This window comes from Hymenobacter defluvii (assembly GCF_017589435.1).
GTDB classification, from domain to species: domain Bacteria; phylum Bacteroidota; class Bacteroidia; order Cytophagales; family Hymenobacteraceae; genus Hymenobacter; species Hymenobacter profundi.
Genome location: NZ_JAGETX010000014.1, coordinates 1 through 57,671, shown reverse-complemented (window position 1 = coordinate 57,671; position 57,671 = coordinate 1). Strand labels below are relative to the sequence as shown.

Annotated in this window: 46 protein-coding genes and 3 tRNA genes (1 of these 49 running past the window's edge); 32 read left to right on the top strand and 17 right to left on the bottom strand. The window is 55.8% G+C overall.

All coding sequences use genetic code 11. The features are described 5' to 3' along the window. The 4 genes from J4D97_RS18210 to J4D97_RS18195 all read left to right on the top strand — a co-directional run. Positions 1 to 716 carry the 3' portion of a thiolase family protein gene (locus tag J4D97_RS18210; RefSeq protein ID WP_208308820.1) on the top strand. The gene continues 484 nt to the left of window position 1, outside the view, so only the last 716 of its 1,200 coding nucleotides appear in the window; its start codon lies beyond the left edge, outside the window; its stop codon occupies positions 714 to 716. Positions 717 to 811: 95 nt separating this feature from the next. Continuing rightward, entirely contained in the window at positions 812 to 1,600 is a 789-nt protein-coding gene (gene truA, locus J4D97_RS18205; RefSeq protein ID WP_208308819.1) for a tRNA pseudouridine(38-40) synthase TruA, read from the top strand. 265 nt (positions 1,601 to 1,865) lie between these two features. After that, positions 1,866 to 3,566, top strand: a complete 1,701-nt coding sequence (locus J4D97_RS18200; RefSeq protein WP_185284389.1) for an ABC transporter ATP-binding protein — start codon at positions 1,866 to 1,868, stop codon at positions 3,564 to 3,566. A gap of 102 nt (positions 3,567 to 3,668) precedes the next feature. Next, positions 3,669 to 4,193, top strand: a complete 525-nt coding sequence (locus J4D97_RS18195) for a hypothetical protein (protein ID WP_208308818.1) — start codon at positions 3,669 to 3,671, stop codon at positions 4,191 to 4,193. Between the two features lie 902 nt (positions 4,194 to 5,095). Here J4D97_RS18195 and J4D97_RS18190 read toward each other — a convergent pair. Both J4D97_RS18190 and J4D97_RS18185 read right to left on the bottom strand, forming a co-directional pair. After that, positions 5,096 to 5,169, bottom strand: a tRNA-Pro gene (locus J4D97_RS18190). Between the two features lie 109 nt (positions 5,170 to 5,278). Beyond that, positions 5,279 to 5,352: transfer RNA gene (locus J4D97_RS18185), tRNA-Pro, on the bottom strand. 293 nt (positions 5,353 to 5,645) lie between these two features. Here J4D97_RS18185 and J4D97_RS18180 point away from each other — a divergent pair. Further along, positions 5,646 to 6,011: a T9SS type A sorting domain-containing protein gene (locus J4D97_RS18180; protein WP_208308817.1), complete on the top strand. Its 366-nt coding sequence runs from the start codon at positions 5,646 to 5,648 to the stop codon at positions 6,009 to 6,011. 113 nt (positions 6,012 to 6,124) lie between these two features. Here J4D97_RS18180 and J4D97_RS18175 read toward each other — a convergent pair whose 3' ends face one another. After that, positions 6,125 to 7,909, bottom strand: a complete 1,785-nt coding sequence (locus J4D97_RS18175; protein WP_208308816.1) for an ABC transporter ATP-binding protein — start codon at positions 7,907 to 7,909, stop codon at positions 6,125 to 6,127. Positions 7,910 to 8,294: 385 nt separating this feature from the next. On the opposite strand from J4D97_RS18175, the gene nusB reads away from it, so the two are divergent. The 7 genes from nusB (at position 8,295) to coaE (ending at position 13,888) form a co-directional block, all read left to right on the top strand. Continuing rightward, a complete protein-coding gene (gene nusB / locus J4D97_RS18170) occupies positions 8,295 to 9,482 on the top strand; it encodes a transcription antitermination factor NusB (protein ID WP_208308815.1) in 1,188 nt (395 codons plus the stop codon). 137 nt (positions 9,483 to 9,619) lie between these two features. After that, positions 9,620 to 9,931 carry a YtxH domain-containing protein gene (locus tag J4D97_RS18165; protein WP_208308814.1) on the top strand — a complete coding sequence of 104 codons (312 nt, stop codon included), beginning with the start codon at positions 9,620 to 9,622 and terminating at the stop codon, positions 9,929 to 9,931. A 192-nt stretch (positions 9,932 to 10,123) separates the two neighbouring features. Next, positions 10,124 to 11,125, top strand: a complete 1,002-nt coding sequence (locus tag J4D97_RS18160) for an isocitrate/isopropylmalate dehydrogenase family protein (RefSeq protein ID WP_208308813.1) — start codon at positions 10,124 to 10,126, stop codon at positions 11,123 to 11,125. A gap of 110 nt (positions 11,126 to 11,235) precedes the next feature. Next, the gene (locus J4D97_RS18155) at positions 11,236 to 11,760 is read left to right on the top strand and encodes a DUF1573 domain-containing protein (protein ID WP_208308812.1); all 525 of its coding nucleotides are present in this window, start codon (positions 11,236 to 11,238) and stop codon (positions 11,758 to 11,760) included. Between the two features lie 121 nt (positions 11,761 to 11,881). Then, positions 11,882 to 12,172: a preprotein translocase subunit YajC gene (gene yajC / locus J4D97_RS18150; RefSeq protein WP_185281909.1), complete on the top strand. Its 291-nt coding sequence runs from the start codon at positions 11,882 to 11,884 to the stop codon at positions 12,170 to 12,172. A gap of 157 nt (positions 12,173 to 12,329) precedes the next feature. Continuing rightward, positions 12,330 to 13,295 carry a hypothetical protein gene (locus J4D97_RS18145; RefSeq protein ID WP_208308811.1) on the top strand — a complete coding sequence of 322 codons (966 nt, stop codon included), beginning with the start codon at positions 12,330 to 12,332 and terminating at the stop codon, positions 13,293 to 13,295. Beyond that, positions 13,292 to 13,888, top strand: a complete 597-nt coding sequence (gene coaE / locus J4D97_RS18140; protein ID WP_208308810.1) for a dephospho-CoA kinase — start codon at positions 13,292 to 13,294, stop codon at positions 13,886 to 13,888. The genes J4D97_RS18145 and coaE overlap by 4 nt, the downstream gene beginning before the upstream one ends. Positions 13,889 to 14,024: 136 nt before the next feature. Here the strand turns inward: coaE and J4D97_RS18135 are convergent, their stop codons facing one another. The 4 genes from J4D97_RS18135 to J4D97_RS18120 all read right to left on the bottom strand — a co-directional run bounded on the left by J4D97_RS18135 (position 14,025) and on the right by J4D97_RS18120 (position 18,891). Further along, positions 14,025 to 15,203 (bottom strand): hypothetical protein, encoded by a 1,179-nt coding sequence (locus J4D97_RS18135; protein ID WP_208308809.1) that lies wholly within the window; start codon positions 15,201 to 15,203, stop codon positions 14,025 to 14,027. A gap of 71 nt (positions 15,204 to 15,274) precedes the next feature. Next, positions 15,275 to 16,912: a hypothetical protein gene (locus J4D97_RS18130; protein WP_208308808.1), complete on the bottom strand. Its 1,638-nt coding sequence runs from the start codon at positions 16,910 to 16,912 to the stop codon at positions 15,275 to 15,277. Between the two features lie 99 nt (positions 16,913 to 17,011). Beyond that, positions 17,012 to 18,652: a hypothetical protein gene (locus J4D97_RS18125; protein WP_208308807.1), complete on the bottom strand. Its 1,641-nt coding sequence runs from the start codon at positions 18,650 to 18,652 to the stop codon at positions 17,012 to 17,014. Positions 18,653 to 18,813: 161 nt separating this feature from the next. Continuing rightward, positions 18,814 to 18,891 (bottom strand) — tRNA-Val (locus J4D97_RS18120). A gap of 173 nt (positions 18,892 to 19,064) precedes the next feature. Here J4D97_RS18120 and J4D97_RS18115 point away from each other — a divergent pair. Further along, entirely contained in the window at positions 19,065 to 21,605 is a 2,541-nt protein-coding gene (locus J4D97_RS18115; RefSeq protein WP_208308806.1) for an AsmA-like C-terminal region-containing protein, read from the top strand. Positions 21,606 to 21,802: 197 nt separating this feature from the next. Next, a complete protein-coding gene (locus J4D97_RS18110; protein WP_208308805.1) occupies positions 21,803 to 22,702 on the top strand; it encodes a TerB family tellurite resistance protein in 900 nt (299 codons plus the stop codon). A 104-nt stretch (positions 22,703 to 22,806) separates the two neighbouring features. On the opposite strand, the gene J4D97_RS18105 is transcribed toward J4D97_RS18110, so the two are convergent. Then, a complete protein-coding gene (locus J4D97_RS18105; RefSeq protein ID WP_208308804.1) occupies positions 22,807 to 23,970 on the bottom strand; it encodes a mechanosensitive ion channel family protein in 1,164 nt (387 codons plus the stop codon). A 322-nt stretch (positions 23,971 to 24,292) separates the two neighbouring features. Between J4D97_RS18105 and J4D97_RS18100 the strand changes: the two genes are divergently transcribed. Next, positions 24,293 to 24,601, top strand: a complete 309-nt coding sequence (locus J4D97_RS18100) for an ArsR/SmtB family transcription factor (RefSeq protein ID WP_185281918.1) — start codon at positions 24,293 to 24,295, stop codon at positions 24,599 to 24,601. Positions 24,602 to 24,850: 249 nt separating this feature from the next. Here the strand turns inward: J4D97_RS18100 and hemA are convergent, their stop codons facing one another. Further along, entirely contained in the window at positions 24,851 to 26,122 is a 1,272-nt protein-coding gene (gene hemA, locus J4D97_RS18095) for a glutamyl-tRNA reductase (RefSeq protein WP_208308803.1), read from the bottom strand. A gap of 396 nt (positions 26,123 to 26,518) precedes the next feature. Here hemA and J4D97_RS18090 point away from each other — a divergent pair, with 396 nt between their 5' ends. After that, entirely contained in the window at positions 26,519 to 27,703 is a 1,185-nt protein-coding gene (locus J4D97_RS18090; RefSeq protein WP_208308802.1) for an ATP-binding protein, read from the top strand. Positions 27,704 to 27,849: 146 nt separating this feature from the next. On the opposite strand, the gene J4D97_RS18085 is transcribed toward J4D97_RS18090, so the two are convergent. After that, positions 27,850 to 28,977, bottom strand: a complete 1,128-nt coding sequence (locus tag J4D97_RS18085) for a lipocalin family protein (RefSeq protein ID WP_208308801.1) — start codon at positions 28,975 to 28,977, stop codon at positions 27,850 to 27,852. Between the two features lie 51 nt (positions 28,978 to 29,028). After that, positions 29,029 to 29,760, bottom strand: coding sequence for a carboxypeptidase-like regulatory domain-containing protein (locus tag J4D97_RS18080; RefSeq protein WP_208308800.1), 732 nt, complete (start codon positions 29,758 to 29,760; stop codon positions 29,029 to 29,031). A gap of 254 nt (positions 29,761 to 30,014) precedes the next feature. Between J4D97_RS18080 and J4D97_RS18075 the strand changes: the two genes are divergently transcribed. From J4D97_RS18075 to J4D97_RS18065, 3 genes are read left to right on the top strand one after another with little or no spacing between them, the layout of a single operon-like run. Beyond that, positions 30,015 to 31,724, top strand: a complete 1,710-nt coding sequence (locus tag J4D97_RS18075; RefSeq protein ID WP_208308836.1) for an amino acid permease — start codon at positions 30,015 to 30,017, stop codon at positions 31,722 to 31,724. A 15-nt stretch (positions 31,725 to 31,739) separates the two neighbouring features. After that, complete coding sequence (locus J4D97_RS18070; protein WP_208308799.1) at positions 31,740 to 36,488, top strand: DUF3320 domain-containing protein; 4,749 nt, start codon at positions 31,740 to 31,742, stop codon at positions 36,486 to 36,488. 52 nt (positions 36,489 to 36,540) lie between these two features. Continuing rightward, positions 36,541 to 37,149 (top strand): transposase, encoded by a 609-nt coding sequence (locus tag J4D97_RS18065; protein WP_208308798.1) that lies wholly within the window; start codon positions 36,541 to 36,543, stop codon positions 37,147 to 37,149. Between the two features lie 131 nt (positions 37,150 to 37,280). Here J4D97_RS18065 and J4D97_RS18060 read toward each other — a convergent pair whose 3' ends face one another. Both J4D97_RS18060 and dusB read right to left on the bottom strand, forming a co-directional pair. After that, positions 37,281 to 38,237, bottom strand: coding sequence for a DMT family transporter (locus tag J4D97_RS18060; RefSeq protein ID WP_208308797.1), 957 nt, complete (start codon positions 38,235 to 38,237; stop codon positions 37,281 to 37,283). A gap of 164 nt (positions 38,238 to 38,401) precedes the next feature. Then, positions 38,402 to 39,337 (bottom strand): tRNA dihydrouridine synthase DusB, encoded by a 936-nt coding sequence (gene dusB, locus J4D97_RS18055; RefSeq protein ID WP_216859213.1) that lies wholly within the window; start codon positions 39,335 to 39,337, stop codon positions 38,402 to 38,404. 225 nt (positions 39,338 to 39,562) lie between these two features. Here dusB and J4D97_RS18050 point away from each other — a divergent pair, with 225 nt between their 5' ends. From J4D97_RS18050 to J4D97_RS18030, 5 genes are all read left to right on the top strand, one after another. Next, entirely contained in the window at positions 39,563 to 40,609 is a 1,047-nt protein-coding gene (locus J4D97_RS18050; RefSeq protein ID WP_208308796.1) for a CPBP family intramembrane glutamic endopeptidase, read from the top strand. An 88-nt stretch (positions 40,610 to 40,697) separates the two neighbouring features. Continuing rightward, positions 40,698 to 41,636 carry a phosphatidate cytidylyltransferase gene (locus J4D97_RS18045; RefSeq protein WP_208308795.1) on the top strand — a complete coding sequence of 313 codons (939 nt, stop codon included), beginning with the start codon at positions 40,698 to 40,700 and terminating at the stop codon, positions 41,634 to 41,636. A gap of 184 nt (positions 41,637 to 41,820) precedes the next feature. After that, entirely contained in the window at positions 41,821 to 43,110 is a 1,290-nt protein-coding gene (locus tag J4D97_RS18040) for a Glu/Leu/Phe/Val family dehydrogenase (RefSeq protein ID WP_208308794.1), read from the top strand. A gap of 379 nt (positions 43,111 to 43,489) precedes the next feature. Further along, positions 43,490 to 44,173 carry a phosphatidylserine decarboxylase family protein gene (locus tag J4D97_RS18035; protein WP_185281929.1) on the top strand — a complete coding sequence of 228 codons (684 nt, stop codon included), beginning with the start codon at positions 43,490 to 43,492 and terminating at the stop codon, positions 44,171 to 44,173. Between the two features lie 143 nt (positions 44,174 to 44,316). After that, positions 44,317 to 45,042, top strand: a complete 726-nt coding sequence (locus tag J4D97_RS18030) for a hypothetical protein (RefSeq protein WP_208308793.1) — start codon at positions 44,317 to 44,319, stop codon at positions 45,040 to 45,042. Between the two features lie 70 nt (positions 45,043 to 45,112). On the opposite strand, the gene J4D97_RS18025 is transcribed toward J4D97_RS18030, so the two are convergent. Further along, positions 45,113 to 45,595, bottom strand: a complete 483-nt coding sequence (locus J4D97_RS18025) for a GAF domain-containing protein (protein ID WP_208308792.1) — start codon at positions 45,593 to 45,595, stop codon at positions 45,113 to 45,115. A 101-nt stretch (positions 45,596 to 45,696) separates the two neighbouring features. Next, the gene (gene ribD, locus J4D97_RS18020; protein WP_208308835.1) at positions 45,697 to 46,776 is read right to left on the bottom strand and encodes a bifunctional diaminohydroxyphosphoribosylaminopyrimidine deaminase/5-amino-6-(5-phosphoribosylamino)uracil reductase RibD; all 1,080 of its coding nucleotides are present in this window, start codon (positions 46,774 to 46,776) and stop codon (positions 45,697 to 45,699) included. A 143-nt stretch (positions 46,777 to 46,919) separates the two neighbouring features. Here ribD and prmC point away from each other — a divergent pair, with 143 nt between their 5' ends. The 7 genes from prmC (at position 46,920) to rfbA (ending at position 54,182) form a co-directional block, all read left to right on the top strand. Next, the gene (gene prmC / locus J4D97_RS18015) at positions 46,920 to 47,804 is read left to right on the top strand and encodes a peptide chain release factor N(5)-glutamine methyltransferase (RefSeq protein ID WP_208308791.1); all 885 of its coding nucleotides are present in this window, start codon (positions 46,920 to 46,922) and stop codon (positions 47,802 to 47,804) included. A gap of 60 nt (positions 47,805 to 47,864) precedes the next feature. Next, the gene (locus J4D97_RS18010) at positions 47,865 to 48,500 is read left to right on the top strand and encodes an acyltransferase (RefSeq protein ID WP_208308790.1); all 636 of its coding nucleotides are present in this window, start codon (positions 47,865 to 47,867) and stop codon (positions 48,498 to 48,500) included. 25 nt (positions 48,501 to 48,525) lie between these two features. Further along, the gene (locus J4D97_RS18005) at positions 48,526 to 49,821 is read left to right on the top strand and encodes a nucleotide sugar dehydrogenase (RefSeq protein ID WP_208308789.1); all 1,296 of its coding nucleotides are present in this window, start codon (positions 48,526 to 48,528) and stop codon (positions 49,819 to 49,821) included. A gap of 132 nt (positions 49,822 to 49,953) precedes the next feature. Then, positions 49,954 to 50,976, top strand: a complete 1,023-nt coding sequence (galE, locus tag J4D97_RS18000; protein ID WP_208308788.1) for a UDP-glucose 4-epimerase GalE — start codon at positions 49,954 to 49,956, stop codon at positions 50,974 to 50,976. Between the two features lie 88 nt (positions 50,977 to 51,064). Further along, on the top strand, positions 51,065 to 52,117 hold the full coding sequence (gene rfbB / locus J4D97_RS17995; RefSeq protein WP_208308787.1) for a dTDP-glucose 4,6-dehydratase: 1,053 nt from the start codon (positions 51,065 to 51,067) through the stop codon (positions 52,115 to 52,117). Positions 52,118 to 52,214: 97 nt separating this feature from the next. Next, a complete protein-coding gene (locus J4D97_RS17990; protein ID WP_208308786.1) occupies positions 52,215 to 53,222 on the top strand; it encodes an SDR family oxidoreductase in 1,008 nt (335 codons plus the stop codon). A gap of 93 nt (positions 53,223 to 53,315) precedes the next feature. Continuing rightward, positions 53,316 to 54,182: a glucose-1-phosphate thymidylyltransferase RfbA gene (rfbA, locus tag J4D97_RS17985; RefSeq protein ID WP_208308785.1), complete on the top strand. Its 867-nt coding sequence runs from the start codon at positions 53,316 to 53,318 to the stop codon at positions 54,180 to 54,182. Between the two features lie 275 nt (positions 54,183 to 54,457). Here the strand turns inward: rfbA and chrA are convergent, their stop codons facing one another. Together chrA and J4D97_RS17975 are read right to left on the bottom strand one after the other, a co-directional pair. Then, the gene (chrA, locus tag J4D97_RS17980) at positions 54,458 to 55,678 is read right to left on the bottom strand and encodes a chromate efflux transporter (protein WP_243900391.1); all 1,221 of its coding nucleotides are present in this window, start codon (positions 55,676 to 55,678) and stop codon (positions 54,458 to 54,460) included. A 145-nt stretch (positions 55,679 to 55,823) separates the two neighbouring features. Beyond that, the gene (locus tag J4D97_RS17975; RefSeq protein ID WP_208308784.1) at positions 55,824 to 56,798 is read right to left on the bottom strand and encodes an isopenicillin N synthase family dioxygenase; all 975 of its coding nucleotides are present in this window, start codon (positions 56,796 to 56,798) and stop codon (positions 55,824 to 55,826) included. A gap of 135 nt (positions 56,799 to 56,933) precedes the next feature. On the opposite strand from J4D97_RS17975, the gene J4D97_RS17970 reads away from it, so the two are divergent. After that, positions 56,934 to 57,671, top strand: a 738-nt coding sequence (locus J4D97_RS17970) for a hypothetical protein (RefSeq protein WP_208308783.1), incomplete at its 3' end; no start/stop codon positions are given.

Sequence of the window (57,671 nt, the reverse complement as noted above, 5' to 3'; positions counted from 1 at the left end):
CCATGGGCGAAACCGCCGAGCACGTGGCCGCCAAGTACGGCATCACGCGCGAAGAGCAAGACCAATTTGCCTACGATACCCAACGTAAGTACAAGCACGCCTACGAGAAAGGCCGTTTCCGCAAAGAGATTGTGCCTGTCTTCATTGCCCAGCCCAAAGGCGATACGGCTTTGTTTGATACTGACGAGCACCCGCGCCTATCAAGCATGGAAAAGCTCGCTACCCTAAGGCCCGCCTTCATTGAGAACGGAACCGTAACGGCCGGTAACTCGGCGGGCATCAACGATGGTGCCGCCGCTGTACTGGTAGTAAGCGAAGAAGCCCTGAAACGCTACAATCTGAAACCAATGGCGCGCATTGTGGCGTCGGCCGTGGCAGGTGTCGATCCGGCGTATATGGGTATCGGGCCAGTTCCGGCCACCCAGAAAGTGCTTCAGCGTGCTGGCCTGACCATGAATGACATCGACCTGATTGAACTGAATGAGGCCTTTGCCGCTCAGAGCATTGCTTGCATGCGCGACTTGGAGTTGGACCCGGCCAAAATCAACGTGAACGGTGGTAGCATCGCCATTGGACACCCACTGGGCTGCGCCGGCGCCCGCATCACGGCCACGCTGCTACACGAAATGCAGCGCCGCGAAAATGCCCGCTATGGTCTCGTAACCATGTGCGTAGGGGTAGGGCAGGGCGCTGCGGCTATTTATGAGAAGCTGTAATTGAGTCGGTTTTTGGTTGGTTGTTGTTGGTTTTTGGCCAGAAGAACACCTGTTTGTAGATAGCCAAAAACCAACAACAACCAACCAAAACCACGTTGCGCTACTTTCTTCACCTCGCCTACGATGGCACGCGCTTTCATGGGTGGCAGATTCAGCCGGGCACGCTCACGGTGCAGCAGGAATTAGACCGATGCCTGTCGCAGATATTGCGACAGCCAGTTTATTCGCTGGGCAGCGGCCGCACCGACTCAGGGGTGCACGCCAGCCACCAAGTAGCGCACTTCGACGCGGAACTGCCCGAGGGCCTCGACCTTGATACACTACTTTACCGCCTCAACCGCGCCCTACCTGCCGATATGCGGGGCTACTTGGTGCATCCGGTTCCGCCCACGGCGCACGCCCGCTTCGATGCGCGGGTGCGTACCTACGAGTACCACGTGCGCCTTGTGCCCGACCCGTTTGCGGCTCCCCACACCCTCTACCTCGACCGTGCCCCCGATGTAACGGCTATGAACGAAGCCGCCGCCTACCTCATCGGCGACCATGATTTTACGAGTTTCTCTAAGGTAGGGGGCAGCGAAAAGCACTACCGCTGCCTTTGCTACGAGGCCGGTTGGCACCCCACGCCGGGTGGTGTAGTATTCCGCATCCGGGCCAACCGGTTTGTGCGGGGTATGGTGCGGCTGGTAGTAGGCACCTTGCTGACGGTAGGCAAAGGCAAGCTAACACCCGACGAGTTTCGGGAAGTTTTTCAGTCGTTGAATCGGGTGCACGCCAGCGGCGCAGCCAAGGCGCAGGGGCTGTTTTTGTGTCGGGTAGAGTATCCAGCCGGACTGGTGCCTACGGAGTTGCTACCTACAGGCCTGCCGTATTTTGCGGGGTAGGGCAATCATCTGTCATCCTGAGCATAGCGAAGGACCTTCTCATGCCAGAACGACGGTTATAACAACGACTCGTTCTGGCATGAGAAGGTCCTTCGCTCCGCTCAAGATGACAGACGTATTTACCTTCATACATAGCAACGCATAACCTTCCCCGTATACTACTGGTTAGCTAATCGATTCCCCTTCAAGTTTATATTCCGTGGAGCAAACCACTACTGCCACCAAAACCGGCAATATCTTCGATTGGCAGGTGCTGAGCCGGCTGATGGCGTACGTGCGGCCCTACCGGCGCGTATTTTATTTCCTCATCTTCCTGACGGTTGCCACGGCGGCCCTGGGCACGTTGCGGCCCTTTCTGATCCAGAAAATGGTCGATGTCAGCATCGACCAGGGTGATATGACGGGAGTGAACCGCATGTTTATCTGGTTGATTGTTTTGCTGGTAGGACACACGCTGGTGAGCTATCTGCAAACCTACTACGGCGGCTGGCTGGGTCAGTACATCGTGCGCGACATCCGGGTAGACCTCTACAAGCATATCCTCGATCTGCGCCTGAAGTTTTTTGACCGCACGCCCATCGGGGTGCTCGTAACGCGCAATATCTCCGACGTAGAAACGCTATCCGACGTATTTAGTGAAGGGCTGGCAGCCATGATTGGCGACATCCTACAACTGGTGTTCATCATCGCCTTCATGTTCTATATTGATTGGCGCCTGACGCTGGTCAGCTTGTCTGTGATTCCGCCGTTGCTGTTCAGCACCTACGTGTTCAAGGAGAAGGTGAAGAAGTCGTTTCAGGAGGTGCGGACGGCCGTGGCCAGCCTCAACTCCTTCGTGCAGGAGCACCTCACGGGCATGAGCGTGGTGCAGATTTTCAACAACGAGGCCCGCGAACAGCAGAAGTTCGAGAAGATCAACCAGGAACACACCCGCGCCAATATTCGGTCTGTGCTGTACTACTCGGTGTACTACCCCGTAGCTGAGGTGCTGGGCGCCGTAGGTATCGGCCTGCTGGTATGGTATGCAGCGCAAGGGCAGATTGAGGGCACGATAACTAAAGGAGCACTGATTGCCTTTATCCTGTATAATAGTCTGTTCTTTAGGCCAATACGTCAAATTGCCGACCGCTTCAATACGTTGCAGCTCGGCTTGGTAAGCACGGAGCGTCTGTTGAAGTTGCTGGACAGCAAGGAGCTAATTGCCGACAACGGCAACTTCCTGCCTACTACCCTGCGCGGCGACGTCCGCTTCGATCACGTGTGGTTTGCTTACAACGAGGAAAACTACGTGCTCAAAGACATCAACTTTGAGGTAAAGGCCGGCCAGACCATCGCTTTCGTAGGTGCTACGGGTGCCGGCAAAACCAGCATCATCAACCTGCTCTCCCGTTTCTACGACATCAACAAAGGCACCATCAGCATCGACGGTCATGACCTGCACGAGTACGACCTTAAGGCACTGCGCCAGCAAATTGGGGTGGTGTTGCAGGACGTGTTCCTTTTTGCGGGCTCCATCGCCGACAACATCACGTTGGGCAACAAGGATATTACGGAAGAGCAAATTTGGGAAGCTGCCGAGTTGGTGGGTGCCCGTCGCTTTATTGAGCGCCTACCCGGTGGCCTGCACTATCAGGTAATGGAGCGTGGTGCTACCCTCTCCGTAGGCCAGCGACAACTGATTTCCTTTGTGCGCGCCATGGTTTACCAGCCGCGCATTATTATTCTGGACGAGGCCACTTCCTCCGTTGATTCGGAGACGGAAGAGTTGATTCAGGAAGCTATTGACAAGCTGATGGAAGGCCGCACATCGCTGGTCATTGCGCACCGCCTCAGCACCATCCAGAAAGCCGACCGTATCATTGTGCTGGACCGGGGCGAAATTCAGGAATCTGGTACGCACGAGGAACTGTTGCGGCGTGGTGGCTTCTACGCCCAACTCTACCAGATGCAGTATGTAAATGAGTAGTGAGGTTGTGGAGAGGTGAAGTTGTGAGTTACGTATTAAATAACCGCACGTCGCTTCACTTATAGGCTTTCACAATTTCACTGCTTCACAAATTCACCTTCTATGACCCGTTGGCTTTTTCTGGCCTTATTGCTTGTAGCACTGAGCGTGGCCGTGTGGTACGCCTACCTAGGCGGCTTCCGTAGTCCCGGCGTGCAACTTATTACCACCGCGCAGCCCGTTTATCTGGCCGGTCGCTATTTCGAGGGCAAGGCGAGTAGTGACGAGTTTGGCCCACTATTTCGGCAGGCCCAGCAAGTGCTCGACAATGGCCAGCTAAGTGGCGCGCTAGGCAACATCTACTACAGCGACCCAGAAGCATCCGACGATACCGTACGCGCCTTTGTAGGCCTGGTGGTAGCCGATACCACCTCCCAACAGTTGCCCCCCGGCTACCGCTACCGCACGTTCCCGGCCGGCCAGCGCGTGGTGCAGGCCCACCTAAACGCCAGCTACATGGTAGCGCCGGATAAGCTGTACTCCGGCGCGAAAAACTTTATGCAAGAGCAGAAACTGACTTCGGCTAAAATCTATTTGGAGCAGTTTCCCGCTGATGCACCAGCCGAGGTAATGGCTGTGGTGAAATGACAAGCATCGCACAAGAAAATGCCCCGACAGTATATACTGTCGGGGCATTTTCTTGTGCGATGCTTGTTAACTGCGACCTAAATAGATAGACCCTCCTATAAATAAAGAGCTTAAACCAAAGTTTGTATATAAAGAACTATTAGACCATCTAAATCCATCCTTTTTCTGCGTTATACGATCATAACTCAAACCGTTTACAGATATTTCTATGCCTAGTTTCTTAGTAGGAAAAAACGTAATACCTGGAGATAGATTAGCATAAAATCCTTGTGAACGACCATTGTAAGAATATACCGAATTGCTATAATTACTATAATCAGAAAAATAGTTGTTTTTATATCCTGCTCCAAATTGTCCGAATAAGGCAAATTTATCTCCTATGAATTTGTAATAACGCGCAACGGGGCCCAGGGATACTATGCGTTCTTTTCTGCTACTGTTGCGCTCCTAGTTCTGATTTGAATCAGCAAAACGACCAGATTCAGCTTGTTCAGAGTTGCCGAAACTAACACCTGTATTTATTCCTATGGATAAATTGTCGCTTATGAAATAGCCTACAATAGGTTGAATGTTCAGTGAGGAGGTAGTGTAATTGCTATTTATCCCTATAGCTGTTGGTGGTATCTCATTTTTAACAGATGACCTTACTTAATTAAGCGCACCTCCTATTGAGACAGTACCAGCAGAAATTTGAGAATACGCATTGAGCGAAGCTATACTAAGTAGAGCCCCACTTAGAATTATTTTTTCATAACGAAGAAAATTTAGTGAATATGTGCTGCTGCTAACGGTGTCGTAAAGCATATATTGTATAATATATTTATTTATATATTTTGAAATAAAAAAGCCCGCTAAGCACAAAGCTTAGCGGGCCGTTTATTTTAGCTGGAATCAAAGAAAAGTCGGGGTGGCAGGATTCGAACCTACGGCCTCGTCGTCCCGAACGACGCGCGCTACCGGGCTGCGCTACACCCCGAGTTGCTGGTGCAGCCTGAGCACACAGCGTATCAGGAAAATTTTCGCTATCGGCCGAAAAAAGCCGCCGAACCAAAGTTCAGCGGCTTTTCGAGCCGAAAGCTCTTCTGTCGGAGTGGCAGGATTCGAACCTACGACCTCCAGCACCCCATGCTGGCGCGATACCAGGCTACGCTACACCCCGATAGAATTGAGCTGCAAAGGTAATAGAAGATTTGATATCACCGCAATTTTTGAAAGGAAATAAATGTTGTTTTTACATCTAAAAGCAAAGTATCTAGCGATGGGTTGGGAATGAGGTAGTTAGAGGGTAGCTATTCTTGGCAATGGTTTTGCTGTTAATCGAGGAGACTTACTAACTGTCGGGTCGCGAATAAATACAATTCGTACTTTTGTTTTTAAGTTATCATTGTACATGTTTAACGTAAAGGTGATATGAAAATAGTTATATCAATGCTGGCAAGCATGCTTTGTTTGGTGCTAGTCACTACTGCTAATGCCCAAACAGCCTCCAACCAGACAGCTACCGCAGCGAAGGTTACGTCCGAACCAGTTGCCTTGGTAACGGATAAAATGGAAGCTCCCGCTACCTCATCCGATGTCGTGAAAGTGAAAGCGGAAATAAATCCCGTTAGTAAGCGCCTGACTGTGCGTACGGATGTACCCGGCCCTGTTCGAGTGGAAATCAACGACGACGAGGGCCGGCCCGTGATGACCAAGGATATGATTTCGGGTGATAAGGCCGCCAACATCGACGTTAGCCGCCTACCCACCGGCTTCTACATTGTGCGTTGCACCAGCGGCGAGCGAAGCGGCGTCCGCCGCGTGCATCTGGGGCAATAAGGCGAGATAGTGAGTAAAAAAAGGTACCTGTCATCCTGAGCATGTGGCGCATCAAGCCACATGCTCAGGATGACAGGTACCTTTTTTTACTCACAACTTCATTATCTCACCACTTACGCCTCTTCGCTTTGCAGTTGGCGTTCGTAAAGGGCGCGGTAGAGGCCGTCAGTCTCAGCCATAAGGGCATCGTGAGTGCCGTGCTGCACGATCTGGCCATCATCGAGCACCAGGATTTCGTCGGCTAGCTTCACAGAACTGACGCGGTGGGAGATGATGAGGCTGGTGCGGTTTTCCATCACTCGTTGTAAGCTGTTGAGGATGGCGTTTTCGGTATTGGTATCTACGGCCGAAAGCGAATCATCCAGAATCAGGATGCGCGGTTCCTTCACCAAAGCTCTGGCAATACTCACACGCTGCTTTTGCCCGCCTGAAAGCGTGATGCCCCGTTCGCCTAGCTTGGTATCAAAGCCTTCGGGAAACTGAATGATATTTTCGTACACGTTGGCGTCCTGGGCGGCTTGCTTCATACGCTCCTCGTTGGGGTTATCGAGGCCGAAGTTGATGTTGTTGCGGATGGTATCGGAGAACAGGAATACATCCTGCGGCACGTAGCCGATCTGGCTGCGGAGCGACGTAAGGGCGTAGTCGCGCACATCGGTAGCATCTACGGTGATGGTACCCTGCGTCACGTCGTAGAGGCGGCAGAGTAGGGCGGCTACAGTGCTTTTGCCCGAACCGGTATTACCGATAACCGCCAACGTTTGGCCCGGGCGGATGCGGAACGACACGTCGCGCAGGGCTTCAATGCCGGTATCGGGGTAGGTGAACGATACGTGGTCGAATACGATGTCACCCTGCATTTCGCGCTGTACGTTGCGGTGGGAAACGATGTCCGTTTTCTGGTGCAGAAACTCGTTGATGCGAGCCTGCGAGGCTTCTGCACGCTGTACCAGCGACGACGTCCAGCCCAGGGCCGTAACGGGCCACGTAAGTAGGTTCACGTAAATGAGAAACTCCGCGATGCTACCCGTAGTGATAGTCCCGCGGATTACTTCTTGGCCGCCTACCCATACGGTGATGATGGTGCTGAGGCCCACCAAGAACAGAATCAACGGAAAAAATAGGGAGTTCACAAAGTTTAGGCTCAACGACTTCTCCTTGTAATTCTCGCTGGCTACCGTAAACTGCCGGTGCGAGTCTTCCTCGCGCACAAATGACTTCAGCACCCGAATACCCGAAAAGGCCTCCTGCACAAAGGTAGTCATGCCGGCCAGGGAGCGTTGGATTTCGTCGGATTTGCGCTGGATGATGTTGTTGATATAAAAAATGCTGACGCTCAGGATGGGTAGGGGTAGAAGCGTGTACACGGTCAGCTTCACATTCACCATCAGCATAAGCGGCACGATGAGCACGAATAGAATAACCAGTTGCAAGAAGTACATGATGGCTGGCCCGATGTACATGCGCACGCGCCCTACGTCCTCAGAAATGCGCGACATCAGGTCGCCGGTGCTGTGGCGACGGTAGAAGGAGAGGGGTAGGGACTGATAATGCTGGAAGATTTCGTTCTTCTGATCGTTCTCAATCAGGCGCGACATTACGATGAGTGTCTGGCGCGTGTAGAACAGAAAAATGCCGCGCAGCACGGCCAGCAGAATAATGAGGGCACCGTAGAGCAGCACGTTGCGCCCGAATAGCTTATACACGCTGCTTTGGGCCTCGGTGCCGGCGTAGAGGTGGTAGAGGTCGATGCCCTCACTCACGAGGTCGAAGGCGTAGCGCACAATTTGGGCCGGAAAAATGGCCAGCAGCGTGCTCAGGGCCACAAACAGCACGCCACCGAGGAAATGCCATTTGTAGCGAAATAAGTACTTATTGGTAGCGGAGAGGGCACTCACGGGGCAGGAGGGAAGTAGTTTAGCAGTTTGAGTAGTAGAAAGTTAAAAAGCAGGCAAACGGTTTTCAAGATGCAGTTCAGACAAGATGCAGCCGACGCTAACCGACTAGCTGCCAAACTCCTAAATAGGTAGGAAAGATACGCTTCGACTAGCCTTAATCGGAAAAAACCGGTACTTTTGCGCCCGAATTGCGGGGCGCTCCACCTCTATAATACGTACGTTCAATACCCCGCTTAAGGGTAGAACGGTCGCACTGTTCTGGTAGGCGCCGGATATACGCTCCGAGCAGTTCGATGCTCAAAGGTACCTACCCTACCCCGCTTTTCGCTCAGATTCTCAACTTCATCAAGATCAGCATAAATGGTGCTGATTTCATTTTCATACAATGCTCAACCGACGCACGCTCCGCATTAAAGTCATGCAGGCCCTGTATGCCTACCATCAGGCCGTAGGATCTGATTTTTTGTTGGCGAATGACCGCATTGCGGAGGCCTTTGCACCCGATCTGAACTCGCCTGAGCCCCAGGACCGGCGCAAGCTTCAAGGGCAGCGCAAGCTGGCCGAAGTTATCTTCCGGGAGTGGCACAAGACTGGCAGCGAGCCGGAACAGCAGCCCGACGATGCTGACGTACACGAGGCCGTGCGCGACGCCATGAAGTACTACCAGCAACAGAAAACCAAGGATGGCAACTTCTACGGCGGCCAGCTGGTGCACAATGCTGAGAGTATTCACGACCAGTACATTCACCTGCTGAACCTGCCCGCAGCGCTGTTGCGGGTGCTGGAAGAAGAGCAGGAGCGTGGCAACCGCCGCTTCACGGCGCCCAAAGATGCTCCGCTGAACACGACCCGCCTAGAGCAAAACCAGGCCGTGCAGAAGCTCATCAACAACAAGCAACTGCAAGACCTAACCATCCGGCGCAAGCTGCTGTGGAACGGCGAGGAGGAAATGGAGGCGCTGCGTACCGCTTGGCGCAACGAGATGAAGCAGGATGCGGAAGTGCTAAGCTACCTGGCAGCGCCTGCCGGCGACTATGCCACCGACCAAGAGTTTCTGAAATACCTCTACAAGACCTTCGTGTTCAAGGGCGAGGAACTGCCGCGCCAGTTGGAAGAGGATGATCTGAACTGGGAGGAAAACCGCCCTGTGGTGAAAAACCTGACGCTGAAGACAGTGAAAATGCTGGACGAGGCCGCCGATGAGAATCTGGAGCTGATGTCGCTGTCGGCTAACTGGCAGGACGACAAGGAGTTTGCCCAGACGCTCTACCGTCATACTCTGGACGAGGACGAGCGTTATGAAAAGCTGATTGCCGAATCGGTGCAGAACTGGGACGTGGAGCGCGTGGCCCTGCTGGATAAGATTATCCTGAAGATGGCGCTGTGCGAGATGCACCTGTTTCGCAGCATTCCGGTGAAGGTGACCATCAACGAATACATCGAAATCAGCAAGCTCTATAGCACGCCCAAGAGCAAGCAGTTTGTGAACGGCATCCTCGACAAACTGGCGCAGGACCTCACGGCCAGCGGCGCCATCCGCAAGTCGGGTAGGGGCCTGCTTGATAACCAGTAGATTCCAATGAGAAGGTCAAAAAAAGCGAGAGGTGCACGTTTTTTGTCGTAATCCCATCGTTAAGTTTACGTTTTTCGTACCAACAGGAAGCAGAACACCGCTTTTTTCCACCCTTCTACTCCAATTCCTCACCTAATATGAGCAGCAAAACCACCACTGGTATTCTATGCTTTGCCGGCGGTGCCCTTACCGGCGCTGTATTCGGTATTCTATACGCCCCCGAGAAAGGCCGCGAGGTGCGCAGCTGGTTCAGCTACCAGTTGGAGCGCTACCGCGAAACCCTGGCTGACCTCACCGAAAATCTGGTGACCAGCCGGGTAGACGCCGGCCCGATGTCGGCCAAATCAGAAGGCCAGCGCGTGATTCAGGACGCTAAAACCAAGGCCGAACAGCTGCTCGGGGACGTTGACCAATTGATCAATCAAATCAACTCGCGCAAAGGTATTTAAGCGCTATGCCCTATAAAAGGAGTGGATGAGAGAACGAGAAAACGGTGCTATTACCTGCCTTCCTCGCTCCTTCATCCGCTCCTTTGTTTCTTTGTGTCTACCCCTAACCAGGTAGGCTATCTGGCTAACCACCGGCCGGTCTGGCTTCTTGCCAGGCCGCGTGCCCTACCTACGCTAACCTAACCTTCTCTGATGCACACAGTCACTCTTATCCCCGGCGACGGAATTGGTCCCGAAATCACGAAAGCCGTAACCGATATTTTCGCCGCGGCGCAGGTTCCCGTTGCTTGGGAAGAGCATAACGCCGGCTTGGTTGCTTTCGAAACCTCGGGCGAGCTACTACCCCAGGCACTGCTCGACTCCTTGGACAAAACCCGTGTGGCCCTAAAGGGGCCCCTCACCACGCCGGTAGGGAAGGGTTTTCGCAGCATCAACATCACGTTGCGTCAGAAGTACAACCTGTACCAAAACGTGCGTCCGGCCCAAACCACGCCCGGTATCAAGTCGCGCTACGAGAACGTGGACTTGGTGCTGTTTCGGGAGAATACCGAGGGTTTGTACTCGGGCTTGGAGTATTACGATGACCGCCTGGGTATTGCCGACTCCATTTCGCGCGTGACGGTAGAGGGCTGCCACAAGATTGTGCGTGCTGCTTTCGCCTACGCCAATAAGAATGGTCGCAAAAAGGTGACGCTGGCGCATAAAGCCAACATTCTAAAACTGGCGGGCAAGCTGATGCTGGATGCTGGCAAGGAGATTTCTGCCGAATACCCGCACATTACGTACGAAGACAAAATCATCGACAACATGTGCATGCAGTTGGTAATTCGGCCCGAGCAGTTCGATGTAGTAGTGACCACCAACTTGTTTGGCGACATCCTCTCTGACCTGTGTGCTGGCTTAGTAGGTGGTCTGGGCGTGGTAGTAGGTGCCAACATCGGCGACGATGCGGCTATCTTTGAGGCCGTACACGGCTCGGCTCCCGACATTGCGGGCCAGGGTAAAGCCAATCCTACCGCCCTGCTGCGCTCGGCCCTAATGATGCTGCACCACCTGGGAGAGAAAGACCACGCTAACCGCATCGAAAACGCGCTGACCAAGACCTTGCAACAGCCCGAAAAGCTGACCGGCGACCTAGGTGGCAAAGCCTCTACCAGCGAGTTTGCACAGGCCATTATCGACAATCTGGCGTAAGCATACGCGGCTCTCGCTGGTGCCGGTACAGATGCCAAATGCCAGAAGAAAGTCGTAATTTTGGTTTCACACCCATTTTGTAAGCTGCCCAGCAGCTGTTATTTACCTGTATGAAACGCACCTTTTTTTCGACTGCGCTACTAGCGGCTACCCTGTTGGTGGGCGCTTGCAGCCAGGACAAGCCGACTGAGGTAGGTACCGAGGGCATGAATGCCGCCGCTGCTGATGCCAACGCCGCTGCCAACCCCACTGTGGACAACCCCAACGTCTTGGGCGAAACGGAAGCCCCGAACCCCAACGCGCCAGTAATGACCTTCACGGAGCAGGAATACGACTTCGGTGATATCAAGCCCGGCGATGTGGTGAAGCATACCTTCGAGTTCACCAATACCGGCAAATCGCCGTTGGTGATTGAGAATGCCCAGGCCAGTTGCGGCTGCACTACCCCCGAGTGGACCAAAGAGCCCGTAGCACCCGGTGCCAAAGGCACCATGCAAGTGCAGTTCGACAGCCACGGTAAAACCGGGATGCAGAACAAGCAGGTGGCGGTAAGGGCCAACACCCAGCCCAGCATCACCCAGATTGCCATTAAAGCCAACATCTTATCCGACGGGGCTAACGGTCCGGTGCGATAGTCGTTTTTTGTTGCGCACTGGCGCGGGAAGCCGTCTGGGCGGGCAGGCACGAGTAACGTGTCTATACCCCGGGCGGCTTCCCGTTCGTTAGGGCGCCTTTCTCTTTTTTGATTTCTTTTCTATGCTGCTCACTCTTCTACTCCAGGCTCCCGGCGGCGGGGGCATGACCCAGTTTCTACTGCTGGGCGCCATGTTTGTGGTACTGTACTTCTTCATGATTCGGCCGCAGCAGAAGCGCGCCAAAGAGGCCAAAGCCCTACGCGAATCGCTCACGAAGGGCGCCAATGTAGTGACCATTGGAGGTCTACACGGTAAAATTGTAGACGTGGCGGAAAATTCCGTCGTAGTAGAAGTTGACAAAGGCACTCGTCTGACGTTCGACCGCACGGCCATTGCTCGGCAGGTTAATTAGTGAGTAGCTGTCAGTGAAAAATAGTGTCATCTTGAGCGTACAAAGGGGCTTTTTATGGTAGAACGACTGGCGTAACAACGACTCGTTCAACACGAGAGGGTCCTTCGCCCGCTCAGGATGACACGCATATATTTACGGGCAACTCGTAAGGCATATCATGAAAACATCCCGCCCGCAACGTCTGCTATTTTGGTTTGCCCGCCCGTTCTACGGGCCGGAGCAGGGCTATTGGCGGCCGGTGCTGGTGTGCTTTCTGGCCGCGTCAACTATCTGGGTACTTAACGCGCTCAACAAGACTTATACCACGCGCATTTCCTACCCCGTGGAGTGGGTGTATGATGCGGCCCGCTACGTGCCGGTGCAGGACCTGCCCCCAGAAGTAACCGTGAACGTGACGGGTAGGGGATGGAAGCTGCTGCGTAAGAATATTATGCCCGATGTGCGGCCCGCCGAAATGCGCCTGACGCGCTTACCTGGTCAGCGCTACGTGCTGTCCTCGGCCCTGCGGCCGGCCTTGCAAAACGCTATGGATGGCTTGCAACTTAACTATTTGCTCAGCGATACGCTCTGGATTGAGTTTGATAAACTAGTACGGCGGCGCGTACCACTTACCCTCAGCCGTGCTGCCGATGGCTCGGCACTGCCCTACGCAGCGCAATTTGAGCCAGCTACCATTCTGTTTGAAGGACCCGCTAGCGTCGTAAATGCGCTGGCCAGTCCCTACCCTGTGCATCTGCCGCAGGCACCAGCAGGCAGCAGCTCCGGCAGCATCAGTGTGCCGATTGGTGGCCCTGCCATGGTAAGCACCAACGTGCGCGACGTACGCGTGCGCCTACGCCCCCGAGCCGTAGTAACCGTACCGGTGTGGACTACCCCCGAGCTACGCGATTTCCCGGCGCAGCGGCGGTTTCGGCTACAGCCGGCTACGGTGCAGGTGCAGCTTCAAAGCTTCCCGGAAGACACTGCCGCCTTGGACCTGCAACGCCTGCGCGTAGCCTTATATTTTGGGCAATTGGTAGGACCTGACTCTGTGCTGACACCTATGCTGATTGAAACGCCAGAACAGGCGCGCGGTGCCCGCATTGTCACGTCGCAGGTGAAAGTATCGATGGTACGCGAATGAAGAAAATAGGTATTACTGGCGGCATTGGGTCCGGTAAAAGCGTGGTATGCCGCTTGTTTCAGGTGTTGGGCGTGCCTGTATACGATTCGGATGCACGTGCCAAATGGGTGATGTCCCACGATGAAGCTTTGCGAGCGGAGCTACAAACGGCTTTCGGAGCGGCTACCTTCGATGCGCATGGCCAACTCGACCGGCCCTACCTGGCCCGGCTGGCTTTTCATGATCCTGCTCAACTCGCCCGCCTCAACGCCCTGGTGCATCCCCATGTGGGCCACGACTTCGCGGAGTGGGCAGCCAACCAAGCTCAGGCCGGCCACGCCTACGTGCTTAAAGAAGCGGCGCTGCTGTATGAGTCGGGGGCCTACCGGCAGCTCGACCATATTATCACAGTATTCGCCCCGCAGCCCATCCGCGAAGCCCGTGTGCTGCGCCGCGACCCGCACCGCACCGCGCAGGATGTGCAGGCAATCATTGGCAAGCAGCTCAGCGAGGAAGAAAAGCTCCAACGCGCTGATTTTGTGGTGTATAATGATGACCAACAGCTGCTTATTCCGCAGGTGCTGCGGTTGAATGGTGCGTTTGTGAATTTGTGAATAGCAAAGATGCGTGTCATCCTGGGCCTGCGAAGGACCTTCTGCTAGTTGAACGACTGACGTAACAACGACTCGTTCTGGCATGATAAGGTCCTTCGCAGGCCCAGGATGACACGCATCTTTGCTATTCACAAATTCACCTAATAATGGGGCACCGCTCGAAGGGACGGGTTTCGTCGAAAAGGAGACGATAGGTGACGTGCGTTTTCACGATGCGGGCGCCAATGGAGCGGCATACGGCCATCATACGGGGGTTGAAGTCCCCAATCCAGTTCATTTCCAGGCTGGTATAGCCGGCATTCTGATACACGGATTGTGCCTGGTAAATCATAGCCGACTCAGCTCCTTTGCCCTGGTGCTCCGGAATTACCCCAAAAATCACCCCGAATGCCTTTTTAGGCTGGCGGCGCTGGTACTGATACTTCTCCCACAGAAAACGCAGCTTGCCCAGCGTATCCAGCTTGCGACCCACGTGCTTGAAAATCTGATTCAGCTCGGGTAGGGAGATGAAGAAGCCTACAGCTTCGTCGCGGTAGTAAATAAACCACAGTAAGCGCTCATCCAGCACGGGTTTCATCTCGCGCACAATGTTGCGCGCCTGCTCCAGCGACATATCACTGACGCCGGAATGCCGCGCCCAGGCCAGAGAGTACACATGGTGAAAATCACGGGCCAGCTTCTCCGAGTCGCTGGCGTCGGCGTAGGCGAAGCGGTAGTCAGGCTCTTCGCGGGTGAAACGGTCGGTTACCTTGGCAAAGTTGGGGTGCAGCTTGATATCCGTCGGAATATCATAGGTGTACTGCTTGAAGTACACCTGAAACCCATATTGCTCGAAGAGTTTCTGGTAGTAGGGCGGGTGGTAGAACATCCCGTAATTGGGCTCCGTGAAGCCATCCACGAGCAGGCCCCAGAACCGGTCCCGTTCTCCAAAGTTGATGGGGCCGTCCATGGCCGCCATCCCGCGGGTTTCCAGCCACGTGCGGCAAGCATCGAAGAGCGTATTGGTGGCTTGCTGGTCGTCGATACACTCAAAGAAGCCCATGCCACCCACAGGCAAGTTGGGTATCTCTTGGGGTAGGGCGCTATTGGTGAAAGCCGCTACCCGGCCAATAACGGTACCGGCATCGTTAGTCAGAATCCAGCGTACGACTTCGCCTTTGCCCTCGCGTAGCAGGCGGTTTTTCTGCGGACTAAACACCGCTTCAATCTCATGATCGAGCGGCGAAATCCACTCCGGATACTGCTGATACAGACGGGTAGGCAAATCCAGAAACTGACGTACCTGCTGCGAGTTGTGTACTTCAAATAAAGGCATCGGCAAAAGAAACTAGCGGAAAGCGTGCGAACTATGCATGCTCTTAGACAACAAAGATCGGAACGAAAGGCTTACCGTGCCTTGCTACTGGGAGCCGCCGCCTCGCGGTCAAAGATGGACAAGATCTTTATGCCCTCGGCCTGGATAGAGTGGATTTCCCGACCTACGCTGTCGGCGTATGATTGAGGATGCCAGCGGTAGTTTGTTATGAAATAGCGGCCCTTTTGCGGCTCTCGATGAATTTTAAAACGTGCTTGTTCAGTGGGAGCAAGCAATAGACTATTAGCAATGATAGGTGTAAACACAGGTGCACTGACAGAGAGAGGAGTATTGTCAGGTTGATGGTTTATCAACCATTGTAAGCCCTGATAATAACTTAGGCCCCAGTAGTCACGCTCAAAGAGACGCTCGGCAGTTTGGGGGGACAGAAAGCTGAAGTAAATTTGCTGAAAGGGATGCATTTGTACCATGCGAATAGCCGTGTGCACTGTTTCGGCTAAGCTTAGCAGCAATACTCCAAGCGCCACATAACGAATGGACTTTGGTCGGTGGGCGACGTGCATCAGCCAGCGAATTCCCTGCACGGCCAACAGCACCAATGCCGGATAAATGAAATATAGATGTCGCCAGCCATCATAGAAGGTAGAGCGCAAGATAATTACCAACAACAGCGGCCCAAGAAACCAACCTATCAGCAGTAAATTGAGTTGGTTCGCGAAGCTCATACAGGTCAAACGCTCTTTTAATAAGTGGCTACTGTTAACAACTATTCCCACTAACGCGGCCAGTAGGTAGGGAACGGGCGTCGTGATAATTATCCAAACCGGTAAGTAATGCCAGGGTACATGACTATCGATAAGTTGGCCGAAATACAAGCTGTAGCCTCCCCAAGGGTAATGGCTGAGGTGCTGATAAGACCACCAAAAATTAGTTAAGGGGTTTTCCCAGAGAAAAGGCCAGCCGATAATAACGCCCACTGCGGTCAGGGCCACATAAAGAACGCTTAGCCATACCAGCCGATGAGAAGGGCGCGCCAGCCATTGCCACCCCAGCATGCCTATCGTAAACCCTATGATTAGCAAGCCTGGAACCCGCATATCAATTGCCAGAGCAGTTGTCAGGGCATGTAGCATAATCCGCCCTAGGGTAGGGCGGACCAGCAGCCAAACCAAGGTGTACATCGCCACCGTGAAACAGGCCATAAATACAATGTCTTTGCCATTGAAAAAAGCCTCGGCAAAAAAGCGGGGTGAGAGCACCAATAATCCCACTGCAAGCAGTGCCCAAAGCCAACTGCCAACACAATGTCGGGCTATTCCATACAGGGACCAGCAACTTGCCCAGAACAGAACAAAAATCAATAGATGTCGCAGATGGTAGTAGGCTGCTGAATCACCCCGCGCAAAAAGTACACCCAGCGCTGCCAATGGCAGTTCAAATGCCACACCGTGGTCATTATCAGAATAATTTGCGAGGGGCGGAATAGAGGCGTAGGCAGTATTCTGACGAATCAGCTGGGGCGCCAAGCGCTCGGCCACGTATTTTAGATTGACTGCCCCATTTGCCCGATCTACGGGCTCATCCCACGATACGCCGTAGTCGCGGTATACAGAAAGGCCTAGCATTAGTATAGCGCTGAAAAATAGCAGTACAATTACCGTTTTCCAACGAGTAATAGCAGACCAACGTGCGGCAGTCAACAAGGGCATAGCGTGCGAACTGTGTGAGCAGCTGAGAAAAATGTGCTGTGTGGTATAGGAATAGGCGGATCAACGTCCTCTCCAGCTTATCTAATTGATGCGTTTGAATTAGTGCCGAAATACTGAGAAGATTCTCAAACCATCGGCGTAGATAGTATACACTTCCTGACCAGGATCGACAGGATAGTGTTGGGCCTTTCCGCCATAATAATGGTAGGCTGTTAAGAAGTATCGTGCTTTTTCCGATGGCGAAGCGTATGTATCGCTGGGTACAAAATGCAGCCGAGCCCGCTGTTTGATAGGCAGTAATAAACTGTTGTTTTCTAAGTAACCGCCTTTTCCACAGAACGTTATTATTTGAGCGCTGTCATGCGCCAGCACCCATTCTAGGCCTTCTCGGTAGGATAAGCCCCAATAATCTAGCTCAAACAATTGCTCAGCCTTTTGGGGTGATAAGAAACTGAAATATACGTTCTCGTACGGGTGCGCCTTGGCCATGCGCCAGAGCGTATAGCCCGTTTCAGCACCCGTACCCAGTAAAAGCAGCGAAGCAGATGCTCGCCAAATAATAGGGAAGTCTTTGGCTGCCTGATAAAGCAAGCGTAGCCCGCGTACTGTTACTAAGAGAAAGGCGGGATAAATAAAATATAGGTGTCGCCACCCGTTATAGACGATAGGGCGAAACACGATAACAATGCCGATTGGGAGTAGCAGCCAGGTTAGGGCCAGCAGGTCAATGCCACGCGGGAGAGTCAGCCATTTCGCGCGTAGCAGAGCCGCAAAAGCCCCGATAAGACCTAGGAAGGCGGCGAGACTGTAGGCTACTGGAGTCGTCACAAACAGCCAAACCGGAATATAATGCCAGGGCAGTTGCTCTATAGGTACCTGAAATACATGCCCCAAATACAGTACCGGACCGTTCCAAGGATAATGACTGATTTTATCCGACGCCTGCCACAACTCTGCCAATGAGAGCGACCACAAATAAGGCCAGCCGGCCACAATTAATACAAGGCTGGCGCTAACATACAGCGCTACCATCTTGAAAGGACTCTGTTGCGCTGTCGGTTGAGATGCAAGTAGCAGAAGTGGCAGCGAGAAGAGAAAAATCAGCAAGCCCTGTGCACGCACATCAATAGCAAGTGCCGTTGCCAACGCATGTAGTAAGATCCGGGCAGTGGTAGGCCGTTGCCATGCATAAGCCAAGGTCGCCATGCTCATAGTAAAGCAGGCCATAAATACGATATCCTTGGAGTTATAGAAGGCCTCAGCAAAAAAACGAGGCGAAACTACAAGCAGCATAGCAGCAAGTAAACCCCAACGCCAATCAGCTAGATACCATCGCGCCAGCGTGTAAAGCGCATATACGCCCAATACAAACACGAAAAAGCTGCACAAATGCCGCATGAAGTAAAAGGCCCGCGAATCATTATGCGTAAAAACAAAGCTGAGTACCGCCAGGGGCAATTCAAACGCCACGCCGTGGTCACTGTCTTTGAACTGCCTAATATCTGGAATCAGGGCGGCGGTGGGTTGCTGCTGCACTTTCTCTGGAAAGAATAGCTGCGCCACATATTTGATCTGCACTAGTCCGTTCAAGTGGTTATTAGGCTCGTCGGCGGATACGCCGTAGTCGCGGTGTAGCCATAGCCCAAGTAGCAGAAGCAACCCAAAAAAGCCGCTTACGCTAAGTATTTGATAATAGCGTTGTTGCACACGAACCGACACTGCACTTGAGAAAACAGACAATGGAACAAGCTAAGATAACAAGGGCTGCAGCCGCTTTGTACCCTCTAAGGGATAGGAATCAGCAGCAAAGGAAAGGAAGTATGCCCCATTTTTGCTAAACTGTAAAGAAAGCCTACTGCGCCGAAAACAAAAAAAGGACAGTCAGAAATGACTGTCCTTTTTGGTGGGAGATACTGGGTTCGAACCAGTGACCCTCTGCTTGTAAGGCAGATGCTCTGAACCAGCTGAGCTAATCTCCCTCGTGGCGTTGTGCCGTTTGGTGCTGCAAATATGGCGGGTCGTTTTCGATTACACAACATATTTACCGAACTTCGGGTAAGTTTTTTTTAGGTTTTGAGTTAGAAAAAGACTCAAACGATTCATTGTCAGAAAATTTGTGGTGCCGATTCACCTGAAAAATTTTTTCATTTTTTTGTTCGCAGGCTGTTTCTTAGTGCTGGGAAGCGGCGCAGCAGCATTATGGTGGGGGCAGGAGCGCATCATTGGCTTATTTGTGCAACAGGCTAACCAGTATCTGCGCACACCTGTGCGGGTAGGGAAGATTGAACTGTCGTTGTTCGATCAGTTTCCGCGTGTGGCCATCACCATGCACCGCGTGGTGGTAACCGGCTCCCTACCCCACGATACCACTGCCCTGGCCCGTGCCCGACGGCTGTATTTCGCCTTCGATGCCTGGGACCTACTGGCCCGGCGCTACCGTGTGCGGGCCGTCACGCTCACCGACGGACAGGTAGCTGTGCGCCTCGACGCGCAGGGGCGACCGAACTATGATGTACTGCAGATGGACACAGCTGCCTCGGCAACAGACGAGCCATTTGCCTTCGATCTGGAAGGTATTCAGTTGGGGCGCATTGGCGTGACGTATGTGGATGCCAGCCGCCAGCAGCAGTTTGCGGGGCACACGCGCCAGATGCGCGCTACCCTAAGCGTGAAAGGAGAGGAGGTGACCGTACGGGCCGAGGGAGAAACGCACGTGCAAGCCCTACGAGTAGTGGACGATGCGTATTTTCAGGAGAAGGACCTGATGCTGACGACCCATCTGCGCATCAACCGCCAGACCCAGCAAATTGCTGTGCTACCCTCTGAAATTCGGATTGGGCCGGCTACCTATGGTGTAGCGGGTACCATTGGCTACTACCCGGCTACTAAGTTGGGTTTGCGGTTAGAAGGTAGACAGACGGATGTGCAGTCGTTGCTGGCACTGCTGCCGCCCCGCCTCAACCACCGGCTGGCCGGCTACCGTAGCCGCGGCGAGGTATACTTCCGCGGAACAGTGCGCGGTGAGTTTTCTACGAAAGTCAACCCCCGGCTTGATTTCCAGTTTGGCTGCCGCGATGCTGCTTTCTACCACCCGCAGTACCAGCAGGAGGCAGAGCACGTGTTTCTGACTGGCACTTTCACCAACGGCGCCGCTCACTCGGTGCGTACGGCCGTGCTGGATTTGCGCAACGTACGTGGTCAACTAGGTGGGCGGCCGTTTAGCGGCAGCCTGCGCTATACTGATTTTCAAGAGCCCAGCGTGCAGCTGCAATTATTGGCCGACCTCGATATGGCGCGGGCCACGCGGTTTTTTCCGGTGGCCGCCGTGCGGGGGGCCACGGGTACGGCGCAGCTTTCGTTGCAGGTGGCCGGGCCTGTGGCGCAGCTGCGCGCCGGGCGCGCAACAAATGCCCGCGGCGAGCTAACGTTGCACGATGTGGCCGTGCAGCTACGGGCCTACTCGCAGCCCCTGCGCCGCCTAAATGGGCGTCTGGAACTACGCGGCAACAACGTAACTATGCAGTCCCTGACCGGCTACCTGGGCCGCTCTGATTTCCGGGTGAACGGGACGCTGAAAAATACCGTGAGCTGGCTGCTTACACCGCGTCAGACGCTTCTAATTCAGGCGCAGGTAAATTCCGGTCTGTGGGATTTTGATGAGTTGTTGCGCCTACCCACTGCGGTGTCTACCTCCAAGCGAGGTGGCCGCGCTGGCGGCGAATATGCCCTGGAATTGCCCGCTACCCTGGCGCTGGATGTGCAAACCAACGTGCGCCACCTGCGCTTCCGCCGACTGCGTGGGCGCGAGCTACATGGCACTGTGCGGCTGCGCAATCAAATTGTGTCTTCGCCGGCGCTGTCGGTGCGGGCGGCGGGTGGGCGGGCCAGCATCCGTGGTACCGTAGATGTGCGCCGGCCCAATCTTGTGAAGGTAAGCACCACCGCCACCTGCACGCAAGTGCCGCTAGACAGCTTGTTCTATGTATTTGAGGACTTTGGACAACACTTTATCACGGCGCGGCACCTGCGCGGGCAGCTCACCGCCCAAATCGACTCCGACGTGTACCTCGACGGCGCCCTCTACCCCCTCACCGACCGGCTAGAAGCCGAGGTGAAAGCCACCGTGCGCAACGGCGAGCTGAATAATTTCGCCCCGCTGCAAAAACTCTCGATGGTGGCCAACCGGGAGCAGCTGCGCCACCTGCGCTTCGCCGAGCTTAAAAACAGCCTCTACGTGCAGAGCCGTACGGTGTATATTCCGGAGATGGATATACGATCTAATGTGCGCACGGCTTCCCTTATTCAGGTGACGGGGACGCACACTTTCGATCAGCAGATGGACTACCACCTCAGCATCCCGCTGCTGCCGGGGCTGTTGCGTCGCCCCGATGCGGCCGGGGGCACGCCCACCGGACCTCGCTTACTGCTGGCTGTGCGCGGCAATGAGCAGGATTTCACGGTGCGCTACGACCGCGCCCGCGCGCAGTTGGTAACCGGGGCGCGGCCCGAGGCAGCCAGCCCTGCGGCCGCACCGCGGCCCACTACTACCCGGCCGGGCATACTGGGCCGCATCTTGCAGCCTACCACTCGCCCTAACACGGGCGAAGCCGATACCCGTCCCGCTACGGTCCCCCGGAAATCAACTCCTAAACCCGTTGCGCAGCCGCAGCCCGGCGAATATTTTGAGTTTTAATCTGTTTGCATCTGTCATCTTGAGTGCAGGAAAGGACCTGCTCACGGTAGAACGATTTGTGGGCACGTCCATCGTTCTACCGTGAGCAGGTCCTTCCCTGCACTCAAGATGACAGAGCCCGCATAACTCGCACCTAAATATTCCCGTTTGAGGATAGCAAGGATTTTTCCTGCTGTTTCTCTTCTCCCTGTCCTCACATGAGCAATTCTCAACTTCTGCAAAACTATTCTGAGCCGGAAAAAGTGGCCTACCTGGGTGCTATTGCCAGCTTGTCTTCTGCTGACCGCGAAGCATCTGCTGCCGAGCAAAATTTCTTGCACCAGCTTACCAAAGCCGCTGGCTTAAGCGATGCAGGCACCCAGCAGGTGCTGGCGGCGGCTAAAGACTCTACCAACCAAAGTGTGCAGCAAAACCTGGACGCCCTGCGCGGCAGCGACTTACGCTTCTCTCTCATAACCGACCTCATCAGCTTTGCCCGTGCTGACGGGTCGTATACCAACGATGAGGAGATTATGATCAACAAAATAGCAGCCTACTTGCAGGTAAACGCCGGCCAGCAGCAAGTGCTGGAGCAAGTGGTAGACCAGGCCGAACAAGTGCCGCACGATGCCAACGACCCAACCAAGCAGAGCTTCCTGGGTGGGCTCTCCGATAAGCTTTCTAGCGTGGGAATCCCAAAAGGTGCCTTGCTGTCGGGCTTGCTGGGTGTGGTGGCGCCTATGATTCTGTCTAAAGTGATGAATCGCAATACGGGCGCCGCTACCAACTCCTCGGATACGGTAGGCGGCCTGATGAATAGCAATACGTCAGGCAGTGGCTTCGGCGACATCCTGGGCGGCCTGATGGGTGGCTCGCTGCTGGGCAACGTGCTGGGCGGCTCTATGAGCGACGTAACCAACCCCTATAATACCAGCTCTCTACCCCGCCAAGGCTCACACGCTGGCAACGGCGGCTTGGGCTCCCTGATTTCCATCTTGGGTGGCTTGGGGCAGCAGCCCAATTCTGCTCCCCGTAGCGCCGGCGGTGGCGGCTTGGGTAGCCTAATGGGCGGTAGCATGGGTAATGTGCTGGGCGGCCTGCTAAACGGCAACCGATAATTCACTCTATAACAAGCTGATGGCTGCCGGCCGTTAGCTGTTGGTTTTTTCGTTGTGACGAAAGCCAACAGCTAACGGCCAGCAGCCAGTAGCTTGTTACAAGGTTATGAACTAGCTACCGACGAGCCATCGGGATTGGGCTGTAGGCTGCGGGGTAGGGCTTTGGAGCCACTGCCTGAGGCGGTAGTCGTGAGGCGGGTAGTGTCCACAAAGGCGCTGTCGTTGCGCTCCACTATCTCTACCAGCTTGAAATTGATTTCTTCCATCACGTTCAGATACTCGTCGTAGCTGTCAGTAGCCACGTAGTATTGAATGCGGATATCCTTGGAGTTGGATGTCAGCGAGGTAAATTTCACCTGCGCATCGGGCTGAATGAGTGGGTGCGTGTTGATGGCCTCAAACGCTTGGTTGACTATGCTGTGCAACTGGTCGTTGGAGGTGCCCTGTTGCAACGACATCATAAAGAACACCCGGCGGGCCGTACGTAGCGAGAGGTTGTCCAACGGCTTGTCAATCATAGACTTATTAGGCACCGTTACGTAGCTTTTTTCCACGGTGCGCAGGCGTGTGCTGCGGAAGCCAATCTGCTCGATGGTACCCGTGATATCGCCCACGCTCACCAAATCGCCTACGATAAAGGGGCGGTCGAGGAAGATGGTGAACGAAGCCAGAAGGTTTTCCAGGCTCTCTTTGGCAGCAAAGGCCACGGCCAAACCACCAATACCCAAACCACCAATCAGAGCCGTTACGTCTACCCCAAACGTTTTGCCTAGGATAATGAGGAAGGCCACTGCGCCTACCAGAAACTTAAGCAGGTCGCGGGCAAAGGGCACCAATTGGTTGGCAACGCGCGGCGAGGCCTCGGCCCGACGCAGAAAGACCAGCACAAAAAAGTCAATGAAACGGGTGATAATCCAGGCAATGCTGGTGATGATGCAGATCTGGTACAGCCGGAAAATAGCCACTTCGTACCACGGGTCGGAGCGGGCCAGCTCGGCGCTACGCACCGGAATATCCAACACCTGAAAAGCCAAGTAGATGCTGATGAAGAAGATAACCAGCGATACAGGCTGAATCAGTAAGGCATGAAATTGGTCTTCCGTAACGCCCTCCGACTTGCCCCGCACAAAGCGATACAAGAGCTTGGTAAGGAGCCTGGACATCAGATTCTTAAACAGCAAGCCAAACAGCAGAATTCCCAGGGCAATCAAGTACGTCCGGACGTCGTTGCCCAGAAAGCGGTAATGCAAAATTTCAGTAAGGGTCATAGGCAAAAAAACTTGCGGGAGTGGGTGCGATGAAACAACCGTATCGTATAGGAACACACAACCTGCTATTGGGTTACGCAAAACAGAAGAAATGGCTACTTCGGTACTGCCCGCCCAGCCAATAGCGGGGTCTATATGCCGGTAGCCAACAGTTGTGCCAGCGAAATAAAAAAGGCTGTTCTGGTTCGTGCGCTTCGTTGACGTACAAATTTCCGACACCTACTACTTTCTGAGGAACTTTGCAAGGGGGAAATAGCGTATTACGCATATTCCGGGCAATGACCTTGTGATGAACCGCCCGATCCACGTTCTACTCCATACTATGAAACCTTTGCTCTCGCGCGTCGAATCCAAGAAAGTAGATAAGGCCGCTGCGATGCTGAAAGTGCTGGCTCACCCCAAGCGCCTCGCCATCGTTGACTTGCTGGGCAAAGAGGACAAGATGACCGTAACGGAAATCTACCGCTCGCTCGATCTGCCTCAGGCTATTGCCTCTCAGCACCTTATCACCCTGAAAGACCGGGGCATCCTGTCGTCTTTCAAAGTAGGAACCAAAATCTACTACTCGCTCTCCATCCCCAAACTGCTGGACGTAATCGATTCGCTGGAAGACTGCTGCGACGCGATTTAACCTCTCTGCACAGAAGGACAAGAAAAAAGACTGCTCATGGGCAGTCTTTTCGTGTTTTGAAGGAGATAGTAAGTTGAAAAGACGTCTGTCATCCTGAGCGCAGCGAAGGACCTTCTCACGTGAGAACGACAGTCAGGACAACGGCTCGTTCCCGCGTGAGAAGGTCCTTCGCTGCGCTCAGGATGACAGACGCCTTTTCAACTTACTATTTTACTAATTACTATTTTACTAACTCACCAACTTGCTACCCTACGCCGTAGTCGGCTGGTTTTCCAGGTCGAAAAGCTCCGTGAGGGCGTCTACCAGTTGGTCGGCGTTATCGCGCTTGCAGGCGGCTTTCAGTTGCAACACGTGCTGCTTCAGCACTTTGTTCATCAGAGAGCGGGTCACGTCTTCGAGGCGCTTGGCCTCCTCGGGGCTGGTTTTTTTGAGATGGCGCTCCAGTTCTTCCTGCCGTAGGGTTTCGAGGGCGCCTTTGATTTTCTGGATGATGGGCGATACCATCATTTCCTTGGCCCAGTCGCCTAGGCCAGCAATGCTCTCGGCAATAATGGCGCGCACCTGCGGCACGGCTGCCAAGCGCCGTTCCAGCGCTGCCGACGTCTTGCTGTGAATGGCATCGATGTTATACACCAGCACACCGGGTACCGTTTCTACCTCCGCCTCAATGCTGCGCGGCACCGAGAGGTCGATGAAGAACTTGTAGCTCAGCACATCTAAGTGGGCTACTAGCTCGCGGGTGAAAAACGGCGTGTCGCGGGCAATAGAAGAAATGACCACGTCGGCCTCGCGCAGACTCTGGGTCAGGTTTTCAAAATCAACAACCTTCACGCCGCACTCGGCGGCTAGCTGCTCGGCTTTGTGACGGGTACGGTTGCAGATGGTCACGTCCGAGAATTGACGGCTGTCGCCGAGGTGGCGGCACACGTCGGCGCCAATCTCGCCCAGCCCTACCACCAGCACGCGTGGGTTAGCTACATCAGCAGTCAGTTCCTCTACCAGTTCCAGAGCAGCGTAGGAGGTAGAAGCTGCACCATCGCGGAAGGCAGTTTCCTGCTGCACGCGCTTGTTGGTGAAGAAGATAGTGTGCAACAATCGGTGCAAAAACGGGCCAGCGGCATCGGCATCGGCCGAGTACTGGTAAGCCATTTTCACTTGGTTACTGATCTGCAAGTCGCCTACCACCTGGGCATCGAGGCCCATGCTCACCTCAAACAAGTGCTGCACGGCGTCTTCGTAGGTGTCCAGAATATCGAAGTAGGGGTAGTAGGCAGCAGCATCGGGAAGCTGCTTGAGCTGCGTCAGGGCCTCGATAATAGCCGGGCTCTGGTCGCGGTCGGCGGCGTAGTAGACTTCGGTACGGTTGCAGGTGCTCAACACCAGCAGGTCCTGCAAGTGCAGGTCGTGGTGGAGCATGTGCAAGAAGCGGCGGCAAGCGGCCTCGTCCAGGGCAATAAGCTCGCGGATTTCCAGCGGCGCTTTTTTATAGGAGAGGCTGACAGCTTTGAACGGGTGGAGCATAGCAGGTACTGACGCGGAGCGTAGGGCGCAAAATTACGGCGCAATTCGATAGATTGAAAACAGCAGGCAGCCAGTAGAGGTTCGGGCGTAAGCAAGTTCTCTGAAAGAAGGGGGTATAGTCCCGCAAAACGGCCTTTTTGGAGAATATTCAACTCTACTAGAGGTACATATTTATTTTATTCTAAACAGCTTACCTGTGCCAAAACGGCTTTATTTGGGCTTTTTGAGGTGCGCACAACTCATAGCACTTCTTTTCTATGGGCTCCGGTGGATGATTTTTGTCAGGTTTTGGTTGGATAACACCGCAGGGGTAGGCCGGCGCAACCCACGGCAACCCACGTCGAGTTCCTACCTTCGTTGTCTCACCTACCCGGAGCTAGGCTCCATCGCCTTTCCTTGATTCCGATCTACGACCAAAAATCCCGCGGCAAGCTGGTAGTACTGGCCAGCGCACTACTGATTGCGGTGGCTACCGTGCTGTATACCAACATTCTGGTGAGTCGCTTGGCTGAGCGCGAGCAGCAGCAGATTGACCTCTATGCTAAGGCGTTGCGCTTCATCATCAACATGGAGGTAGAGGACGCCAACACCACGTTCGTGTTCGACGAAATCATTCAGCTCAACAAAACCATCCCGTTGTTGCTGGTGAACAACGACGGCGACGTGGTGGACTACAAGTTTGTGGACGTGCCCAAGGGTCTGAATGACGAGCAGCGCCAGGTATTCCTGAGAAAGCAGGTGCTGGAGATGAAGGAAAAGCACCCGCCCATCGTAATTGAGCTGGGAGCAGGCTTGCGCAACTATCTGTATTACAAAAATTCCGCTCTGCTCGATCGTTTGCAAACCTACCCTTTGGTACAGTTGGCGGTAGTGAGTTGTCTGGCCGTTATTGCCTACTTCTCGTTCAGCTCGTCGCGGCGGGCCGAGCAAAACCGGGTATGGGTAGGCTTAGCCAAGGAAACGGCTCACCAGCTGGGTACGCCCCTAAGCAGCCTGGTAGGCTGGCAGGCCTACCTGCGTGAGTCGGAACGTTTTAAGGACGAGCCGATTGTGGAGGAGCTCGGCAAGGATATCCGGCGGCTGGAAATTATTACGGAGCGTTTCAGCAACATCGGCTCGGTGCCGGTGCTCAAGGACGAGAACATTCTGATGGTGACGCAAAACGCCATTGCCTACCTCCAGAGCCGGGTGTCACGTAAGGTCACGTTCACCATTACTACCTCCCTACCCACCGATATACCTGCCCAGGTAAACGTACCATTGTTTGATTGGGTGGTAGAAAACATCTGCAAAAACGCCGTGGATGCTATGGATGGCCGGGGCAGCATCCACATTCACCTGCGCCGGCCGGTGCGCAGTAAAAACCAGATTGCCATCGATATCACGGACACGGGCAAGGGCATTCCCAAGCACAAGATGGCCTCGGTGTTCCTACCCGGCTATACCACCAAAAAACGCGGTTGGGGCCTGGGTCTGGCGCTGGCCAAGCGCATCATCGAGAACTATCACAAAGGTAAGCTCTTCGTGAAGTGGTCGGAGGTAGGGAAAGGTACTACCTTCCGCATTGTGCTGAATGGGTAGTAGATAGTGAAGTTGTGAGTGGTGAATAATAAAAGTGTGTCATCCTGAGCGCAGCGAAGGACCTTCTCACACACGAACTATTATTATGGTGGTCGTTCATGCGTGAGAAGGTCCTTCGCTGCGCTCAGGATGACATCTGTTTTCACTCAATCATTCTGCCGTTCCGTCACTCCGTCACTTGCGTTAGCTACTGCCTCTTTCACCTTTCGCTTTTCCTTGCGATTGGTGATTTCGACGTAGCTGCGGCCCGTGACGGACTTGCCGTAGTGCGTGCCCGATACGCGACACATGCCTTCCCAATAATTCATCTTTACGCCGGGTAGGAGCTTGATACTCAACTCCTGATCTTGCATTACGGGCTCTACTACCAAGTCGTAGCCCTGGCTGGGAATGCGCACGCGCCACTTGCTGGGGTAGGTTTTGTGGGAGTGCGGGCTAGTCCACTCGGCCAGGGTTTCCAACTCAAAATCAGTCTCGTTGAGGTGGGTGTTCTGCGCGGTGGCCGAGTAGTGCGAGCCACCGCCTACCGATTCGCCAGTGGCACGGTTGAATAATTGATAGAGCATCAAATCCTCATTGGGCTCATCCAGCTGAATGCTGAACCAGTCCCAGCCGGCGTCCTTGGCCATCACGGAGTTGCAGTTCCATTGACGGTCGTACCACAGCTCGCCTTCTACCTCGTGCAGCTGGCCATTCACCTCCATGGTACCAGTGGCCGTCAGGCGCGGGTAGCTATAGTAGCCGGCCGTGGCCTTGCCGCCGTAGTTCTCGTAGCCGGTGCCACTGTGCAGCAGCACAGGCTTAGCGGGGGTAGTGGTGAGGTTGATAGCAGTACCGGCGTGCCGGGCCATACGGGCCTGCAAGTGGTAGCGGCCCTCCTGGCCCGTGAGCTGCCACTGCTGGGCCTTCTTCTGCATGGTCAGGCCGATGGGTAGGGTAGGGGCCAGCAGCTTAGGCAGGCGGCGCACCTTATAATCGTAGCGAAACTGCTGGGCCTTGGGGTCCGTCACGGCAAAGTTGACCATCTGCCAGTCCTGCTTACCATTCATGTTGAAGTGAAAGAATACGTACTCCGTGCCAAACTCCTCGCCGGTAGTTTTGTCGCGCAGGTGGCCGGTGAAATACCACCATTCCAAGGAGTTGCGCTCGTGTGGCGCTTCTTCCTGGGGCAGTTGAGCGGTTTTAGTGAAAACGTCGTAACGGTTGGTCGGCTTCACGGCGCAGCCAGACAGTGTGCCGAGTAATAGGAGGGTAGCGAGCAGCAGGTTCTTCATCCCCGCATAAAGGATTTTTCGGGGGAAAAGGTTTGGTGAAACTGCACTTTACTACCGCCGAAACGGCCGCTTCACCCGCTGCCACAAGCCGCGGGGCGTGTACCAAGGATAGGAGGAAATGCAGACGACTACCGCGCCGCCCAACATACCTTTATTAGGCTCCAACAACACTTGCAGCGGCTGGTTAGATGCAGATAGCGCAACCTGCTGCGGTTCATACCCAATAAACGAGACGGTAAGTTTCTGCTGCATTGCGACAGCCGCAGGCGGCACAGCCAGTTCAAACCTGCCATTTGCGTCACACGATACGCCAAGTTGTGTACCCGTCAAGAAAACGGTAACGCCCGGTAGTGGCCCCTCGCCGTCCGTTACGGTGCCCCGCACCACCACTGGCGGTTGGGCTACCATTCCCAAGGTGATAGGTAGGAAGCTGGGCTTTGGCTCCTGTTGCTCTACCGACACTTGCGCCCGCACGGCCGGCGCGGCCGCTTCGCGCAGCCCCCACACTGCCACGGCTGCCGCCAGCCATGCCCGCCACCGCGAAACCGCAGTAGCTGCTACCGTGGGCCGCAACGGCCGCCCAAGCTGTCCGGCCCGGAACCGACCACAGGTAGGTTGCCCGGTGCGTTGGCTGAGGTAGGCCAGCAGCTCGGCATCCGTAAACTGCGTGAAATCGACGACCACGGTCTGGCAGGCAGCGCAGTGGCGGCCTTGGGCGGTAGATGTCATGTGCTGCCAATTTTCGTGGCAAGGGGTAGGGATGGTGATAGTAGGCGTGGGCATAGGGTATAAGATGTAGTATACAGCGGGCTTTGGTTCCCAGAGTTTCAGCCCTGGGAATTATAAGATGCCGCCCGCCGCTGAATTCCACACGCGCTGTCAAAAATTCTTTTTGCCTTGAGGATCAATCTGGTCTAGGCTGCCGCGCCGCGTCCGCCGCATTTATTCAGTATCTTTTGCCCTCCAAAACCGATTCTACCGCATTGCCTACTCCGCTACCTCCAACGCGCACTGCCGGCCTGTTCCGGCGCAAAAGTATTGCCCAACTTCAGTCAAACCCGCCTGCCGATGCCCACGCTGGGGTAGGCGGCGAGCAGGAAGGCCACTTAGAGCGCCACCTCTCCGTGCGCGACCTCACGGCCCTGGGTATTGCCGCCGTTATTGGCGCTGGTATCTTCAGTACCATCGGCAACGCCTCGCACGACGGCGGCCCGGCCGTGTCGCTGCTGTTCGTGTTCACCGCCATTGCCTGCGCGTTTTCGGCGCTGTGCTACGCGCAGTTTGCGGCTACCATTCCGGTGTCGGGCTCGGCATACACCTACGCCTACGCCTCGTTTGGGGAGCTGGCCGCCTGGATTATTGGCTGGGCCTTGATCATGGAATACGCCGTGGGTAACATTGTAGTAGCCATTTCGTGGTCTGATTACTTTACGGGTTTGCTGGATGGTGTAGGCCTGCATATTCCTGATTATCTGACCTTAGGAACTCAAAGCGCCTACGCTGGATACCACGCCGTGCTAGACCTGATGCTAGCCGGCCGGCCGCTCACCGAGGCCACTGCGGCCCAGCAGGAAGCCTACCGTATCTGGAGCACCGCGCCTACCCTATTCGGCGACTTCAAGCTAGTCTGCGACCTGCCCGCCTTCATCATCACGGTGCTCGTGACAGCGTTGGTGTACATCGGCATCAAGGAATCAAAAACGGCTTCTAACTTATTGGTATTGTTGAAGCTGGCCGTGGTAGGGGTAGTAATTGTGGTAGGCGCGTTTTATGTAAAAACCGCCAACTGGACGCCCTTCGCGCCCAACGGCATCGGCGGCGTACTGAAAGGTGTGTCGGCCGTGTTCTTCGCCTACATCGGCTTCGACGCCATCAGCACTACTGCCGAGGAGTGCAAGAACCCCCAGCGCGACCTGCCCCGCGCCATGATCTACGCCCTGGTAATTTGCACTATTCTCTACGTGGTGATTACGCTGGTGCTCACTGGTATGGTGAGCTACACCGAATTGGGGGTAGGCGACCCGCTGTCCTTCGTGTTCAAGCAGGTAGGCGTCGATTGGTTGGCGGGCGTGGTGGCCGTGTCGGCGGTGTTTGCCATGACCTCCGTGCTGCTGGTGTTCCAGATCGGGCAGCCGCGTATCTGGCTGACCATGAGCCGCGACGGGCTGCTGCCGCCGGTGTTTGCGCGGGTGCACCCCAAGTTTCACACGCCCTCGTTCAGCACCATCGTCACGGGTTTGTTTGTGGGCGTACCGGCCCTGCTGCTCAACATGGATTTGGTGATTGACCTCACCAGCATCGGCACCCTGTTCGCGTTTGCGCTGGTGTGCGGCGGCATCCTCATCATCGACCCGCACGGCCAATCCGATGCCCGTTTCAAGGTGCCCTACCTCAGCGGCCGCTACGCCGTGGGCCTGATCTTGCTGGCCGCCGCCGTGGGCCTGTGGCAGTACAACCAAGAGGCTATCAACGAGTTTTGGGGTGCCGTAACCAGCGGCGAGTACGAGCAGTTTCGCCACCAGATTCCCATGGTTGTGTTCCTACTGTTCTGCGTGGGGCTGACGGTGGTTTCCTTCACTAAACGCCTGTCGCTGCTGCCGGTGCTGGGGCTGCTCACCAACTTGTATTTGATGACCCAGCTCGGCATCAGCAACTGGATGCTGTTCTTTGGCTGGCTGATTATCGGGTTGGCTATCTACTTCGGCTACAGCAACAAGCACAGTAAACTGAACACGCGGGTAAGGTAGCCCGGCGCCTCTATCGTGCTGTCCGCTGATTTTTCCCTGGCTAAACGGCTCCACGCCTCCCGCGAGGAGTTGCTCGACCTGAGCCTGCACAACCCACTGCTCAACTTCCGGGTGGCCAAAGCACGAGGCGTGCAGGTAGTACACGAACAGTCGGCGGCAGTGTACGATGTGTTGGTACGCCAGGGCAAGGCTATGTACTTTCTGGCCAATTCTACTCCATTCCATAGGCAAGAAGATACAGCGGCAGATGCGGCAACTACTGCCGCATTTGATGCTGAAAGGGAACCGCTGGTTACCATATCTACAACAGCGCTTTCCGATAACAAGCTCCAAACTGCCGAGCCGCTGGCAAAGCTGGAAGCGCGCTTGCTCAACACCTATTACACAGCCCGCACCAGCCTGGAAGAGCAGGGCGTGAATATCCTGTACCTGGCCCTGGGTAGCCTCACGTGGTACGAATCGGCTGGCAGCGAGGAGGCGCGCCGGGCGCCGCTGGTGCTGGTGCCGGTGCTGCTGGAGCGCGGCACTGTGGCCGAGCGGTTTACGCTGCGCTATACCGGGGCTGAGGTGGAAGGCAACCTGTCGTTGCAAGCCAAGCTGAAAGCCACCTTCGGCCTGGGGCTGCCCCTACCCGAACCAGAGGGCGAAGGCGGTTTGAACGAATATTATACTGCTGTGCAGGAGGCTATAGCGTCCCTAAGTCGCTGGCAAGTAGATCCTAATGATATTGCGCTAGGTTTCTTCTCCTTTGGGAAGCTCATGCTCTACCGCGACTTAGACCCGGCCACTTGGCCGGCCAATGCCTCCCTACTCGACCACTCGGCCATTGAGGCGCTGCTCGGTTCAGAAGGCTTCCGCGACCCGGCGCCTACCCTCGATGAAGCCGCTTTTCTGGATTCCGAAAGTCCGGCCGCCGAGCTGCACCAGGTGCTCGATGCCGACTCCTCGCAGCTACTGGCGCTGCTGGCCGTGCATGAGGGCCGCAACCTTGTGATTCAGGGGCCGCCCGGCACGGGCAAGTCGCAGACCATTGCCAACCTGCTAGCCGAGGCCATTGGGGCAGGTAAGAAAGTGCTGTTTGTAGCCGAAAAGATGGCCGCGCTAGAAGTTGTAAAGCGCCGCCTGGATGGCCTGGGGCTAGGCGTGGCCTGCCTGGAGCTACACAGCCACAAAGCCAATAAAAAGACGCTGCACAACGAGCTGAAAGCGACGCTGGCGCTAGGCCGACCTACTACGGACGCCCATGTGGAAGACCAAATGGCGCAGTTGCCGCGCTACCGCCAACAGCTCAGCGACTACGCCCTGGCCGTGAACACGCCCATTGGCCGGAGTCGGCGCACCGCGCAGCAGGTAACCGGCGAGCTGCTGAGCCTGCAAGAGGAGCAGGGAAGTGCAGCGCTGCTCCGCCTACCCTTCACCCAACTCACCACCTGGACCGATGCCGACGCAGCCCACGCCGAAGCCCTAGCCACCCAACTACAGGCCACGCTGCAAAAAATCGGTTTACCTAAGAAGTTGCTCTTTTGGGGTAGCGCCCTAACGATGCTACTGCCCGCCGACCAAGCGGCGCTAACAGTTTACCTGCAAGCAGCGCACACCGCCGTAACCGTCCTGCAAGCCGCCGCCGAAGCGCTGGCGCACCACCTAGGCCTACCCATGCCCCCCGACCGCGCCGCCGCCGAAGCGCTGCTGCCCAGTGCCCGCCACGCGCAACTTGGCCTACCACTTGCCGAGGTCGCCGTGGCCGATCCTGCCTGGGGCAAGCAGTACAGCCGCTTGGCAGCCGCATTTCAGGCCGGCGAGAAGCAGCAACAACTGCATCAGCAATACGATGCCCAGCTACTCCCCGAAGCTTGGCAGCAAGAGCTGCTAGCCGAGCGGGCAGCCCTACTCCAATACGGAGACAAGTGGTGGAAATTTCTGAACAGTGACTACCGCCACGCCCGCAAGCGGCTGCAAAGCCTATGGCAAGCGCCCCTACCCACCGAGGCCGCCGACGTAGTAGCCGCGCTGGACGCCATTCGCGAAGCTGCTCGCCACGAGCAAACGCTGGCGGAAGCGGAGCCACTGCTTAAAACACTGTTTGGGTCGATGTGGCAGGGGCAGCATTCCGATTGGCGTACCCTGCGCAAGGTGCAGGAGTACTTGACCTTGACGCACCAGCGTATTACGCGCAAGGAGTTGCCGCCCGCGTTGCTAGCCTACCTGGCTTCCGGTTCGATGCCGGCGGAGTCGAACCAGGAAAGCCTTGGACAGCTTATGCAGGCAGTAGAAGCGGCCCTGGTTCAGCAGCGCACCGCCGTGCAAGCAGTGGTTGATGGCTTGCAGTTGGATGAAGTGCGCCGCTTCGGCCCCGCTGGGCGGCTGCAATTTCAGCCCTTTGACGATCAACTACGCACACTAGCCGCCTGGGCGGCCGATCTACCGGCTTTGCAGCTCACGGCGGAATGGAACAACGTAGCCGCCGCCGTGGAAGCCGAGCAACTACCTGAGCTGCTGCATGCAGCCGAAAACTGGCCTGAGGCGGGGCAGCTACTAGCAGCGGCAGTGCGCCAAACGTGGTTGGAATACCTGCAAAAAAGTGCCTACGAGCAACACCCCGCCCTACGGCAGTTCGAGCGGGCCGGGCACGAGGAGGTAGCCGCCCGCTTCCGCCAGGCCGACCGCGACTCGCTCTACCACCATCGGGTGCGGGCCGTGCGCCGACACTACGAGCAATTGCCCCATCAGCAAGCCGGGGGGCAGATGTTGGTGCTCAAAAACGAGTTTGCCAAAAAAGCCCGCCACCTACCCCTGCGCCAGCTAATGGAGCGGGCCGGGCAGGCTGTGCAGGCCATCAAACCGGTGTTTATGATGTCGCCGCTGTCAGTGGCTAGCTTTCTGCTGCCGGGCGCGGTGGAGTTTGATATAGTGGTGTTCGATGAGGCCAGCCAGGTGAAGCCGGTGGAGGCGCTGGGCGCCATTGCCCGCGGACGGCAACTGGTAGTAGTCGGCGACTCGAAGCAGCTGCCGCCTACCTCGTTCTTCGACTCGCTCACCAACGCTGGTGAAGAAACCGACGAGGATAATGTGACGGCTGATATTCAGAGTATTCTGGAGCTGTGCACGGCCCGCCAAATGCCCGAGCAGATGCTGCGCTGGCACTACCGCAGCCGGCACGAGTCGTTGATTCAGCCCTCTAATCAGTTGTTCTATGATAATAAGCTAGTGGTTTTTCCGAGTCCGGATGGGCGGGGGGAACTGGGCCTGGTGTACCATCGTCTACCCTTCACCTACTACGAGCGGGGTACCACGCGCACGAATCCGCGGGAAGCCGCGGCCGTGGCTGCCGCCGTGCTGCACCATGCTCGCACCACGCCCCAGCTCACGTTGGGCGTGGTGGCGTTCAGTGTGTCCCAGCGCCAAGCCATTCAGGATGCGCTGGAGGCGTTGCGCCGCCAGCACCCCGAAACCGAGGCGTTTTTCAACGGGCACCCGCACGAGCCGTTCTTTGTCAAGAACCTGGAAAACGTGCAAGGCGACGAGCGCGACGTTATCCTGATCAGCCTCGGCTACGGCCGCACCAAGGAAGGCTACCTCGCCATGAGTTTCGGTCCGCTGAATGGCGAGGGAGGCGAGCGACGCCTCAACGTGCTCATCACCCGCGCCAAGCAGCGCTGCGAAGTCTTTACCAACCTCACCTCCGACGACCTCGACCTCAGTCGCACGCAAGCGAAAGGCGTGGCGGCGCTCAAAACATTTCTTTCCTTTGCTCAGCACGGCCACCTTCACCACAACGAGGGAGCCGGACGTGTGCTGGAAGCACCTTTCGAAGAGGTGGTGCGTCGTGCCCTCACGAAGCGGGGCTACCAAGTGCGCCAGCAGGTAGGCAGCCAGGGTTTCTATCTCGACCTGGCTGTGGTAGACCCTACCCAGCCCGACCGCTACCTGTTGGGAATTCTGTGCGATGGAACCCTGTATCACGCCGCCCGCTCGGCCCGCGACCGGGACCGGCTACGCCAGCAAGTGCTGGAGGCAATGGGCTGGCGCCTGCACCGCATCTGGAGCACCGACTGGTTCCGCAATCCGCAACGAGCATTGGAGCGCGTAGTGGCTGCCATCGGGGAAGCCCGCCACCAGCCTACCCTTGATGAGCCCAACGAGCCGGAAGAGGTGCCACTGACCGAAGAAATCACAACGCCCGTCACTATTGAGCGCGAAGAGTTGGGTCCTTCCGTTCTGGCTATTCCGTACCAGATAGCGCAACTGCCCGCCGCCGTTGGGCACCGCGAGTTGCACCAGCACAGTCTAGGCCAACTGGCTAACTGGTTGGCGCAGGTGGTACGCATCGAAAGCCCGATTCACGTGGACGAGGCCACGCGGCGGCTGGCCCAGGCCAGCGGCGCCACGCAGGTAGGCGCCCGCATGCGCAAAGCGGGTAGGGCCGCTGCCACGCTGGCCGCCAACCTGCATCACCTGCGCCAGCAGGGCGACTTTCTGTGGGAAAACACCATGCAAACGCCACCTCTGCGCGACCGGAGCAACCTGCCCGCCATTTCCCGCAAGCTGTTGTTGGTTGCCCCAGAAGAGCTGGCCCATGCGGTATGCACCATCATCGCGCATAGCTTCGCCCTACCCCGCGAAGCCGTGTACCTATCTACGGTGCGCTTGCTCGGCTTCAATCGGTTATCGGATGAGATGCGCCAGCAGGTAGACGTGGCCGTGCAACACCTGCTGACCCAAGGCGAATTGGTGGAGGTAAATGGCGTGCTGAGGAAAAACTAGCACGAACTCTGCGAGCCTCTGCGCCTACCTCTGCGAGAAATCATCCGTGCACATGAACGCCCTACCTCCCGGCGAAACGCTTTTCGTCACCTTTCGCCTGGCTGGCTCCCTGCGCCACGCCATGGGCCGCCAGCTACACGCTGATTTGCAGACGAATATGGAGTTGTCCCGCGCCGGCGGCCTCACCGACGAACAGCAGCAGCTCGCTCACCAACGCGCCCAGAAGCGCTTCTTCGCGCAGTTCGATGCCGAGCTGGACCGTGCGGAGGTAGGCCCTACCTACCTGGAAAAGGAAAAACTAGCCGAAATAGTAGCCGGCGAGCTGCTGATGCTGGAGGAGCAAGGTTTTTGGGCGCTGGCTTTTGCGGTGCTGCCCAACCACGTGCACGCCGTGCTGCACCTACCGGCGGGCAGTGGTCTGTCGATATACAAGAGCCTACAGCTGCTACACCAGCGTACCGCGACCCAGTGCCGCCGCTACCTGCGCCATCAGCTTCCACCCGAGGCTGATTTCTGGCAAATCGGTTCTTATGAATATGCTGTGCAGGATGCTGATGAACTGACCCGCATCCTCGCCTATGTGCAGCACCACGCCCAGCGTTTGCGCCTCCCCCCGCGCTTCCACGACTGGCCGTATGTTTATGAGATGGTGAAGTGGTGAATACGATTGTCATCCTGAGCGGAGCGAAGGACCTTATCATGTGTGAACGAGTCGTTGTTATGCCAGCCGTTCTTGCGTGATAAGGTCCTTCACTCCGCTCAGGATGACAACCATATTCACAACTTCACCAATCACCTCGCCCGGTGGATAATCGCCACGCTCACCAGGATAATGACCATGCCCAGCACGTGCCACAGGTTGAACGATTCGCCATCTAGCACGCCCCAGCCCAACGCTACCACCGGTATCAGATAGGTATTCGAAGACGCAAAGAGCGCCGTGGATTGATGAATGAGCTTGTTGAACAGCACCATAGCCACGGCCGTGCTGAGGGTAGCAAGCAACGCAATGTAGCCAAAGGCCGTCCAGGCACCTGGCACTGTGGCTAGCTTATGCAGAAAATCGGTGCCTAATAGTAGAAATACCACGGCTGGTCCGCCGATGAACAGCAGCAGCAAACCCGTAACGGCCACTGGCGGAATGCCTTGCAAATGGTGCTTAATAACGTTGACGCTCACTCCATAACCAATAGTAGCCAGCACGATATAAAGCCCATACCACGCATTGCCTTCCCCGGCCGGGGTAGCCGCGCCGCCGCTACCGCCCAGCACCATCAGGACCACCGTGCCCGCCAGGCCCAGCCCGATGCCCAGCACCCGCAGCCCCGTGAGGCGCTGCCCGAAAAACAGCGCGCCTACTACCAGCGTGAAAACCGCCGTGAGGGCATTGAGCACGCCCGCCAGCCCTGAGGCCAGCCGCGTTTCGGCGTAGGCAAACAGGAAAGCGGGAATGAGCGTGCCTACTACCCCGCTCAGCAACAACCATTTGAAGCGCGACTTCTCTACCTTGCCCACATGCCGCAGCGCAAAGGGTAGGAGCAGGAGTGCCGCCACCGTCACGCGCGTAGCACCCAGCTCTAACGGCGAAAACACCGCTAAGCCCTTCTTCATCAAAATAAAGGAGGTGCCCCAAATAGCGGCCAGCACCAGCAAGAGCACCCACGCCGAAAGTGGAATAGGCGGCTCCGGCGATTGGGTAGCAGGTGGGGCCGGGGCGGCTATGGTGGCGGGTGGGGTAGGGGAGGGCATATACAGACAGGGAAAGAGTGTCATCCTAAGCGCAACGCAGTGGAGCGAAGGACCTTATGACAGTAGAATAAGCAGGCAGTAGATACTATCTGCTGCAAGTCGTTCAACGTGATAAGGTCCTTCGCTCCACTGCGTTGCGCTCAGGATGACAGAAGCGAAAAACACTACCCCACCAAAACCGGCTCGGCGGCAATGATTTCGTCCATGATGGCGCGTACTTCGTCGGGCTCGTTGGTGTCTACTAGGCGGGTGCGCCACTGCTTGGCGCCTTCCAGGCCGCGGAAGTACTGGGCGTAGTGACGGCGCATCTCGAAGATGCCCGCCCGTTGGCCCTTCCACTCCAGGCTTTTCTCGAAGTGCATGCGGCACATGGCCACGCGCTCCTCCACGGTAGGCGGCGCCAGTAGCTCGCCGGTGGCGACGTAGTGCTTGATTTCGCGGAAAATCCAGGGGTAGCCGATGCTGGCGCGGCCAATCATCACGCCGTCTACCCCGTAGCGGTTTTTGTACTCCACGGCTTTTTGGGGCGAGTCGATGTCGCCGTTGCCAAAGATGGGAATCTTAATGCGCGGGTTATTCTTGATTTTGCCGATCAACTCCCAATCAGCCTCGCCCTTGTACATCTGCACGCGGGTGCGGCCGTGGATGGTGAGGGCTTCGATGCCAATGTCTTGCAGGCGCTCGGCCACGTCCTCCACGTTTTTGGTGGTATCGTCCCAGCCGAGGCGGGTTTTTACCGTCACGGGTAGGGGCGTGTTGCGCACCACGGCGGCCGTCATTTCCACCATCTTCGGAATGTCGCGGAGGAGGGCGGCGCCGGCACCGCGGCAGGCTACCTGCTTCACGGGGCAGCCGTAGTTGATGTCGATGAGGTCGGGGCCGGCGTGGGTGCTAATGCGGGCGCACTCGCCCATGGTGTCCACATCGGAGCCAAAGAGCTGAATGCCAATGGGCCGCTCATAATCGAACACGTCCAGCTTCTGCCGGCTCTTAGCCGCGTCGCGTATCAGGCCTTCCGACGAGATAAACTCCGTATACATCAAATCGGCCCCATTGGCTTTGCACACGGCCCGGAATGGCGGGTCCGATACGTCCTCCATGGGGGCGAGCAGTAAGGGAAAGTCAGGAAGGGCAAGGTCGCGAATGTGTACCACGGCAGCTATAACAGGATTTTGCGCAAATTTACGACTATTAGGATTGTAGGGGCGCCTTGCAGGCGCCTATCGTTGCGCGATGGAGGCAAAGTGGCCACCGTCGTGCACTAAAAAACGTTCAACGACGGGTGCCTGCACGGCACCCCTACGACTTCCAGACCCCCAACTGCTATGAAAGGTTTCCTACCCAACCGTTTGCCGCCCATTGCTAACCTGATTCTACTGGTAGTCCTGTTGTTTGTGGGCTTCTGTGTGGCGTGGTTTTTCATTGCCTCGGTCAGCAACCTGGCGTTTGGCATCAACTTTCAACAGATCGGCAACGTGATGCAGCAGCCAGAGCGCTACCCTCAAGGGTGGGCACTGTCGATGTTTGCGCAAGGGTTGGTGCTCTTTCTGAGCTTTGCGGGGGCAGCGCTGGCGCTAGTGAAGCTTACCGGGTATCATGTCGCCGAGTACTTTGCCCCGCGCCGCCCGGTGCCTAGCCTGTGGCTGTTGATGGCGGCACTGCTGGTTATCGCCAGCCTACCCCTCATGACGACCCTCATTGCCTGGAATGCCCAGGTGCACCTGCCCGACGCGCTGCACGGCGTAGAGGTATGGGCAAAGGAGAAGGAAGATCAGGCGCAGGCCCTCACCAAAGCCCTCACCAATTTCAACTCGCCGCTGCGCTTCTGGATAGGCGTGCTGGTTATTGCCATAGTGCCGGCCATCAGCGAGGAGCTGGTATTTCGAGGGGTGATACAGCGCAATTTGGTGCAGAGTTTCGCATCGCGGCACGTGGGCGTGTGGGCGGCGGCCTTCATCTTCAGTGCCATTCACTTGCAGTTCTTTGGGTTCGTGCCTCGCTTTGTGCTGGGGCTGCTTCTGGGGTATTTGTATGAGTGGAGTGGCAATATTCTGGTGCCTATGGCGGCGCACTTCACCCAAAACTTCACCCAGCTACTCCTACTCTACTGGCAGCAAAACCAGTGGGTGAGCCCCGAGCTGGATCCTGATGCTAACGAGGCCATGCCGTGGCCCTGGGTGCTGGCCTCTCTACTCGTCACGGCCGGCCTACTGTACTGGCTACACGAGCATCTGACCAATGAAACAGGCCCTACCCAACTGCGTACGCTGGGGGGCAAGGGCGTAGCGGCCAGCGTGCCGGAAACTGCCGTTGCTCCCGCCGCCCGCACCCTGGGCCGCGACGGCGTAGACGTAGGCCGATTCCGCGACTAGTACATCTTCCGGATATTCGTTACGCGCTATTCTCGCGCATTATTCTTGCTTAGCCGACGGCTATTCTCTCCCTTACCTCTCCCTACCCTTGGCCGACGCTACCCCTTCTCCCACCAATCCTACCGGCAAAAAACCGATGTCCAACCTCACGCAACGCATCCTGTATGGTGTGTTGGGGGCCGTGGCATTGCTGTTCAGTATCTGGTACAGCGCCTGGACGTTTGCCATGTTCTTCGGGCTGGTGCAGATGCGGATGCTGTGGGAGTTTTACCGCATGATGCGCAAAGCGGGCTACAAGCCGGCAGCGCTGCTGGGCGGGGGGCTAAGTGTGGTGATGTTTGCTGCTATTCATGCAATGGTAGGAACGCAGTACTATACAGAAAAAACGATGAGTCCTATTGCAAGCGCTTTCTATGCGGTAGGTATAGGGGCACTTGCTCTGAAAGTTTCGGTTATCCTAGCAATTCTTCTACCCGTCATCCTCATCCTACGCGAAATGTTCGCGTGGCCTCGCAAGAACAAAGAGTTGGCCCCCTTTGCCAACGTGGGGGTAGCCCTGTTGGGCCTGCTCTACGTGAGCCTACCCATGAGCCTGCTGAACGTATTGGCCTTCAGCGATAAGGGCTACGATTACCGTCGCATCTTCGGCCTGTTGCTGCTGGTGTGGTGCTCCGATATTGGCGCATACGCGGCTGGCAAGACCTTTGGCAAGCACAAACTGGCGCCCAGTATTTCGCCCGGCAAAACCTGGGAGGGCGCCATTGGTGGCTTTCTGCTGACACTGGGTATGGGCTGGGCGCTGGGCTTTCTGCTACCCGAAATGCCGCTGCCTACTCGCCTGGTGGCCGCCACCGTGGTAGCCATATTCGGGCCGCTGGGCGATTTGGCCGAGTCCATGCTCAAACGTAGCGTGGATGTGAAGGATTCCGGCCGCATTATGCCCGGCCACGGCGGCCTACTTGACCGGTTCGATGCCTTCTTATTTGTGGTACCCGTATTAGTAGTAGTGCAGCTACTATTTGGGTAAGACTGTATTACGCAAAGTGCCGCCCGAAATGGTTTGCAGCCAGTTCGGGCGGCACTTTGCGTATCTCTTTTACAGCTTCATCATTCCGCTACCTTTGCGGCCTTATTGTTGCCCCGTGTCGTCTCAGCCCCCAGCAACGAGGCGTCACGTTTTCCTACCCACCCACCCTTTTTTTCTTACTTCCATGGCAGTTCTGACCACGGTATACAAAGAGCCGGCCCCGATTGTGGACCGCGAAAATCCGCTTGAGTCCATGATGTCGCGCTTCAACGTAGCGGCCAACATTCTCGGGCTCGATGAACAAACTTATAACGTGCTGAAAGCGCCTGATAAGCAGGTGATTGTCAGCATCCCCGTTACGATGGACAACGGGCAAGTGCGCGTGTTTGAAGGCTACCGCGTGGTGCACAACACCATTCTGGGTCCCAGCAAAGGCGGCATCCGCTACGACATGCACGTGCACCTTGATGAGGTGAAGGCCCTGGCCGCCTGGATGACCTGGAAATGCGCCGTGGTAGACATTCCGTATGGTGGTGCCAAAGGCGGCATCATCTGCGACCCTACCACCATGAGCGCCGGCGAAATTGAGCGCCTCACCCGCGGCTACACGCTGGCCCTGAAAGACGTTTTCGGCCCCGATAAAGACATTCCGGCCCCCGATATGGGCACTGGCCCCCGCGAAATGGCTTGGCTGATGGACGAATACTCCAAGACCTCCGGCAAAACCTCACCGGCCGTGGTTACGGGCAAGCCCCTGGTGCTGGGCGGCTCGTTGGGTAGGGTAGAGGCCACCGGCCGTGGCGTAATGGTATCGGCTGTTGCAGCACTGAGTAAGCTGAGCATGAAGCCCGAAAACACCACTGCTGTGGTGCAGGGCTTTGGCAACGTTGGCTCGTGGGCCGCGAAGCTGCTCAACGAGAAAGGCGTGAAAATCAAAGGTGTAAGCGACATCAGCGGCGCCTATTGGAATGAAGAGGGTATTGACATCGACGAGGCAATTGCCTACAAAAACGCGCACAATGGTCGTTTGGCAGGCTTCACGGGCGCTACTCCTATGGACCCCGATGACTTGCTAATTTCGGATGTAGATATGCTGGTGCCTGCCGCCGTAGAGGACGTCATCACCGAGCACAACGCCCACGATATCAAGGCCAAGCTGATTGTGGAAGGCGCCAACGGTCCTACCTCCGCCTCCGCCGACCCCATTATCAATGAGAAAGGCATTCTAGTAGTACCCGATATTCTGGCGAACTCCGGCGGCGTCACGGTTTCCTACTTCGAGTGGATTCAGAACCGCCAGGGCTACAAGTGGAGCGAGCAGATGGTGATTGAACGCGCCAGCCGCATCATGACCGAAGCCTTCGAGAAGGTGTACGCCGTGGCGCAGAAGCACGAAGTGCCCATGCGTATTGCCGCCTACGTGGTAGCCATTGACAAGGTAGCGCAAACGTATAAATTCCGCGGCGCGTACTAGGGTGTAGCCGTTTAAAACCAGAACGTCATTCCGAACTGGTCGAGGAATCTCGCGTGCTGAGGTAGGATACTATCTTTTGTCAGCGCGCGAGATTCCTCGACCAATTCGGAATGACGTTCTGGTTTTAAGTTTTCTTGCTTGAGTAGTCTCTACGAATAGAGACGCAACCTTCGACGACGCGCCGCCGTCCCTATAGCCACACGTTTATATTTGTGTGTAAGAATAGCCCGGACCACTTCGGTCGGGCTATCTTTGTGAAGGATTTAGCCTATTTTGCCTCATTCTCTCGTTTTCCACCCAAAACACCCGCTGCCCGCCTTTATTGGTCTACTGACGCCGATGCTGCGAAATCAGGCCAATCTGCAAAATCTGCGATGATATGAAGATTCACAAAGAAGGACGACGCATACTATTCTTCACCTTGTTGGCCTTGCTGGCCGTCAACCTGTTGCTCTTCCGCGTGAACGAGCGTCACCTGCTGTTCAACCAGATTTTTGCGGGTATCTCCGTTATTGTATTCCTGTTGCTGCTGCAATTCTTCCGCAGCCCCTTCCGCAACTTGCTCACCCACGAAGACCTACTCATTGCTCCCGCCGACGGCAAGGTAGTAGTGATTGAGGATGTGCACGAGGGCGAGTATTTTGACGACATGCGCAAGCAAATCAGCATTTTCATGTCGCCCATCAACGTGCACATTACCCGCAATCCTATTTCGGGGATTGTGCGCTACTTCCGCTACCACCCCGGCAACTACTTAGTAGCGTGGCACCCCAAGAGCAGCACCAAAAACGAGCGTACCACCGTGGTGGTAGAGTCCGATGCCGGACCGTTTGTGCTGTTCCGGCAGATTGCCGGCGCCATGGCCCGCCGCATTGTATGGTACGTGAACGAAGGCGATGAGGTAAACCAGGGCGAGGAGTTCGGCTTCATCAAGTTCGGCTCCCGCGTCGACATCTTCGTGCCGCTGGACACAGAGCTGAAGGTAGGGCTGGGCGAAAAGGTGAAAGGCGGCCAAACGGTCATTGCGCAATTGAAGGTAGCGCAGCCGGGCTTGTTTAGCTAACGCGTAGAACGCCATGCTGAGCCTGTTGAAGCATTTCTACCGCTTCGTATGCTAGCAACTTATTTTCCACAGTAGCTTTATCTGTGTAGCAAAAGCGCCGCAGCTTCTTCGGGAGGCTGCGGCGCTTTTGTTATCTTAATCCTATGGAAATACAGAAGGCATTTCATCTAGTATTAGCGAAGAAATTAGCCGTGCCTGATTTTGAAGCGTGGGTTTATGCTACTTCAGAATTAGAAAAAGTCCTTGATTCAGATGATTACTTCGAACTAATTAGTTTGAATTACAAAGACAGAGTAGCTCTCCACAACTTAAAAAAGTTGTTGGATAAGTACATAGACTGTGGGCAGGTATATACTGAGGAGTTAAAGCAGATACTTCAAAAAATAATCAATTATGCTAATGCCGATGAAGTGCTGACGGCACTTGTTGATAGCTATGATTGGTGGAGTGACGGTTATTCTTTTTTAGAAGATTTGGGTTTTACCTACGGTATGGTAGCAGGCCGTGACTTTGTTTGGGAGGAGAGTGCTGTATGGGAAAATATTCCGGCGCTACAGAAGCAGAAATACATAAAGCAATTTTATCCCGCAGTAGAACAAGAGGCCAAGCGTATTTTGAATTGGTTGGAAGCAGGGACAATTCAGTTACGACCACGACTATCCGACTACGAAGTAGAATATATAGACAAACGGAATGCAGCTGAACGCAAGAGTTTGCCAGTCGAAAACATTACAAATTGGTATGTGCCAACTGCGGCTGTTGCTACTTATAGTCATCCAGCAACCCTGTATACCCTTTCTGATTCAGGTGTACTAACACTTAAAACCGATAAGCCTGGTAGAAAAAGCTGGTGGATGTTCTGGAAGTAAGGAAGCTTGTGGCGTATTAGCGCAAAAACAATTTCCTACTCAGATTCCTCGCATTGTTCAAAATGACAGCCTAAAACCACCCGGCCGCTACCTGCATCAACTGCTCCAGCGCCTGTTGGTCGTCTTGGTCGAAGTCGTTAAGCTGGTCGCTGTCCACGTCGAGCACAGCTACTACATGGCCGTCTTTCAGTACGGGCACTACGATTTCGGATTTAGAATCGGAACTGCACGCGATGTGGCCGGGAAACTGCTCCACGTCGGGCACCAGTAATGTTTTGGCTTCGGCCCAGCTACTGCCGCACACGCCCTTGCCGCGCCGGATGCGCGTGCAAGCAATGGGCCCCTGAAACGGCCCCAGCACCAGCTCGTCGCCTTTTACTAGGTAGAACCCTACCCAGAAAAACCCGAAGGCCTGGCGCAGTGCGGCGGCCGTGTTGGCGAGGTTGGCAGTCAGGTCCGGCTCGCCAGTAGTCAGGGCTTCGATTTGGGGTAGGAGCTGGCGGTATTGCTCCGCTTTGCTGAGGGTAGTATCAAGGTGAAGTTCTTCAGCCACAGTTGGAAGTGTTAAGTGTTGAATTGTGAACGGTTAGGCGGGCTGACTATGCTCTGCGAACCTCAGCGACTACCTCCGCGAACCTCTGCGAGAAACAACGTTCAGGCATTTGGCTCCCGCAAATAAACGAACACTTCATCGTCGCCCAGCCGAAATTGCTCGTGCAGCCCCACAAAACCCATGCGCGGAGCCGCCACCCCGGCCCCCAACTGCTTCGGACTGCGTATCACCCGGATTTCGTCCCACAGCCCATCCTGCAACAACGACTCCAGCACCGTAGGCCCGCCCTCCACCAATACCGACTGCACGTTGCGCTGGTACAGGTTCTGCATAATCTGCGGAAACAGGTCGTCGGCCTCGGAAAGCGTCACGTAGCCGAGGTTGCCGCGCGTGTCGCGGTGGCGGTAGGTATACACCAGGGTAGACTGCTGGCAATCAAGTAAATGGTGGGTAGGAGGCAGGCTCAGATTTTTGTCGATGACAATGCGCAGCGGGTCTTGGCCGGGCCAGTGGCGCACGTTTAGCCGGGGGTTGTCGTGCAAAGCTGTGCGGGTGCCTACCAAAATGGCCTGCTCCTCGGCCCGCCACTGGTGCACGGCTAGTCCCGCCAGCTCCCCACTAATCTGCACGGGCTGGTGAAAGCGCCCGGCCAGGAAGCCATCGGCCGTTTCAGCCCATTTCAGCACCACATAAGGCCGTTTCTGCTCCTGAAACGTGAAGAAACGCCGGTTCAGCCAGCGCCCCTGCTCAGCCAGCAAGCCCGCACTAACGCGGATGCCGGCCGCTTCTAGCTTGGTCACGCCCTGGCCCGCCACCAGCGGATTAGGGTCGAGGTTGCAGATCACTACCTCCGGAATACCCTTGGCAATCAGCAAATCGGCGCAGGGCGGCGTTTTGCCAAAATGCGAGCAGGGTTCCAGCGTGACGTAGGCGCGGCTCTGTGGGAGCAAGTGTGGCTCCGTAACGGAGGCCACCGCGTTTACCTCGGCGTGCGGCCCGCCGTATTGCCGGTGCCAGCCTTCCCCAATAATGCGGCCGTTGTGGGTGATAACGCAGCCCACCAGCGGGTTTGGGCGGGTGTAGCCGGTACCCATGCGCGCCAAGTCCAGCGCCCGACGCATCATCAGGTGGTCAAAGTCTGTGAAAGGTGGAGAAGTAGCAGATACTGCCTGAGTGGTCATGAGCAACAGGGTGGGTAGTGGCAAACAGGGCGGGGAGAACAGAAGCAAGGTAGGCAGATCCGGCCGGAGATGCTACCGTTGAGCTTGGTGGCCTCCCAGTTGGATTTCGGATATTTGCGCTCGTCCCACTGCGTATTCTGCTTGTGCCCACTCCCACCGTCCGTCAACTCACCCTCGACCTCACGGCCCAACTTGCGGCCCTGTATCCCGCGCCCGAAGCCGAGGCTATGGCCGCGCTGGTGGTAGAAACCCTGCTGCATCTGAGCCCCTTGCAACGCCGAATGCAAGCCGAGGCGCCGGTTCCCGCCGCCGTAGCCGAGCAAGTGCCTACCCTACTGGCCCGCCTGCTCCGCCACGAGCCTGTGCAGTACGTGCTGGGCCAGGCGCATTTCTACGATCTGGAGTTGGCCGTGACGCCTGCTACCCTCATTCCGCGCCCCGAGACCGAGGAGTTGGTCCAACTCATCATCCGGGCTCAACAGCGGCAGCCGGGTTTGCGGATTCTGGATGTGGGCACGGGTAGCGGCTGCATTCCCGTGGCACTCAGCCAGCATTTGCCCGGCGCCTACCTCACGGCGGTAGATATTTCGGCGGAAGCCCTGGCCGTAGCGCGTCAGAATGCCGCTACCTATCAAGCTGCTATTGACTTTCAGCAAGTAGATATCCTGCATAATTTGCCGAAAGTAGAAGCGCATTCTCTGGATGTGCTGGTCAGCAATCCGCCCTATGTATTGGAGAAAGAGAAAACCTTGATGAGGCCCAACGTGCTGGCGCATGAGCCCGCCTCGGCCCTGTTCGTCCCCGACGATGACCCGCTGCTATTCTACCACCGTCTGGCTGAGGTAGGGTGCCAACTGCTCCGTCCCGGCGGCATGTTGTATGTAGAAGGCAACGAGCAGTATATGCACGCCGTGGCCGCCGCGCTGGCCGCCGTAGGCTATCAACAAGCCCATGTACACGCCGATTTGTTCGGTAAAGACCGATTTGTGAGTGCCGTAGCACCAGCCACGTGGCCCGGTTTGTGCTGAGCGGCCCACGAAAACCGCTACCTTTGCTGCCTGCTATCCTGCGCTTCTCTTTCCCCTGGCATGATCGATCAGCCTGATTACTACGCCCACCCTACCGCCGTCCTCGACGACGGGTGTCGCGTGGGCGCTGGCTGCCGCATCTGGCACTTCACGCATATATCGGCCGGGGCGGTGTTGGGCGAGGCGTGCAGCCTGGGCCAAAACGTGTTTGTTGCCGATGGCGTGACGCTGGGACGCAACGTGAAGGTGCAGAACAACGTGAGCCTCTACGCCGGCGTGCAGTGCGCCGACGACGTGTTTCTGGGACCATCGGTGGTGTTCACCAACGTCAAGAATCCGCGAAGCGCCGTGCCCCGCCGCGGCGACGCCCACTACCTGCCTACCGTGTTGGAGCACGGCGTAACGGTAGGCGCCAACAGCACAATTGTGTGCGGCTTGCGATTGGGCTGCTACGCGTTTGTGGGCGCGGGCAGTGTGGTTACCCACGACGTACCCGCTTTTGCTCTGGTATACGGTAATCCGGCTCGGCAGCGCGGCTGGATGAGCGCCCATGGCCACCAACTGCACTTCACTGCCGACGGCCACGCCGTGTGCCCCGAAAGCGGCGCGCAGTATCAGTTACACCCCGATAAAAAATCAGTAGCCCTTATGAATCAGGAAAGCGAGGTTCCCAACGCATCCATTCCTAATTCATAATTCATAATTCATAATTTCTACAAACGTGTACGACGAACTACTCCGTAAAGAAGCTAAGCTGGCCGTTATTGGCCTCGGCTACGTAGGGTTGCCCATCGCGCTGGAGTTTGCCCGCAAGCTCAGCGTCATTGGCTTTGATATCAATGCCGGCCGCGTGGAGATGATGCGCAACGGCATCGACCCCAGTGGGGAGTTGGAGACGCAGGATTTTGAGGGCTGCGACATCACCTTCACCGATTCGCTGGATGTGTTGCGCGAGGCTCGCTTCTTCATCGTGGCCGTGCCTACCCCCATTGACGAGCACGCCCAACCCGACTTGAAGCCCTTGTTGGGCGCTTCTACTTCGGTAGGTAAAGTGTTGAAGAAGGGTGATTACGTGGTGTTTGAAAGCACTGTGTACCCCGGCTGCACCGAGGAAGACTGCATTCCGGTGATGGAAAAGCTGTCAGGGCTATCGTTCCCCCAGGATTTTAAGGTAGGCTATTCGCCCGAGCGCATCAACCCCGGCGATAAGGAGCACACCCTGGCCCGCATTGTGAAGGTGGTATCGGGCTGCGACGCGGAATCGTTGGATACCATTGCCAAGCTCTACGAGCTGGTGGTAACGGCCGGCGTGCATCGCGCCAGCAGTATCAAGGTGGCCGAGGCTGCCAAGATCATCGAAAATACCCAGCGCGACGTAAATATTGCGTTGATGAATGAGTTGTCGATGATTTTCGACCGCATGAACATTAACACCTACGAGGTGCTGGAAGCGGCCGGCACCAAGTGGAACTTCCTGAAGTTCTTCCCTGGCTTGGTAGGCGGCCACTGCATCGGCGTGGATCCTTACTATCTGACCTATAAGGCCAAAGAGTTAGGCTACGACGCCAAGGTTATCTTGAGCGGCCGCACCACCAACGACACGATGGGCGCCTACATCGCGCGCAAAACGGTGCAGATGATGATCAAGCAGGGCAAGGACGTGTCGAAAAGCCGGGTGCTGGTGATGGGCGCTACCTTCAAAGAAAACGTGGAAGACATTCGCAACTCCAAGGTAGCCGACGTCATTCAGGAGTTGAAAAACTTCTCGGTGAACGTAGACATTGTAGACCCGCACGCCGACTCCGAAGAGCTGAACCACGAATACGGCTTCCGCCTCACACCCGAAGCCGAGGTACGCCAGGACTACGACGGCGTGATTGTGGCCGTTAGCCATACCCCCTACCTCGCCAAAGACGAAGCCTATTTCCAATCCATCACCGCCGACAACGCTGTGCTGGTCGACATCAAAGGCCTCTACCGCAACAAAATTCAGGAACTCACTTACTGGAGCCTTTAAGGTGAGATAGTGAGTAGTGAAAAGGTGAGTTTAACGTTTTACTTATGTAAGTTAAACGGCTAGTCTTGCCAACAGAGTCTACTCACTGAAACATCAAACGCACCATTTCACCACTCACCATTTCACCATTATATGCGCACCAAAATACTCGTAACGGGCGGCGCGGGCTACATTGGCTCGCATGCGGTAGTAGAGTTGTACAATGCCGGCTATCAGCCGATTATCGTCGATGACTTTAGCAATTCGCAAGAGTCGGTGCTGGATGGCATCCAGTCGATTCTAGGGGTAGCCATTCCCAGCTACCGCATCGACTGTGGCGATGCTGCCGCTCTGCGCGATGTATTCAACCGGGAGAAGGATATGCAAGGCATTATTCACTTTGCGGCGTTCAAAGCTGTAGGCGAGTCGGTGCAGAAGCCCTTGGCATACTACCACAACAACGTAGGCTCTTTAGTGACACTGTTGCAGGTAATGGCAGAGTTTGGGCTCAGCAACCTGGTATTCTCCTCCTCCTGCACCGTGTACGGTATTCCCGATCAGCTGCCGGTAACGGAACAAACGCCCACAAAGCCAGCTACTTCGCCCTACGGCAACACGAAGAAAATCTGCGAAGATATCCTGACCGATACAGCGGCTGCGCCGGGTAGCACGTTGCGCACCATTCTGCTGCGCTACTTCAACCCCATTGGTGCGCACGAGTCGGCCAAGATTGGAGAGCTGCCACTAGGCGTGCCCAATAACCTGGTGCCCTTCATCACCCAAACCGCCGCTGGCATCCGCGAGAAGCTCACGATTTTTGGCGACACCTACGACACGCCCGACGGTACCAACATCCGCGACTACGTGCATGTGGTAGATTTGGCCAAGGCGCACGTGGTCGCCGTGCAGCGCCTGCTGGATGGCACCGGCGAGAAGGTAGAAACATTCAACGTGGGTACAGGTCACGGCAACTCAGTGCTGGAGGTTGTAAAAACGTTTGAAGAGGCCACCGGCGTAAAGCTGAACTACGCTATTGGCCCCGCTCGCGCCGGCGACGTGCCCGCTATTTATGCCGACGTAACGAAAGCCACTAATGAGCTGGGTTTCCAAACCACTGCTACCCTGGCTGAGGCCCTAACTAGCTCCTGGAAATGGCAGCAAAGTTTAATGAGTTGATTTGTTGATGTGCTCATGCGCGGAAAATTCCTCAGGAGTACATCAAAAAAAAGCATATCAGCACATCAAAAATCAGTATAATAAGCACATGAAAATTATCATCACTGGCGGAGCCGGATTCATTGGGTCGCACGTAGTACGGCTGTTCGTAAACAAGTACCCGGAGTATCAGATTCTGAACCTGGACGCGTTAACCTACGCTGGCAATCTGGAAAACCTGCGCGATATTGAGGACAAACCCAATTATCGCCTAGTGAAAGGCGACATCACGGACCAAGCGTTTGTAGACCATCTGTTTGCTACCGAGGAGCCTGATGCCGTGATTCACCTCGCCGCTGAGTCGCACGTAGACCGCAGCATCACCGACCCGCTGGCCTTCGTGAAAACCAACGTGCTGGGCACTGTGCACCTGCTGAACGCGGCCAAAAACCTCTGGAAGCCCAAAGGCTACGAAGGCAACGTGTTCTACCACGTGAGCACTGACGAGGTGTACGGCTCGCTGGAAATTGGGCCGGAGATGTTCACCGAAGAAACCTCCTACGACCCTCGCTCGCCTTATTCGGCCTCTAAGGCATCGTCGGACCACTTTGTACGGGCTTGGCACCACACCTACCATATGCCGGTGAAGCTGAGCAATTGCTCCAACAACTACGGGCCGAACCACTTCCCTGAGAAGCTGATTCCGCTGGCCATCCACCGCATCCGTACCGGGCAGCCGGTGCCTGTGTACGGCAAAGGCGAAAACGTACGCGACTGGCTATTCGTGAAAGATCACGCCACTGCCATCGACGCCGTATTCCACCAAGGGAAGGTAGGCGAAACCTACAACATTGGAGGCGTGAACGAGTGGCAAAACATCGAGCTGATCAATCTACTCTGCGACACGCTGGATGAGAAAACCGGCAAGCCGCAGGGCACATCGCGCCAGCTCATCACCTTCGTAACCGACCGTGCTGGCCACGACCTGCGCTACGCCATCGACAGCTCCAAAATTATGAATGAGCTGGGCTGGAAACCTTCTGTAACGTTTGAGCAGGGCCTGAGCCAAACGGTGGACTGGTACCTCGAGAACCAGGAATGGCTCGACCATGTGACCAGCGGCGCATACCAGGACTACTACCTGAAGCAGTATACGCGGTAGGGGCACCTTGCGGGCGCCCGTCGTTGAACGATTTTCGTTGAGCGACGCCTACCTTATCGTTCAACGACGGGCGCCCGCAAGGCGCCTCTACGACCTTATGTACGAAACTCCTTTCCATACCCAGCCGCTCGATACTCTGGCCTTCCTCGTAACAGGTGGCGCTGGGTTTATCGGCTCCAATCTGGTAGAATACTTACTAAAGTACGGCGCCAAAGAGGTGCGTGTGCTGGATAATTTCTCTAACGGCTTCCGTAAGAATGTGGCGCTGTTTCAGGATAATCCGGCTTTGCGTGTCATTGAAGGCGATATTCGTGACCCAGAAACCTGCCGCGACGCCTGCCAGGGTATTGATATAGTGCTCCACCAGGCAGCGCTTGGTTCGGTACCGCGCTCTATTAACGACCCCATCACGAGCAACGACGTGAACGTGGGTGGTTTTGTGAATATGCTGGTAGCTGCCAAAGAGGCTAATGTGAAGCGCTTTGTGTACGCAGCGTCGTCGTCGACTTATGGGGACCATAAGGCCCTACCCAAGGTAGAAGACCGCATCGGTAAGCCCCTCTCGCCTTACGCCGTCACCAAATACGTGAACGAGCTGTACGCTGATGTATTTGGCAAAACCTACGGAATGGAGCTGATAGGCTTGCGCTACTTCAACATCTTCGGCCCACGCCAGGACCCCAACGGAGCGTATGCCGCCGTAATTCCGCTGTTTATTGATGCCGTATTGGAGGCTCGTCCACCCCGCATGAATGGTGACGGTGGCCAAACCCGCGACTTCACTTTTGTGGAAAACTGTGTGCAGGCCAACATCAAGGCTGCGCTGGTCGATAATAAAGAGGCTGTAAACCAAGTCTATAATATTGCTGTAGCCGACCGCACTTCCTTGAATGATCTATTCAACATTCTGAAGGAAGAAGCTGGCTCTAATATTACTCCTGAGTACGGCCCCGACCGCATCGGCGACATCCGCGATTCGCTGGCCGACATCAGCAAAGCCCAAACGTTACTCGGTTATGATCCAAAGATTCGTATTCGAGAAGGTTTGCAGCAGACGTTGGCGTGGTTTAGAACGCACCAAGAGTTTATTGCAGAACGGTCGTAGGGACGCGTTGCACGCGCACGTCGTTGAACGATGACCAATGATTTATCAACAACACCAGTAACAATGAGCGCCTGCAAGGCGCCCCTACCTACTATGAAAGGCATTATCCTCGCCGGCGGCTCCGGCACTCGTCTGCACCCGCTCACGCTGGCTGTTTCTAAACAGTTGATGCCAGTGTATGATAAGCCCATGATTTACTACCCCCTGTCGGTGCTAATGATGGCCGGGATTCGGGAAATTCTGATTATCACTACGCCTCACGACCAGGCACAGTTCAAAAAATTGCTCGGCGACGGCCAGAACATTGGCTGCCGCTTTGAATACGTGGTGCAGGAGGTGCCCAACGGATTAGCGCAGGCGTTTGTGCTGGGGGCTGATTTTATTGGGGATGACAAGGTAGCCTTGGTACTAGGCGATAATATCTTCTATGGTGAAGGCATGGAAGAGCTGTTGAAATCGAACAATAGCCCCGATGGCGGCGTGGTGTATGCCTACCACGTGCACGACCCCGAGCGCTACGGCGTGGTAGAGTTCGACGAAAACAAAAAGGCCCTCAGCATTGAGGAAAAGCCAGCCAATCCAAAGAGCAACTACGCCGTGCCTGGCCTCTATTTCTACGACAACGACGTAGTGGAAATCGCCAAAAACCTGGAGCCTAGTCCTCGAGGTGAGTACGAAATCACCGATGTGAACCAAGAGTACCTGCGGCGCGGTAAGCTACAGGTAGGTATCCTGGGCCGCGGCACCGCTTGGCTCGACACGGGCACCTTCGAGAGCCTGATGCAGGCAGGCGAGTTTGTACGTGTGATTGAGCAACGCCAAGGCCTGAAGGTGGGCGCTATCGAAGAGGTAGCTTATCGCCAAGGTTTTATCGATGCTGAACAACTGCGTACTATTGCTACTCCGTTGCGCAAGAGCGGCTACGGCGACTACTTGCTTAACCTGCCAGAGCTACTGTAGTCCTGCGCCCTATGTGAAGTAAAAACTTCCGCTTACTACCGCATTATGTGGCAGCAAGCGGAAGTTTTTTTCATGTCTAGGAGGATTTCATGCAAGCTGATAGTATCTACCTGCTTGTAGCACTTTTACTTCTATAAACATAGATCCAACGATACTCGGAATTAACTCAAATATCTTTCTGTCAACAGATTGTTTGATAGGTGTAGGTACTACTACAGTAGACGTGGTTACATTAAAATTGGACGAAATAGCTTTGAGCTTAGGCATCTACTACTTCAAAAGAGAACACCTGCTACCAGCGCAACGCCTACAAGTATGTAGGATGGTATCTTCTCCCAAAGCAGCACCAAAAAAGTCGCTACTACCAGCACAATATTGATAGTGGTATCAGGTAGGGGATGATAGAGCAACAAGGCTGCCGCCCACACCAGACCCGCCGCTACAGCATTGATGCCCTCTAGTGAGGCCTGTACCACGCGGTACTGTTTCAAGTGGTCCCAGAAGCGAATAGCAAAGAAAATCAGTAGAGTACCGGGAAGGAAAATACCCACGGCTCCTACAGCTGCTCCTAGTAACTGCCCACTCAAGCCATAGCCTCCGGTGCGCATAGCCAGAGCGCCAATGTAAGCAGCCAGTGAAAAGTTGGGGCCAGGTAGCGCCTGCGTCAGGCCGTAACCCGAAAGAAACTCAGGACCACTCAAATAGTGCTTAAACTCCACAAATTCGGCGTAGAAAAGCGGTGCCAGCACCTGTCCACCACCAAAAACCAAGCTGCTGTTGCGGTAGAAGTTTTCGAACAACCGCACGGGTAGTAGCTTGGTATAAGAGCCTACGACAGCCGCTACCAGCAGGACTGCTAACCACAGAATCCCGTTGGCCCACTCAATTTGCAGCGTCTTTTTTTCTTGCTGGGGTAGGTTACGGTAACGAAAGGTGGTAATGAGCCCGCCAATAAGTAAAAGCAGAGGTAGTACCCACGGCAACTGAAAGAAATAGGCTATCAGCGCAGATGCTACAATCAGAGCCGTGGAAGTTTTGGTTTGGACTACCTTGCGGCCAATCTTATAGGCCGAATAAAAAACAAACCCTACCGCCACGGGCTGGATATACTGCATTAATCTGGCGACCAAACTCTTGTCCAGATAACTGATGCTGATGCCGGCTACGGTCATGATGACTACCGAAGGCAATACCCAGAGCAAAGCCGTGAGATAGGCTAGGTTGGGGCCTCCTAGCCGAAACCCGATGGCCGTGATAGTCTGTGTAGAGGCCGGACCCGGCAAAATCTGGCACAGTGCCGATATTTCCAGCAGTTCGGCGGTGGTAAGGTAGCGGCGTTTCTCCACCAGCAGGCGCATCATCATGGCAATGTGCGCCTGCGGCCCGCCAAACGACGACAGGCTGAGGGCGGCTACATCCTTCAGAAAAATAAGGCCCCGTACCCGCCGGGTGCGTTGGCCACGGCGTGGGTGCGGTGCCAGCTGAACCTCTTCCAATGCAGTGCCGGTTATGCGTTACACGTGGTGCAGTATTCGGATAGGGGGTAGGAAAAGTTATCCGGACCCAAAAAAGAGTTGCCAGTGAGTAGGCGGGTAATCCTCTGCTCACTGGCAACTATACTACTCTGCTAACCTGAAGGGTTTACTTCTTCAGGCCCAGCTCAATCAGGCGTTCGTTCAGGAATTCACCAGCCGTCACATCGGGTTGCTGCTTGGGGTTTTCTGGTGTAACGCAGCTTTCCAGCGCAGCCAGGCTCATTTCAGAGCGCGGGTGCATAAAGAAAGGCACCGAGTAGCGTGAGGAGTTCATCTTCTCGCGGGGTGGGTTCACCACGCGGTGGATGGTGCTACGGAGCACGCCGTTGGTGAGGCGCTGGAGCATGTCGCCCACGTTCACCACAATCTGGTCGGGTAGGGCCGTGATAGGAATCCACTTACCATCGCGGCGCAGCACTTGCAGGCCGTCGGCCGAGGCGCCCATCAGCAAGGTAATCAGGTTGATGTCGCCATGCTCGGCGGCGCGCACCGCATCAGCGGGTACCGCGTCGGGGTTTTCGATGGGGAAGTAGTGAATCTGGCGCAGGATGCTGTTGCCGTTCTTTACTTTGTCGTCGAAGTAGTTCTCGGGCAGCTCCAGGTAGAGCGCAATGGCACGCAGTACATCTTTGCCCGCTGCTTCCAGCGTTTTATAGGCGGCTGTGGTGTGCTGGGCAAAGCCGGGAACTTCAGCAGGCCAGATATTGTCGGGATACTCCTGCGCTACCGGGTCGGTAGGGTCGTCCACCTCTTGGCCCACGTGGAAAAATTCCTTCAGGTCGCCGGTGTTGCGGCCCTTAGCGTGCTCTTTGCCTTTGCCGATGTAGCCCCGCTGTCCGGCCAGTTCTGGCTTCTCGTAGCGTTGCTTCACCTCGTCGGGAAGTGAAAAGAAAGCTTGTACGTCGTTGTACAGCTTGGTGGTCTGTTCGTCGGTCAGGCCATGGTTTTTGAGCGCAACGAAGCCGATGTTTTGGTAGGCTTCGCCGAGCTGCTGCACGAAGCGGGCCTTGCGCTCCGGGTCGCCGGAACGGAAATCAGCCAGGTCGAGCGATGGAATTTCTTCCAGCAATGTTGGGTCCATAGCGGAAAATTGATATACTTTTGAGCAATGGTTACGTACTTGCGCAAAGTACTCAAAAAAATCGCACGTCGTCCCGGGGTGGGGCGCAGCCGGATATACGATTCGGTAGTTTTCAATATCCTTACCATTTCACCTATGAAAGCATCTGCTTTTCTACTAGGCGGTTCCCTGTTACTCGCATTGGGCGCCTGCGACACGACTCGCCAGCAAACGGAGGGTACTTCGCAGAGCACGGCCGAAACGGTTACTTCCCCGACCATGGCGGCGATGGAGAAAAACGGCATCCGCCTAACTCCGTTCGACGACTCTCCTAAATACCCCGAGGCGCAGATGCGCCTGAAAACGCCGCCCTCCGGGGCTACGGTCCCCTCCGGCGCTGTAGCATTCGATTACGACCTGACCAACTTTGTGCTCACGAAGATGAGCAGCGGCATGACTGGCAACGAAATGGCCGTTTCGGAAAAAGGGCAGCACATTCACAACATCGTAGATAACCAGCCCTACACGGCGCACTATACTACGGAGTTCACCAAGAACATAGCCGATGGTCAGCACGTTGTGTTGTCGTTTCTTTCGCGTTCCTACCACGAAAGCCTGAAGCACCGCGGCGCCTATGATCTGCGTGTTATCAACGTAGGTTCGGCGCCTGTGCAGCCACTGAACGCCGATTTGTCGGCGGCGCACATGTTCTATAGCCGCCCGAAAGACACGTACTCTGGCAACGACACCAAAAAGGTGATGCTGGATTTCTACCTGGTGAATACGACTCTGTCGCCGGAGGGCAATAAGGTGCGCGCCACCATCAACGGCTCCGAGTTTATGCTGACGGAATGGCTACCCTACACCATGGAAGGCTTGCCGATGGGGCAGAAC

Excerpts from the sequence above, each read along its gene's own strand:
- J4D97_RS18200 (WP_185284389.1), top strand. The coding sequence starts at position 1,866 with ATGGCGTACGTGCGGCCCTACCGGCGCGTATTTTATTTCCTCATCTTC.
- J4D97_RS18195 (WP_208308818.1), top strand. The coding sequence starts at position 3,669 with ATGACCCGTTGGCTTTTTCTGGCCTTATTGCTTGTAGCACTGAGCGTG.
- nusB (WP_208308815.1), top strand. The coding sequence starts at position 8,295 with ATGCTCAACCGACGCACGCTCCGCATTAAAGTCATGCAGGCCCTGTAT.
- J4D97_RS18165 (WP_208308814.1), top strand. The coding sequence starts at position 9,620 with ATGAGCAGCAAAACCACCACTGGTATTCTATGCTTTGCCGGCGGTGCC.
- J4D97_RS18160 (WP_208308813.1), top strand. The coding sequence starts at position 10,124 with ATGCACACAGTCACTCTTATCCCCGGCGACGGAATTGGTCCCGAAATC.
- J4D97_RS18155 (WP_208308812.1), top strand. The coding sequence starts at position 11,236 with ATGAAACGCACCTTTTTTTCGACTGCGCTACTAGCGGCTACCCTGTTG.
- yajC (WP_185281909.1), top strand. The coding sequence starts at position 11,882 with ATGCTGCTCACTCTTCTACTCCAGGCTCCCGGCGGCGGGGGCATGACC.
- J4D97_RS18145 (WP_208308811.1), top strand. The coding sequence starts at position 12,330 with ATGAAAACATCCCGCCCGCAACGTCTGCTATTTTGGTTTGCCCGCCCG.
- coaE (WP_208308810.1), top strand. The coding sequence starts at position 13,292 with ATGAAGAAAATAGGTATTACTGGCGGCATTGGGTCCGGTAAAAGCGTG.
- J4D97_RS18135 (WP_208308809.1), bottom strand. The coding sequence starts at position 15,203 with ATGCCTTTATTTGAAGTACACAACTCGCAGCAGGTACGTCAGTTTCTG.
- J4D97_RS18130 (WP_208308808.1), bottom strand. The coding sequence starts at position 16,912 with ATGCCCTTGTTGACTGCCGCACGTTGGTCTGCTATTACTCGTTGGAAA.
- J4D97_RS18110 (WP_208308805.1), top strand. The coding sequence starts at position 21,803 with ATGAGCAATTCTCAACTTCTGCAAAACTATTCTGAGCCGGAAAAAGTG.
- J4D97_RS18105 (WP_208308804.1), bottom strand. The coding sequence starts at position 23,970 with ATGACCCTTACTGAAATTTTGCATTACCGCTTTCTGGGCAACGACGTC.
- J4D97_RS18100 (WP_185281918.1), top strand. The coding sequence starts at position 24,293 with ATGAAACCTTTGCTCTCGCGCGTCGAATCCAAGAAAGTAGATAAGGCC.
- hemA (WP_208308803.1), bottom strand. The coding sequence starts at position 26,122 with ATGCTCCACCCGTTCAAAGCTGTCAGCCTCTCCTATAAAAAAGCGCCG.
- J4D97_RS18085 (WP_208308801.1), bottom strand. The coding sequence starts at position 28,977 with ATGAAGAACCTGCTGCTCGCTACCCTCCTATTACTCGGCACACTGTCT.
- J4D97_RS18080 (WP_208308800.1), bottom strand. The coding sequence starts at position 29,760 with ATGCCCACGCCTACTATCACCATCCCTACCCCTTGCCACGAAAATTGG.
- J4D97_RS18065 (WP_208308798.1), top strand. The coding sequence starts at position 36,541 with ATGAACGCCCTACCTCCCGGCGAAACGCTTTTCGTCACCTTTCGCCTG.
- J4D97_RS18060 (WP_208308797.1), bottom strand. The coding sequence starts at position 38,237 with ATGCCCTCCCCTACCCCACCCGCCACCATAGCCGCCCCGGCCCCACCT.
- dusB (WP_216859213.1), bottom strand. The coding sequence starts at position 39,337 with ATGGAGGACGTATCGGACCCGCCATTCCGGGCCGTGTGCAAAGCCAAT.
- J4D97_RS18050 (WP_208308796.1), top strand. The coding sequence starts at position 39,563 with ATGAAAGGTTTCCTACCCAACCGTTTGCCGCCCATTGCTAACCTGATT.
- J4D97_RS18040 (WP_208308794.1), top strand. The coding sequence starts at position 41,821 with ATGGCAGTTCTGACCACGGTATACAAAGAGCCGGCCCCGATTGTGGAC.
- J4D97_RS18035 (WP_185281929.1), top strand. The coding sequence starts at position 43,490 with ATGAAGATTCACAAAGAAGGACGACGCATACTATTCTTCACCTTGTTG.
- J4D97_RS18030 (WP_208308793.1), top strand. The coding sequence starts at position 44,317 with ATGGAAATACAGAAGGCATTTCATCTAGTATTAGCGAAGAAATTAGCC.
- ribD (WP_208308835.1), bottom strand. The coding sequence starts at position 46,776 with ATGACCACTCAGGCAGTATCTGCTACTTCTCCACCTTTCACAGACTTT.
- J4D97_RS18010 (WP_208308790.1), top strand. The coding sequence starts at position 47,865 with ATGATCGATCAGCCTGATTACTACGCCCACCCTACCGCCGTCCTCGAC.
- galE (WP_208308788.1), top strand. The coding sequence starts at position 49,954 with ATGCGCACCAAAATACTCGTAACGGGCGGCGCGGGCTACATTGGCTCG.
- rfbB (WP_208308787.1), top strand. The coding sequence starts at position 51,065 with ATGAAAATTATCATCACTGGCGGAGCCGGATTCATTGGGTCGCACGTA.
- J4D97_RS17990 (WP_208308786.1), top strand. The coding sequence starts at position 52,215 with ATGTACGAAACTCCTTTCCATACCCAGCCGCTCGATACTCTGGCCTTC.
- rfbA (WP_208308785.1), top strand. The coding sequence starts at position 53,316 with ATGAAAGGCATTATCCTCGCCGGCGGCTCCGGCACTCGTCTGCACCCG.
- J4D97_RS17975 (WP_208308784.1), bottom strand. The coding sequence starts at position 56,798 with ATGGACCCAACATTGCTGGAAGAAATTCCATCGCTCGACCTGGCTGAT.